56 protein-coding genes (1 of these 56 only partly in view) are annotated in these 57,108 nt (G+C 59.5%); 33 read left to right on the plus strand and 23 right to left on the minus strand.

Annotated elements, in window-relative coordinates; translation table 11 throughout:
* Positions 1-59, minus strand: partial view of an HlyD family secretion protein gene (locus BSK43_RS31015; protein ID WP_077467342.1) — the start only. The gene continues 1,201 nt to the left of window position 1, outside the view; 59 of the gene's 1,260 nt are visible here — the first part of the coding sequence; its start codon is at positions 57-59; its stop codon lies off the left edge, out of view.
* 142 nt (positions 60-201) lie between these two features.
* Between BSK43_RS31015 and BSK43_RS31020 the strand changes: the two genes are divergently transcribed.
* Complete coding sequence (locus BSK43_RS31020) at positions 202-900, plus strand: TetR/AcrR family transcriptional regulator (RefSeq protein ID WP_169055485.1); 699 nt, start codon at positions 202-204, stop codon at positions 898-900.
* A 157-nt stretch (positions 901-1,057) separates the two neighbouring features.
* Positions 1,058-1,297, plus strand: coding sequence for a 30S ribosomal protein S21 (gene rpsU, locus BSK43_RS31025; RefSeq protein WP_077467344.1), 240 nt, complete (start codon positions 1,058-1,060; stop codon positions 1,295-1,297).
* A gap of 530 nt (positions 1,298-1,827) precedes the next feature.
* On the opposite strand, the gene BSK43_RS31030 is transcribed toward rpsU, so the two are convergent.
* Positions 1,828-2,388 carry a class I SAM-dependent methyltransferase gene (locus BSK43_RS31030; RefSeq protein ID WP_136687377.1) on the minus strand — a complete coding sequence of 187 codons (561 nt, stop codon included), beginning with the start codon at positions 2,386-2,388 and terminating at the stop codon, positions 1,828-1,830.
* Between the two features lie 215 nt (positions 2,389-2,603).
* Here BSK43_RS31030 and BSK43_RS31035 point away from each other — a divergent pair, with 215 nt between their 5' ends.
* The 10 genes from BSK43_RS31035 (at position 2,604) to BSK43_RS31080 (ending at position 11,683) form a co-directional block, all read left to right on the plus strand.
* On the plus strand, positions 2,604-3,053 hold the full coding sequence (locus tag BSK43_RS31035) for a DUF305 domain-containing protein (protein ID WP_077467347.1): 450 nt from the start codon (positions 2,604-2,606) through the stop codon (positions 3,051-3,053).
* 15 nt (positions 3,054-3,068) lie between these two features.
* Positions 3,069-4,520, plus strand: a complete 1,452-nt coding sequence (locus BSK43_RS31040) for a YncE family protein (RefSeq protein ID WP_077467348.1) — start codon at positions 3,069-3,071, stop codon at positions 4,518-4,520.
* Between the two features lie 51 nt (positions 4,521-4,571).
* Positions 4,572-5,099 carry an RNA polymerase sigma factor gene (locus BSK43_RS31045; protein WP_077467349.1) on the plus strand — a complete coding sequence of 176 codons (528 nt, stop codon included), beginning with the start codon at positions 4,572-4,574 and terminating at the stop codon, positions 5,097-5,099.
* The gene (locus BSK43_RS31050) at positions 5,096-5,875 is read left to right on the plus strand and encodes an anti-sigma factor (RefSeq protein ID WP_077467350.1); all 780 of its coding nucleotides are present in this window, start codon (positions 5,096-5,098) and stop codon (positions 5,873-5,875) included. Before BSK43_RS31045 ends, BSK43_RS31050 begins: the two co-directional genes overlap by 4 nt.
* Before the next feature lie 197 nt (positions 5,876-6,072).
* On the plus strand, positions 6,073-6,462 hold the full coding sequence (locus tag BSK43_RS31055) for a hypothetical protein (protein WP_136687379.1): 390 nt from the start codon (positions 6,073-6,075) through the stop codon (positions 6,460-6,462).
* A 315-nt stretch (positions 6,463-6,777) separates the two neighbouring features.
* Positions 6,778-7,236 carry a (2Fe-2S)-binding protein gene (locus BSK43_RS31060; RefSeq protein ID WP_077467352.1) on the plus strand — a complete coding sequence of 153 codons (459 nt, stop codon included), beginning with the start codon at positions 6,778-6,780 and terminating at the stop codon, positions 7,234-7,236.
* A 2-nt stretch (positions 7,237-7,238) separates the two neighbouring features.
* Positions 7,239-8,609, plus strand: coding sequence for a c-type cytochrome (locus BSK43_RS31065; protein ID WP_077467353.1), 1,371 nt, complete (start codon positions 7,239-7,241; stop codon positions 8,607-8,609).
* Positions 8,602-8,955 (plus strand): hypothetical protein, encoded by a 354-nt coding sequence (locus BSK43_RS31070; RefSeq protein ID WP_077467354.1) that lies wholly within the window; start codon positions 8,602-8,604, stop codon positions 8,953-8,955. Before BSK43_RS31065 ends, BSK43_RS31070 begins: the two co-directional genes overlap by 8 nt.
* Positions 8,955-10,886: a molybdopterin cofactor-binding domain-containing protein gene (locus tag BSK43_RS31075; protein WP_246662798.1), complete on the plus strand. Its 1,932-nt coding sequence runs from the start codon at positions 8,955-8,957 to the stop codon at positions 10,884-10,886. Before BSK43_RS31070 ends, BSK43_RS31075 begins: the two co-directional genes overlap by 1 nt.
* Positions 10,887-11,074: 188 nt before the next feature.
* Positions 11,075-11,683: a J domain-containing protein gene (locus BSK43_RS31080; RefSeq protein ID WP_077467356.1), complete on the plus strand. Its 609-nt coding sequence runs from the start codon at positions 11,075-11,077 to the stop codon at positions 11,681-11,683.
* Positions 11,684-11,752: 69 nt separating this feature from the next.
* Here the strand turns inward: BSK43_RS31080 and BSK43_RS31085 are convergent, their stop codons facing one another.
* The 6 genes from BSK43_RS31085 to BSK43_RS31110 form a co-directional block, all read right to left on the minus strand.
* The gene (locus tag BSK43_RS31085; protein ID WP_077467357.1) at positions 11,753-12,958 is read right to left on the minus strand and encodes an aminotransferase class V-fold PLP-dependent enzyme; all 1,206 of its coding nucleotides are present in this window, start codon (positions 12,956-12,958) and stop codon (positions 11,753-11,755) included.
* Positions 12,959-12,977: 19 nt separating this feature from the next.
* Positions 12,978-13,439 (minus strand): RidA family protein, encoded by a 462-nt coding sequence (locus BSK43_RS31090; RefSeq protein ID WP_077467358.1) that lies wholly within the window; start codon positions 13,437-13,439, stop codon positions 12,978-12,980.
* 19 nt (positions 13,440-13,458) lie between these two features.
* Positions 13,459-14,244, minus strand: coding sequence for an amino acid ABC transporter ATP-binding protein (locus BSK43_RS31095; RefSeq protein WP_077467359.1), 786 nt, complete (start codon positions 14,242-14,244; stop codon positions 13,459-13,461).
* Between the two features lie 4 nt (positions 14,245-14,248).
* Positions 14,249-14,896 (minus strand): amino acid ABC transporter permease, encoded by a 648-nt coding sequence (locus BSK43_RS31100; protein ID WP_077467360.1) that lies wholly within the window; start codon positions 14,894-14,896, stop codon positions 14,249-14,251.
* Positions 14,897-15,562, minus strand: a complete 666-nt coding sequence (locus tag BSK43_RS31105) for an amino acid ABC transporter permease (protein WP_077467361.1) — start codon at positions 15,560-15,562, stop codon at positions 14,897-14,899.
* Between the two features lie 78 nt (positions 15,563-15,640).
* Positions 15,641-16,522: a transporter substrate-binding domain-containing protein gene (locus tag BSK43_RS31110; protein WP_077467362.1), complete on the minus strand. Its 882-nt coding sequence runs from the start codon at positions 16,520-16,522 to the stop codon at positions 15,641-15,643.
* A 142-nt stretch (positions 16,523-16,664) separates the two neighbouring features.
* On the opposite strand from BSK43_RS31110, the gene BSK43_RS31115 reads away from it, so the two are divergent.
* Positions 16,665-17,450 carry an IclR family transcriptional regulator gene (locus BSK43_RS31115; protein WP_077467363.1) on the plus strand — a complete coding sequence of 262 codons (786 nt, stop codon included), beginning with the start codon at positions 16,665-16,667 and terminating at the stop codon, positions 17,448-17,450.
* A gap of 221 nt (positions 17,451-17,671) precedes the next feature.
* Here BSK43_RS31115 and BSK43_RS31120 read toward each other — a convergent pair whose 3' ends face one another.
* Positions 17,672-18,760 (minus strand): Gfo/Idh/MocA family oxidoreductase, encoded by a 1,089-nt coding sequence (locus BSK43_RS31120; protein WP_077467364.1) that lies wholly within the window; start codon positions 18,758-18,760, stop codon positions 17,672-17,674.
* 201 nt (positions 18,761-18,961) lie between these two features.
* On the opposite strand from BSK43_RS31120, the gene BSK43_RS31125 reads away from it, so the two are divergent.
* From BSK43_RS31125 to BSK43_RS31160, 8 genes are all read left to right on the plus strand, one after another.
* Positions 18,962-20,239, plus strand: coding sequence for an ABC transporter substrate-binding protein (locus BSK43_RS31125; protein WP_077467365.1), 1,278 nt, complete (start codon positions 18,962-18,964; stop codon positions 20,237-20,239).
* Between the two features lie 76 nt (positions 20,240-20,315).
* On the plus strand, positions 20,316-21,188 hold the full coding sequence (locus tag BSK43_RS31130; protein WP_077467366.1) for a sugar phosphate isomerase/epimerase: 873 nt from the start codon (positions 20,316-20,318) through the stop codon (positions 21,186-21,188).
* 50 nt (positions 21,189-21,238) lie between these two features.
* Positions 21,239-22,033: a 6-phosphogluconolactonase gene (locus tag BSK43_RS31135; protein WP_169055487.1), complete on the plus strand. Its 795-nt coding sequence runs from the start codon at positions 21,239-21,241 to the stop codon at positions 22,031-22,033.
* A complete protein-coding gene (locus BSK43_RS31140) occupies positions 22,030-23,016 on the plus strand; it encodes an ROK family protein (RefSeq protein WP_077467368.1) in 987 nt (328 codons plus the stop codon). Before BSK43_RS31135 ends, BSK43_RS31140 begins: the two co-directional genes overlap by 4 nt.
* A complete protein-coding gene (locus BSK43_RS31145) occupies positions 23,013-23,912 on the plus strand; it encodes a sugar ABC transporter permease (RefSeq protein ID WP_246662739.1) in 900 nt (299 codons plus the stop codon). Before BSK43_RS31140 ends, BSK43_RS31145 begins: the two co-directional genes overlap by 4 nt.
* Before the next feature lie 8 nt (positions 23,913-23,920).
* Positions 23,921-24,742 (plus strand): carbohydrate ABC transporter permease, encoded by an 822-nt coding sequence (locus BSK43_RS31150; protein WP_077467675.1) that lies wholly within the window; start codon positions 23,921-23,923, stop codon positions 24,740-24,742.
* Between the two features lie 30 nt (positions 24,743-24,772).
* Positions 24,773-25,906, plus strand: coding sequence for a sn-glycerol-3-phosphate ABC transporter ATP-binding protein UgpC (ugpC, locus tag BSK43_RS31155; RefSeq protein ID WP_077467369.1), 1,134 nt, complete (start codon positions 24,773-24,775; stop codon positions 25,904-25,906).
* A gap of 11 nt (positions 25,907-25,917) precedes the next feature.
* Entirely contained in the window at positions 25,918-27,231 is a 1,314-nt protein-coding gene (locus BSK43_RS31160) for an ROK family transcriptional regulator (RefSeq protein WP_077467370.1), read from the plus strand.
* 51 nt (positions 27,232-27,282) lie between these two features.
* On the opposite strand, the gene BSK43_RS31165 is transcribed toward BSK43_RS31160, so the two are convergent.
* The 5 genes from BSK43_RS31165 to BSK43_RS31185 form a co-directional block, all read right to left on the minus strand.
* Positions 27,283-27,915, minus strand: coding sequence for a phosphoribosyltransferase family protein (locus BSK43_RS31165; RefSeq protein WP_077467371.1), 633 nt, complete (start codon positions 27,913-27,915; stop codon positions 27,283-27,285).
* Entirely contained in the window at positions 27,905-28,585 is a 681-nt protein-coding gene (locus BSK43_RS31170; protein WP_077467677.1) for an energy-coupling factor transporter transmembrane component T, read from the minus strand. The genes BSK43_RS31165 and BSK43_RS31170 overlap by 11 nt, the downstream gene beginning before the upstream one ends.
* Positions 28,582-30,105, minus strand: a complete 1,524-nt coding sequence (locus BSK43_RS31175) for an ATP-binding cassette domain-containing protein (RefSeq protein ID WP_077467678.1) — start codon at positions 30,103-30,105, stop codon at positions 28,582-28,584. The genes BSK43_RS31170 and BSK43_RS31175 overlap by 4 nt, the downstream gene beginning before the upstream one ends.
* A 19-nt stretch (positions 30,106-30,124) precedes the next feature.
* Positions 30,125-30,697, minus strand: a complete 573-nt coding sequence (locus BSK43_RS31180; protein ID WP_077467372.1) for an aminotriazole resistance protein — start codon at positions 30,695-30,697, stop codon at positions 30,125-30,127.
* Between the two features lie 356 nt (positions 30,698-31,053).
* Positions 31,054-31,803, minus strand: a complete 750-nt coding sequence (locus BSK43_RS31185) for a phosphoribosyltransferase family protein (RefSeq protein WP_246662740.1) — start codon at positions 31,801-31,803, stop codon at positions 31,054-31,056.
* Between the two features lie 95 nt (positions 31,804-31,898).
* On the opposite strand from BSK43_RS31185, the gene BSK43_RS31190 reads away from it, so the two are divergent.
* Together BSK43_RS31190 and BSK43_RS31195 are read left to right on the plus strand one after the other, a co-directional pair.
* Positions 31,899-32,843: a LysR family transcriptional regulator gene (locus tag BSK43_RS31190; protein WP_077467373.1), complete on the plus strand. Its 945-nt coding sequence runs from the start codon at positions 31,899-31,901 to the stop codon at positions 32,841-32,843.
* Positions 32,844-33,582: 739 nt separating this feature from the next.
* Positions 33,583-33,903 carry a hypothetical protein gene (locus BSK43_RS31195; RefSeq protein ID WP_246662741.1) on the plus strand — a complete coding sequence of 107 codons (321 nt, stop codon included), beginning with the start codon at positions 33,583-33,585 and terminating at the stop codon, positions 33,901-33,903.
* Between the two features lie 715 nt (positions 33,904-34,618).
* Here the strand turns inward: BSK43_RS31195 and BSK43_RS31200 are convergent.
* The 8 genes from BSK43_RS31200 to BSK43_RS31235 form a co-directional block, all read right to left on the minus strand.
* Positions 34,619-35,353 (minus strand): ATP-binding cassette domain-containing protein, encoded by a 735-nt coding sequence (locus BSK43_RS31200; protein ID WP_068399492.1) that lies wholly within the window; start codon positions 35,351-35,353, stop codon positions 34,619-34,621.
* An 11-nt stretch (positions 35,354-35,364) separates the two neighbouring features.
* Positions 35,365-36,564: an alanine racemase gene (locus tag BSK43_RS31205; RefSeq protein ID WP_077467375.1), complete on the minus strand. Its 1,200-nt coding sequence runs from the start codon at positions 36,562-36,564 to the stop codon at positions 35,365-35,367.
* 14 nt (positions 36,565-36,578) lie between these two features.
* Positions 36,579-37,520: an ABC transporter permease gene (locus BSK43_RS31210; protein ID WP_077467376.1), complete on the minus strand. Its 942-nt coding sequence runs from the start codon at positions 37,518-37,520 to the stop codon at positions 36,579-36,581.
* Between the two features lie 84 nt (positions 37,521-37,604).
* A complete protein-coding gene (locus BSK43_RS31215; protein ID WP_136687383.1) occupies positions 37,605-38,669 on the minus strand; it encodes a substrate-binding domain-containing protein in 1,065 nt (354 codons plus the stop codon).
* A gap of 64 nt (positions 38,670-38,733) precedes the next feature.
* The gene (locus BSK43_RS31220) at positions 38,734-39,798 is read right to left on the minus strand and encodes a substrate-binding domain-containing protein (protein WP_077467377.1); all 1,065 of its coding nucleotides are present in this window, start codon (positions 39,796-39,798) and stop codon (positions 38,734-38,736) included.
* A 37-nt stretch (positions 39,799-39,835) separates the two neighbouring features.
* Positions 39,836-41,092 carry a M20/M25/M40 family metallo-hydrolase gene (locus tag BSK43_RS31225; protein WP_077467378.1) on the minus strand — a complete coding sequence of 419 codons (1,257 nt, stop codon included), beginning with the start codon at positions 41,090-41,092 and terminating at the stop codon, positions 39,836-39,838.
* Positions 41,089-42,303 carry an ROK family transcriptional regulator gene (locus BSK43_RS31230; protein ID WP_136687385.1) on the minus strand — a complete coding sequence of 405 codons (1,215 nt, stop codon included), beginning with the start codon at positions 42,301-42,303 and terminating at the stop codon, positions 41,089-41,091. Before BSK43_RS31230 ends, BSK43_RS31225 begins: the two co-directional genes overlap by 4 nt.
* Positions 42,304-42,512: 209 nt before the next feature.
* Positions 42,513-43,877, minus strand: coding sequence for an LLM class flavin-dependent oxidoreductase (locus BSK43_RS31235; protein WP_077467379.1), 1,365 nt, complete (start codon positions 43,875-43,877; stop codon positions 42,513-42,515).
* A gap of 421 nt (positions 43,878-44,298) precedes the next feature.
* Between BSK43_RS31235 and BSK43_RS31245 the strand changes: the two genes are divergently transcribed.
* From BSK43_RS31245 to BSK43_RS31290, 10 genes are all read left to right on the plus strand, one after another.
* Positions 44,299-45,951 carry an ABC transporter substrate-binding protein gene (locus BSK43_RS31245; RefSeq protein WP_077467682.1) on the plus strand — a complete coding sequence of 551 codons (1,653 nt, stop codon included), beginning with the start codon at positions 44,299-44,301 and terminating at the stop codon, positions 45,949-45,951.
* A 38-nt stretch (positions 45,952-45,989) separates the two neighbouring features.
* Entirely contained in the window at positions 45,990-47,000 is a 1,011-nt protein-coding gene (locus BSK43_RS31250; RefSeq protein WP_077467380.1) for an ABC transporter permease, read from the plus strand.
* Positions 46,997-47,845 (plus strand): ABC transporter permease, encoded by an 849-nt coding sequence (locus tag BSK43_RS31255; RefSeq protein ID WP_077467381.1) that lies wholly within the window; start codon positions 46,997-46,999, stop codon positions 47,843-47,845. Before BSK43_RS31250 ends, BSK43_RS31255 begins: the two co-directional genes overlap by 4 nt.
* Entirely contained in the window at positions 47,824-49,554 is a 1,731-nt protein-coding gene (locus BSK43_RS31260) for an ABC transporter ATP-binding protein (protein ID WP_077467382.1), read from the plus strand. Before BSK43_RS31255 ends, BSK43_RS31260 begins: the two co-directional genes overlap by 22 nt.
* Entirely contained in the window at positions 49,551-50,633 is a 1,083-nt protein-coding gene (locus tag BSK43_RS31265) for an LLM class flavin-dependent oxidoreductase (RefSeq protein ID WP_077467383.1), read from the plus strand. Before BSK43_RS31260 ends, BSK43_RS31265 begins: the two co-directional genes overlap by 4 nt.
* Before the next feature lie 227 nt (positions 50,634-50,860).
* A complete protein-coding gene (locus BSK43_RS31270) occupies positions 50,861-51,439 on the plus strand; it encodes a TetR/AcrR family transcriptional regulator (protein WP_077467384.1) in 579 nt (192 codons plus the stop codon).
* Positions 51,440-51,687: 248 nt separating this feature from the next.
* Positions 51,688-51,849, plus strand: a complete 162-nt coding sequence (locus tag BSK43_RS31275) for a DUF1328 family protein (protein WP_068399696.1) — start codon at positions 51,688-51,690, stop codon at positions 51,847-51,849.
* A 219-nt stretch (positions 51,850-52,068) separates the two neighbouring features.
* Complete coding sequence (locus BSK43_RS31280; protein WP_077467385.1) at positions 52,069-53,577, plus strand: ATPase domain-containing protein; 1,509 nt, start codon at positions 52,069-52,071, stop codon at positions 53,575-53,577.
* Entirely contained in the window at positions 53,561-55,621 is a 2,061-nt protein-coding gene (locus tag BSK43_RS31285; protein WP_077467386.1) for a hybrid sensor histidine kinase/response regulator, read from the plus strand. Before BSK43_RS31280 ends, BSK43_RS31285 begins: the two co-directional genes overlap by 17 nt.
* A 69-nt stretch (positions 55,622-55,690) precedes the next feature.
* Complete coding sequence (locus BSK43_RS31290) at positions 55,691-56,458, plus strand: SDR family oxidoreductase (RefSeq protein ID WP_077467387.1); 768 nt, start codon at positions 55,691-55,693, stop codon at positions 56,456-56,458.
* A gap of 52 nt (positions 56,459-56,510) precedes the next feature.
* On the opposite strand, the gene BSK43_RS31295 is transcribed toward BSK43_RS31290, so the two are convergent.
* Positions 56,511-56,981, minus strand: coding sequence for a hypothetical protein (locus BSK43_RS31295; protein WP_246662742.1), 471 nt, complete (start codon positions 56,979-56,981; stop codon positions 56,511-56,513).
* Between the last annotated feature and the right edge of the window lie 127 nt (positions 56,982-57,108).

The raw sequence follows: 57,108 nt of genomic DNA on the forward strand, positions 1-57,108 counted from the left end.
CCGGTCTTCGGCTCCAATACGATCAGCTTTCCAAAAGTCTCATCCTGATGCGCGCTCATGTTGAACCTCGTTCGTCGCGACACAACAAAAGAAACGAAACGTTTCATTTAATTATTGACGTAGATCCGATCGGAATGCTAGTCAAGAGCCTCGGAGGCAGTGACCCGCATTCATGCCAATCAAAAATCGGTGAGGCCCGCTTTGGCGAGAGAAACGACCAAATCCAAGATCATGAAGCTGGAGCTAGGCACGCCTCGGCGTGGTCGCCCGCCGCTGGAAAAGGCGGGTGAAGTCGAAGACCGGATCCTGCAGGCGGCACTCCAGGTCTTCATCGCTCGTGGTTACGAAGGCGCCAGCATTGACGAGATCGCCGAAGTTGCCAGAGCCGGGAAGCCGAGCATCTATAACCGCTTCATCAGCAAGGAGACCCTGTTCAGGGAGGTGGTTTCGCGTTGGGTGCAGAAGTCCAGCGAGATGACGGCGTCCACGACGTCAGGCAGTATTCTGGAACGTTTTCAGACCGCAGGCATCCTGATCGTGCAGCGCGCCATCAAGGACGAGACCATCGGGCTCATGCGTAGCGTGATGAGCGAAGCGACGCGCCATCCGGAGCTGGCAACCACCATTCACTACGCCATGCGCGCGCATGGAACGGCAACGGTGATGAAGCTCGTCGCCGAACTGGCGGAAGCCGAAGAGATCAGATCTCTCCCGGCTTTTGCACCGGATAATCTTGCGGAAACGACTCGCCGCTTCATCGATCTGGTCTTGCTGCCGATGATGATGTCCTCGCTTTTCCACGCAGATCTGACGCCGATCAAGACGCAGATGGAGGAGCATGCCCGCGACGCGGCATCCTTTTTTCTGTCCGGCTGCGGCTACAAACCCCTTGGCGCCTAGGGTTTTAGGGCCTGCAGTCTCTACGGGACAGCAGCGAGCGAAGTGCAAATACGCCTGCGAAAGCCATCACGACAGATAATCTCGGCGAACTGTCTTACAGGCCTTGATCATCGATACACATACATCTAATAAGGCGCCACGATCTTTGGAGTTTAGAATGCAAGTTCTGGTACGTGACAACAATGTTGAGCAAGCACTCCGCTTCTTGAAGAAGAAGCTGCAGCGCGAAGGCGTTTTCCGCGAAGCACGGCTTCGGGAGCGTTTTGAGAAGCCTTCCGAAAAGCGCGCCCGTGAAAAGGCCGAGGGTATCCGGCGTGTCCGCAAGCTCGCTCGCAAGAAGCTTGAGCGGGAAAGCGGCATTTCGGCTCCCAAGAAGGCAAGAACTTCGGGCCGCTAACGGCGATCGGGCGACGGATTTCGTATCCCACGGATATGACTTCCTCACGCCCGAGATAGCCTTTGCCTGCAGGACAGGCAACTAGTCTCCATTGTTAAATGGGGAATCGTCTTTTTGCGCCTTGATAAGGGTGGCTGTGTTTGATTTCGAGCCGCTCGACCTCTCGCGAAGCGGCTGGAAGGGTGTGTCGTGATTACGATCACTAGGCCCCGGACACGATAGAGAAGATTCGCCGTGCGCAACAGCTCGGCTCTCCGCTGAAAGCAATCAGCTAGCTCTTGAAGAGCCTATCGCAAGACACCGCACCTCCAAAGAAACGACGATCGAATTTCTTCAGGACCACCTCGCCGTGATCCGCTAAAAATTGACTCGCTTGCGCGAGGTCGCGGATTACGTCTCCAGCAAATTGGAGCGCTTTCGGCGCGAAATTGCGTCCGCTGATGTGGTAAGAGAACCCCTCAACTGAATTGCCCAAGTAAATTGCGAAGGTGCCGAATCATCTCGGCGCTCCCGCCATCGCAGGTCTTCTGTCAGCGATCGGCCTTGCGTGCCGGCCAGTAATACAGGGCAGTTGCGCCAAGAAGCCCGGAGCTTTTCCTGGAAGCCGCAACTTCCCTATCCCGGAACCAGAAGGAAAGCGACACGACCGGTGTTCCAGGCTTGAGCATGCGATCGAGCAAGCCTGCCAGCTTCGGCATCGGCTTGATCATCAGGTAGCATGTCACCGCATGCGCGTCCGAGAGATCGAAGTTGTAGAAACTGCCCCTGTGCAGCAACACATTGGGCAAGTTCCGGGTGCGGAACCGCGAAATCCAATAGGGAAGCGGCGATATCTCTATGCCCCGGATATGAGCATTCGGAAAAGCTCGTGCCAGCGCGATGACCAGCGAGCCCCAGCCGGAGCCAAGCTCATAAACGATCGACTGTTCCGGCAAATCAGCCTGCTTCAACAAGGCGACAACGTCCGCAGTCTCGGTGGCATTCGACGATAGTGGCGGAACCCCAGTAAAAGCGTGAAATATCAATACCGATAAACAAAGCGCCAAAACGATCAGCAGGGAAATCGCGGAAAGAAGATCGTGTCCGGTCATGGGCAATTCGATATTTGTTATCATCTCGTCGCGGGCAGCTTAATCTGTGGGAAGAGACCCCAGTCAAGCTGATTTGCCAGATACCGTTCCACCAACTCCTGGGAATCGCCGGCATGGGAAAGCCGTCTTAAGGGTCTCGATAAGATTTTTTCTCATTCGATGGAATAAGCCGCCACCTCCGCTGTCTACTCCAATGCAACAACAAGGAAAGACAGATGACGATAAGGTTCCCCCGAAAACCCGTAGCCATCCTTGCCGCTGTCATCCTGGCAACAGCAGGAGCCTGCACGGCCTTGGCCCAGGATCCCTCCCCGATACAGACGGACAGCCCTGAAGCCGCCTATCTCGCTGAAAACAATGCCGCGATGGACAAGATGATGGCGGATATGGAGGTCAAACCCAGCGGCGACGTCGACCGCGATTTCGTCGCGATGATGACCCCTCATCATCAGGGCGCGATCGATATGGCCGTGGCCGTGCTCAAATACGGCAAGAACGAGCAGTTGAAGCGCATCGCACAGGAAATCATCGTCGACCAACAGCAGGAGATCGCAGCGATGAAGCTTGCAATCGGCGACGCCCTTCCGCCCTCCGCTCCAGCCCCGACACAGGTCTCCCCGAAAACCGCCCCCGCCGGATCCATGGATCCGAACATGAAGATGTGATGAAAGGCTTGCCCAATGATACGTAGATCCTTCGCAGCGCTGCTGCTTGCAGGCACCATCCTTTCCCCATTGGCCGCCTTTGCAGGCCAGGCACCGGCCTCCTCTTCCGATCCTGATATTGCGATCAGCAGCAAGGACCGCGTGTATGCGGCCGAGCAGTTTTCGAACACGGTTTCCGTGAGCGATCCCTCCACGAACAAGCTGCTGGGCGTCATCAAGCTCGGCGACCCACAGCCCGGCAATTTCAGCCCGCTATATAAAGGCCAGGTGCTAGTCCACGGCATGGGGTTCTCGCCCGACCACAAGACGCTGGCCGTCGTGTCCATCGGGTCAAACTCCGTGACCTTCATCGACACGGCCACCAATACGGTCAAGCACACGACTTATGTTGGGCGATCGCCGCATGAAGCTTTCTTCACGCCTGATGGCAAGGAGGTTTGGATCACGGTTCGCGGTGAGGACTATATCTCGGTCATCGACGCTGCGACCTTCCAGGAAAAGATGCAGATCAAGGTGCCGGCAGGTCCGGGAATGCAGATCTTCTCTCCCGATGGCAAGTACGGCTATATCTGCTCGTCATTCAATCCTGAGACTGTTGTGGTTTCCATCGCCGATCATCAGATCGTTGGTCATGTGAAGCAGGAAAGCCCCTTCTGCCCGAACATCGCAGCCTCACCCGACGGCAAGCAGGTCTGGTTCACCTTGAAGGACGTCGGCAAGACCCAGGTCTTCAACGCACAGGCGCCCTTCGATCTGATCAAGACCATCGACACCGGCCCGATCACAAACCACGTCAATCTCGTTACCAACAAGAACGGCAGCTTCGCCTATGTGACGGTTGGCGGCTTGAACGAGGTCAAGGTCTTCCGCACCGACACCTTCGAGCAGGTCGCAACAATACCGGTCGGCAATCTTCCACATGGCATCTGGCCATCGGGTGACGGCACCCGCGTTTATGTCGGCCTGGAAAACGCCGATGCATTTGCGGTCATCGACACGCTCGCCAACAAGCTGATCGCCAATATTCCGATCGGCCAGGCACCGCAAGCCGTTGCCTATGTTCCGAACGCGGTTCTGGAAGGGGATGGAACACAGAACCTCGTGCCGCTCGGCAAGGCCGGCGAAGCGGCGCATCTGACGCTCGCCCCGAAAGGCTCGAAAGACAAGGCTCCGACGAGTGTGTCCCTGTTCGACCAGGGCCTGACTCAGGTGCTGCAGGCCTCGGTTACGGGACTTGAACCGAAGAAGCCCTATGTCCTTGCTCTGTCCGACAAGGCGGATGGCAGCGGAGCACTGGAGGGGCTCGCAAACTTCGTGACCAATCCAGCGGGGTCGGCAATCGTCAATGCCGTCGGGCCGATCCGGCAGATTGTAGCGGCCAAGCACAAGGACGAGCGGCGATATCTGGTCGTCGCCGCCTCGGTCGATGGCAAGCCGGAGCGGGTGCTGCAGGTGCAGGCTGATTGATGCCGAAATGGACCTGCGTCGCGTGACGCAGGTCCAATGGAGATCGTTGACATGGACGATATGCTTGCACAGGTCGAACCGATGATACCGGCGCTGAGACGCTATGCGCGCGGTCTCGTCCGCGATGTCGAGACCGCTGACGATATTGTTCAGGACTGCCTGGAGAAGATCGTCGCAAACTGGCACCGGCGCCGCAACGAGGATCCTCGCTCCTGGATGTTTGCGATCCTCCACAATCTGGCAGTCAACAAGATACGTCAGATGCAGAGACGTGGAAAAAATGTTCCCATCCAGGACGTGCCGGCAACGAACGACACCGGTGCACCGACGCAAGAGCAGACAGTATTCAGCCATGACGTGATTGCCGCCATAGAACGGCTACCCCATGATCAGCGCAGCATCCTGCTGTTGATTTCGGTCGAGGATCTGACCTACGCAGAGGCTGCGGAGGTTCTCGGCGTTCCAATTGGCACAGTGATGTCGCGGCTGTCACGGGCACGCGAACAGCTCCGGATACTTCTTGAGAGGCCACCCTCCAACACCTTGTCTGGAGTGACGCATATACGGAGGGTGAAATGACCAAGAGACCGATCACTGAGGACGATCTTCAGGCCTTCGTCGACAGCGCGCTCGATACGGAGCGGCGGCAGGAGGTCGCCGAATATCTGCTGACGAATGAAGATGCTGCAGCCCGCGTTTCCGCCTATGAGAGGCACGCTTCCGCATTAAGAGCGGCCATGGATCCTGTTGCCCACGAACTTGTCCCGAGCAGGTTGAACCTTTCCAACATCGTCGCTGGACGTAAAAGGTCATTCTCCCGGCAATATCTGCAGATGGCTGCGGCAGCGGTCGTGCTAGTTGCCGTGGGCGCCGCCGGCGGTTGGACGATGAAAGGCTATTCTCTGCCTCCGACTGAAGGCGTTGCGGCGCTCGCACAGGAGGCCTCGGCGAGCTACAGGGTGTTCGCCCCCGACAAGCTCCACCCCGTAGAAGTCCAAGCCGACGGTACTGGCTCCATGGCGCAGCTCGTGTCTGCGACACTTGGACCAAGCGCCATCGTTCCGGATCTCAGCAAGGCGGGATACCGCCTGATGGGCGCGCGCGTGGTGCCAACGACACATGGTCCGGGCGTGCTGTTCATGTACGACGACGACAAGGGCATGCGCCTGGTCATGCTGTCGCGCCGCATGCTGATCGACCAAAACAAGCCGATGGCCGAATATTCCGAAGGATCGATTGGAGGATGGAGCTGGGCTGACAATGGCATGGGGTTCAGTCTTGTCGGATCCGCTCCCGTGGATACTCTCCATCCGATCGCGGACGAAATAAGATCGCAGACGACCTCTTCGCTATAGGCTTGATTGGGTCTCCTCGGAACTCCTCGACGCTTGGATATTCACCCACGACAAATTTGGTGTCTGCTGGCGAGGCAGACCCATAGAACAGCCCATCTTGCCTATTTTTATGCGAAGTCGGCGGGTGCCATTATTCAACACAGGTTGAGCAATTTCGCTCTCTCCTGTATCCAAAAGAGGTTTCTGGGAGGAGAAATATGAAAAGAGCCATCTCGATATTGGTATGCACCCTATTGGCATCGTGCCACGGACTGAAACCCGCTCCAGAGGCGCCGCCTTCATCCGTGCGTCCACTGACCCAAGAGGAAACCAACGCTGTCCAAAACGGCTTTCAAAAGTCTCTCTCGCTGAAGCAAGTGGCAGTTAACGGCGGCAAAGCTCGATCGGCGGCTGGCGGAGCGACATATGCCTGCGGCACGGCGAACCTCGGCAAGGACAATCCGAATGCCCTTTACATCGGAACGCTCGTCCAAAGTCAGTTTGGCGGCCAGAGCATCACCATCTTCAACCTGATGGCCTATGGGCAGACAGATCCACTGGCGGCGGATGTGCGTGATCGCTGTAAAGCCAACGGCATTGATATTTGAGCCAGGCAGCGTCGAGAGCATAAGCTCGCTGCGCGTCGACCCCTCCTGAATGAGTTTGGTTCGGGGCGTCACTGACGTTCTTGGCCACACGGAGCTGGAGCCAGCCACCTTGACGCGCGGTCGATGCAAACACGGCGGGCCGCATTGAGATCTCGCATCCGGCCAAAGCCCTCACAAGCGATTGTGACAACAAGCGGCGTGTCCAGACGGCAGCGATAACGCATTGTTGAAGTTACCGGGCGGCGATACCGGCGTAGCATTCCTGAAAGCGGTTCTGTTGATGCATCGATCTCACTGTCAGGCAGGGATGGAGACATGCTCACTCTTAATATCAATGGGCAATTGCGCGAGGTGGATGTTCCGGAGGACATGCCGCTTCTGTGGGCGTTGCGAGACCATCTCAATCTGGTCGGCACCAAATATGGCTGCGGCATCGCCCAATGCGGCGTCTGCACCGTGCATGTGGCTGGCAAGCCGGTGCGCTCCTGCCAGCTGGCGGTTGGCGATGTCGGCACCCGCGCTGTCGTCACCATAGAAGGAATTGGCAAAACGCCCAATGGCGCCAAGGTCCAGCAAGCCTGGATGGAGGCAGCCGTTCCCCAATGCGGCTACTGTCAGGCCGGTCAGATCATGTCGGCCACCGCGCTGCTGGACAGCAATCCTCAACCCGACGATTCCGATATCGACGCGGCCATGGCGGGCAATCTCTGTCGATGCGGAACCTATATTCGTATCCGCCGTGCGATCAAGAACGCCGCCGCCAAACCGGCCTGACCATGAAAAAGATCATCGGCATCGTCGTCGCAGTTCTTGTTATCATCACGCTTGGTTTTGCGGGATGGCTGTTTCTTGGCCGTGACCCGACTTCCTTTGCCGGCGGCTCAACCGTAGCCCTTGAAGACTACCAGGGTGCCAATGTGACCGGCGTACCGGCGCAGCTTGCCAGTGCTGACGTGGTGAAGCGCGGCGAATATCTCATCCATGCCGCAGACTGTCAGGCCTGCCATACCGCCCCCGGCGGCACGCCCTTCGCAGGCGGTTTCGCCTTCAATATGCCATTCGGCACCATCTATTCCACCAACATCACGCCGGACAAGGAAACCGGTATCGGCGCTTACACCGATGCGCAATTCCTGGCAGCTGTGCACAAAGGCATTCGCGCCGATGGCGAGAAGCTTTATCCCGCCATGCCTTATACCTCCTACACCTACATGACGGATGCTGACGTGCTGGCCATCAAGGCCTACCTCTTTACGCTGGCGCCGGCACATGCACCGGCCAGGCAAAACCAGCTCTCATGGCCATTCGACCAGCGCAGCCTATTGGCGCTCTGGAACGTCATGTTCAATACCGATGAACGCTTTCGTCCCAATACCGGCCGGAGCCAACAATGGAACCGGGGCGCTTATCTCGCCGAGGCGATGGGCCATTGCGGCGAATGCCATACGCCGCGCAACCCAGCCTTTGCACTGGACAATCACGAGAAATTCGCCGGCGCCGTCACAGCTGGTTGGCGCGCCTACAACATTACCGGCGACAAGGATTCCGGCATCGGTGACTGGAGCGATGAGGATGTCTATCTTTATTTGTCGACCGGACATGCCAATGGGCATGGCGGCGCAGCTGGCCCGATGGGTGAAGCCACCGATGACAGTCTCAGCTATCTGGTGCCGGACGACGTGCATGCCCTGGTGACATACCTGCGCAGTATTCCCGCCCATGCCACCGATCTTCCGCGCACCGTCACCACGGCTGCGCCGGCATCGCACAAGGAAGGTGTACCAGCGGATATCAATTCGCGTGGCGAGAAGATCTTCGCCAGTGCCTGCGCCAGCTGCCATGACTGGACTGGCGTGAGCCCGGTCACCGGCTATGCCACGCTCACCGGCGTGCGCGCGGTGAACGATCCGAGCGCCACCAATGTGGCGCAGACTGTTATCAATGGCGTTGACCGCACCACCGCCGAGGGCAGGATCTTCATGCCGGCTTTTGGCGAGGGCTATTCGGACGACGATATAGCGGCAGTGGCCAACTACGTCACAGCCCGGTTCGGCGCCAAGGGTGCGCATTTGACCGGCGAAGACGTGGAGAAACTGCGAAAGCAGGCGACCCAGCAATCCAATTCCCCGGAGGCACACAATGGCTGAAACCAAGCCCAATTTTGCCGAGTCCGATGCCTATCTCTCGACGCTGATACGCGAGGTCCGTTCTGCACCGGCAAACAGTAGCTTTCTCACGATGGGACGGCGCACCTTCTTCAAGCTGGCCGGCGGAGGCGCCGCGGGACTGATGCTGGGATTCTATCTCGGAGACGCGGCCTTCGCAGCCGAAATGGCTGACAGCAAAGATCCGGGGCTGAACGCATTCATCCGCATCGCTCCAGACAATATGATTACCATCTACTCCAAATGTCCGGAGATCGGTCAGGGAATAAAGACCTCATTCGGCGTGATCATCGCGACGAACTCGATGCCGACTGGAACCATGTCGTGATGGAGCAGGCCGACATCAATCCCAAGGTCTATGGCAGCCAGGGCGCCGGAGGTTCGACCTCGATTCCACGCGCCTGGGACCAGCTACGCCAGGCAGGTGCCGGCGCCAAGGCGATGCTGATTGCCGCAGCAGCCGAGCAGTGGGGGGCGGATCCATCGCAGATCACCGCTCAGGATTCGCTCTTGACCCATGCTGCGAGCGGCAAATCCGCAACCTATGGATCACTTGCGGTGGCGGCAGCAAGAATGCCAGTGCCTGACCCACGGAGCCTGAAGCTGAAGACCCGTGCCGAATATCGCCTGATCGGCAAACGCTATCACGGCGTCGACGATCCCAAGGTCGTCAGCGGCCAGCCACTGTTCGGCATCGACGTCCAACGTCCCGGCATGGTCTATGCCAGCTACACCAAATGCCCGGCAGCAGGCGGCAAAGTCCGGTCCTTCAATGTAGAAGAGATCAAGGCCCAGCGCGGCGTGCTCGACGCCTTCGCGCTGGATGGGACCGGCATGTTCGTTGAGGTCATGCCGGGGATTGCCATCATCGCCAAGGACACCTGGAGCGCCTTCCAGGCGAAGGACAAGCTCAAGGTGGATTGGGATCTGAGCGAGGCATCGACGGATTCCAGCTCGAAATTCTCCGCCGAGGCCAAGAAGCTGGCAACCAGTTTCCCGAAAAAACCCGACGATAATGTCGGCGACGTGGACAAGTCCTTCGCCAGTAACGCGAAAACCGTGGAGGCCTATTACGAATATCCCTTCGCCGCTCATGTGCCGCTGGAACCGATGAACACCACGGCACATTGGCATGACGGGGTGATGGAAATGTGGGTGCCCACCCAGCAGCCCGATCGCGGCCTGCCGCTGGTGGCGAAGGCGGCCGGCATACCGCAGGAAAAGATCGTGATGCACCAGACCCGCGTCGGCGGCGGTTTCGGGCGTCGCCTGGTCAATGACTATACATGCGAGGCCGCTGCCATCGCGAAAAGGGTCAACGCCCCGGTCAAGCTGCAGTGGACGCGGGAGGATGATTTCAGCCACGACTTTTACCGTCCCGCCGGCTACCACCAGTTCAAGGGCGCGATCGACGGCGATGGCAGGCTCGACGCCTGGCAGGAGCATTTCATCACCTTCACCGCCGACGGCAAGAAAGAAGCCTCGGGCGCCAACCTCACCGACAATCTGAGATATTCCATTAAGGCACCCAACCTGCGTCGCGGCAAGACGATGCTGCCGCTGAGGATTCCCACTGGCGCCTGGCGCGCGCCTGGTGATAACGCCCAGGTTTTCGCCGCACAGAGCTTCATGCATGAACTATCGCTCGCTTCGGGCCGCGACCACGTCGCCTTCATTCTCGATGCGGTGAACAGGGACGTGCCTGAGTTGACGCCCAAGGACCCGAGTGTCAACTTCAGCCCCAGGCGGGCGAGCGACGTGATCAGGATGTGCGCCGAGAAGGCCGGCTGGGGCAAGGAACTGCCCAAAGGCAGCGGACTGGGCCTCGCCTGGTGCTATTCCCACGCCGGCCACGTTGCGCAGGCGGTTGAGCTGAGCGTCGATGCCAGGAAGCAGATCAAGATCGATCGCATCGTCGTTGTGCTCGATGTCGGACCCATCATTGACATGGCCGGCTCGGAAGCCCAGGCACAGGGAGCCTCCACTGACGCTCTCTCCACGGCCATGGGCCTCAAGATCACCATCGAAAACGGCCGGATCCGGGAGCAGAACTACAATGCCTATCCGATCCTGCGCCTGCCCTTCGCGCCGATGACGATCGATGCCTATTTCATCCAGTCGGACAATCCGCCCACAGGCATGGGCGAACCCGCCTTCCCGGCCCTGGCGCCCGCATTGGGCAACGCCATATTTGCCGCAACGGGAGAACGGGTACGCCGCCTGCCACTACGCGATCTGGGTTACTCGCTGGCAATTTGACAGATCGCACGTGTTCAAATCGCAGAATCTTAGGCACGCTCATCCTGGTTTTGCCGTCCTGATTTTGGCCAGGCGGCAACCCGCCACATTCGTCATATCTCTAATAGATCGACAGATTGCTCAGAATCCGTGGACAGCCACTACGCTATTTCTTGCCGAAACGAAGCATGGCGGCCATATAGGGCACCATGACGCTTGATTCGAAGATATTCGTTGGCCTCCGGTCGACTCGCAAGAAGCCTGCTGCGCAAAGTGAACCCACTGGCCCCAAATGCCAATGGGACGGTTGCGACAAGCATGGTGCGCACCGCGCCCCGGTCGGGCGGGATGCGGAAGGCCTTTACCTGCTCTTCTGTCTTGAGCACGTGAAGGAGTATAACAAGGGATACAATTTCTCCACCGACCTCTCCGACAAGGACGTTGCCCGCTATCAGAGGGAGGCGGCTGCCGGTGGCCGCCAGACCTGGGGAACCAGCGTCAATCAGACTGCCGAGACTCCGCTCCCCGGCAATGTCCGTTCCGGCTCTGCCAAGGCGTTGAATGCTCGCAAGACCGCTGCGCAACGCCAGGCGCAAAAAGCGGACCTGCAGATGCGCAAACTCAAAGTGCTGGAAGCCAAGGCATTTGAGACACTGGGCCTCTCCCCCGATGCGACGCCGGAGGAAATCAGAAGCCGCTACAAGGAGCGGCTCAAGATGCACCATCCGGACGCCAATCAGGGCGACCGCACGTCCGAAGATCAACTTCGGGCGTCGATCGAAGCGCATAAGATCCTTAAACTGAACGGATTCTGCTGACAGGCTCTTGCTTGCTGCCTTTCCGCAATTCCGGACGGAAAACCGCTTCGCATTTTTCCTGGAATTACTCTAGTCGGGCCACCTCAGCGCGCTCGCCGTGGATTTCACCGGTCGTGCCATGGCGCCCTCGGGACGTTCTTTCTGGTTCAGCAGCTTGGCAATCTGTTCCGCGACAATATGCTCCTCACCCGGATGCAGATTGCAGGGATCGAGAAAGAAATGCCCGCGCTCGACCTCATGGTTGCGCACGATGATCGGTGGTGTACCTGCGGCCAGGGCTATTGCCAGGCCATTGGCGGAATAGCCACTTTCCGGCAGCACCTTGATCTCGATCCGGTCGAGGGGATTATTGGTGGGATCGGGCACGATCCTGACGGCTAGACCCTTGAGGCTCGATAGTGAAGTGAGCCACAGATCAAGCGCAGACTGCTCTCGGGCACGAATGCCGTCGTGGTCGCGCACCGCCCACGCCTCGAGCGCGGCCATGACACCAGCGACACTTTCCTTGCCAACCTTCATGCCACGCCCGATACCGCGATTTTGCAGATAGCCTGCGCGAACCAGATCCTTACGCCCGGCGACGATGCCGCTCGTCGGACCTCCGAGGAATTTGTGCCCACTGTAGACCACCAGATCCGCGCCTTCCTCCAGAAAGCGGCGCAGATCGTATTCCGACGCTGCATCGACGATGACAGGCACGCCTTTAGCGTGGCAGATCTCGGCGAATTCGGGCAGAGAAAGCATGCCGTATTGCACGGTATGATGGGCAACGACGTAGAGGCCGGCAGCCGTCTTCTCATTAATCGCGTCGGCCACGTGATAGGCCTGCGCTACGCTGACCGTGCCCGCCAGAATAGCCTTGGCGCCGCATTGCCGGATCGACTGGTCGATGACGCCTCCGTAATTGACCACATGGCCGAGCTGGACGATCACCTCGTTTTTCAGGCGGTCGGTATCGTCAGGCAGGCGCTCGATCGCCAGGAGGCCGGTGCCGGTCATCGTTGCTGCCACGGACATGGCGATGCCGCTCGCCGCTGATGCCGTGATGAAACCCGCTTCGCCGCCCGTCAGCTTGGCTATGACAGCGCTCGCCTTGCGCTGGAGATCGTCCATTTCGACGAATTGCGGCGCGATCTCGGCCATTGCCTGGATGGCCTCGGGTACGATGATGGAGGCTCCGAGGGTCGTCATCGTTCCGGATACGTTGATGATCGGGCGCAGACCCAGTCTCTCGCGGATGGGCAGGTTGGAAAGCTGATGCGGTGTCGACGGCATGGCTGGAGACCTTTGCAAGTTAAGCATTCAACTCAAAGATGGCTTCGATTTCTACGCTGATGTTGTTTGGCAACGAGCCGACGCCAATCGCCGAACGGGCATGATGGCCGGCATCGCCGAATACGCTGACGAAAAGATCCGAACAGCCGTTGATGACGGCGGAATGGTCGGCGAAATCACTGGCGGCGTTGACGAAGCCCAACAGCTTTACGATCTGCCTGACATTGTTCAGGCCGTTGGCCGCACCCGCCACCACGGAGAGCAGATTGAGGCCGGTCAGCCTTGCGTGCTGATACGCCTCTTCGACGCTGACGTCGGTTCCGACTTTACCCGTGTGCAATCGGCCGTCGGCTTCGCGTGGGCCCTGCCCCGACAAGAAGACCAATGATCCGACCCTGACGAAATTTCGGAAATTGGCGATCGGCGGTGGCGGCGGCAAAATCTCCAGGCCAAGCGATTGCAGGCGGTCGGTGAATGTCATTGATCTATGTTCCTGATCGTCAATGGATATGCGATGCGGCGCTGAAGCGGGACAGAAAAGCCCGCAACCGCTCATTGTCTTCGACTTGTCGCATCAACTCGGCAGGCGAACCCTGTGCGGATACCATCCCGTCGGCCATGAAGATGATGCGGTGGCTGGCATCGCGCGCGAACGCAATTTCATGTGTCACCATCAGCATCGTCATGCCTTCGCCGGCGAGCTGCTTGACGACATCGAGCACCTCGTTGACGAGTTCGGGATCAAGGGCGGAGGTAATTTCGTCCAGCAGAAGGATTTTGGGCTCCATGGCCACGGCGCGTGCGATCCCGACCCGCTGCTGCTGCCCACCCGATAGTTCCGAGGGCAGGCTGTCAACCTTCTGAGAAAGCCCGACGCGCCCAAGCCAGTGCAAGGCGATCTCCCTTGCCTCCTTGAGGGGCTTGCGACGCACACGGCGCAGGCCGAGCATGACATTTTCTGCGGCCGTCAAATGGGGGAACAGATTGAAGCTCTGAAACACCATGCCGGTTTCCGCGCGCATCCGGGCAAGATCGACCTCGCTGCGCTTACGCCGTTCAGCGCCTTCACGGTAACCGACCTCACGACCGTCAATCCTGATCGAGCCGCCATTATAGACTTCGAGAAAATTGACGCAGCGCAAAAGCGTTGTTTTGCCGCTACCCGAGGGGCCAATGATGGTGACGACTTCGCCCTTGGCAACATGCAGATCGACCGATTTCAGCACCAGATTGGATGCAAAGGATTTGGCCAACTTTTGTATTTCGAGAAGATGGGGTTCTGCCATGATCTTAATCCCGGATATAGGAGTAGCGGCGCTCCAGCATGCGGCTGAGGCTGGAGAGGCTGTAGTTGATGGCGAAGTACATCAGCGCGCCCAGAATATAGAGCGGCATCGGTTCATAGGTTCGCCCGATGACCTGATTGATTGCCTGCATGAGGTCAACGACGCCCAGCAGCGATACGAGCGCGCTGCCCTTTATGGCGTCCGTAACACCGTTGATCCATGGCGGCAGAAAGCGGCGCAGCGCCTGCGGAAAGATGACGTATCGCAGCCGGTCGCGAAATATCAAGCCGATCGATATGCCGGCCTCCATCTGCCCGCGTGGGATGGAAACTACCGCGCCACGGAAATATTCGACCACCTGCGCCGTCTTGAAAAGTGAAAGCGCGACGATTGCCGCCCAGAATGCGCTCAGATCGAGCCCAAGTTGCGGAAACACATAATAGACGAAGAAAATCAGAACGAGGATAGGGATCCCGCGGATGCAATCGCTGAAAAGCCGCACAAGGATAGCGATGGGCCATGGTCCGTAGACCAGGCCTGCCCCCAGAACAACACCCAGGACGAGTGATACAAAGATGACAATCGCCGATACCAGCAGGGTTATGTATAGACCATGCAGCAGAAAGGGGATGGCGTAGATAACCTGTTGCATCTAGCGCTCCACTCGAAAATAACGTTCCATCTGGCGCAGCCCAAACAGGATCACATAACCGGTGACGAGGTAGAGGACGGTTGTAACCAGATAGACTTCGATGATGCGAAATGTGCTGAAGTTGATCCACTGCGCACCGTATGTAAGCTCTGGAACGGCAATGACCGAGGCAACAGAGGTATCCTTGAACAGGGAAATGAAGGTATTCGATAACGCCGGCAAAGTGATACGTGTCATTGTCGGAAGCCGCACATAGAGCAATCGTTGCCACGGCGTCAGGCCGATTGCCTTCCCCGCATCGATCTGCCCACGCGGTACGGCCTCCAGGCCAGAGCGAAATACCTCGACAAGATAGGCACCGGCATAGAGTGACAGGGTAAGAATGAATGAGACTGTCGGACTATAGGCGATGTCGACTGCTGTTGGCAGACCATAGAATACGAGGTAGACGAGCAGTATCAGCGGAACGTTTCGGACGAACTCCACATAGGCAGCGATCAGCGCTCGAACCGCACGACCCGCGGAGACATAGCAGATCGCAAGGATCAGGCCTATCAGCGCACCAATAGCGATCGATATAATCGCCAGCTCGACACTCAGCAGCAGACCATTCGACAATTTGTCGAAGTGGCGCCAGATCAGGTTGAAATTGAGGTGATACCCCATTCCGTGACGTATCCTTAGACGATTCTAGTGAGGAGAAGGCAGGACGCCGCGACACCGAGCGACGCCCTGCAACAATCGTCAGATCGTGGGGAAACCCGGCTTGCGAACCGGCGGCTCCAGCCCGAAGAAATCCTTGAAGCCGGCGTCGTAGAGGTCATTTTCATGGCCGAACATGGCGATCGTGAAGCATGAATCGACAAACTGCAGCCAATCGAGATCGCCCTGCTTCAGCGCCGCGCCGTAAAGCATGGCGTTCCAGGTCTTGCCAGCGTCGAAATAACGGTTCGGATCGCGCGACACCAGCCACCGGACTGTGGAAAGATCGACTGCGGCAGCATCGACACGCTTGGCTTCCAGGGCCTGCAGAACATTGGCCTGCGTGTCAATCTGCATAACCTGCGCATCCGGGAGCATCTTGTGGACACCGGATTCCGCGTCAACATTCTGGAGAATGGAGACGCGCGTCGCGCTGCCTCCGGCCAGAAGCTTGTCGAAGGTCTTGTTGTCTGCATCAGGCCGGGTGAGAAGCGCCACGCCTTCGACGTAGTAGGGTCGCGAGAAGTTTACGAGCTGCGCGCGCTGCGATGACATCGTCATGAACTGGATCGAGATGTCGACCTTCCCAGTCACGACATTCGGCACGCGCTGGGCAGCATCCTGCTTGACGAATTCAACCTTGGTCGCGTCATCGAACAGGCCCTTGGCGAGAATGCGGCCCATAGTGATATCCATGCCGACCAGTTCGCCGGCGTCATTTTCAAAGTGCCACGGCGCATTGGTGCTGCCGGTACCGACGATCAGATGACCACGGTCGATGATCGTACGAAGCAGGCTGTCGCTGGCCGATTGTGCCGCGGCTTGTTTGCCGCTGACGGCGACCATGCTGGCTGCGGCGCCCGCGATTGCGATGCTGCCCATGCCCAATTTCAAGAAATCTCTGCGCTGCGAATTATCGCTCATGGCGACCTCCGATTTTTGCTAAAGTTCCCAAAGAGCTTTGCGCTCCTATTATTTTTGTCTGGTATATGGGACAATAGTCCCGTATTTAGGACGATATAACGAAGGCCAGTGATTGGCAACTGCGAAAGAAGAGCTGTGCGTAATGAATCTGAATCTTGATCAAGGGCTGGCCCAACCAGGCGACCAGAATGGCCGAGAGCGCGGCATCGACCGCATACTGAAGCTGTTTGCCTTCCTCGACGCTCATGGACATCCGGTTCGCGTGGCCGAATTGCCAAAGGCGCTCGGCGCACCGCGTTCGACGATCTACGAATTGGTGAGGGTGTTGACGGAATCCGGGATGCTCGAGGTCAGCGGCGATGACAACAAGGTCTTCTTCGGCAAGCTGATGTATCTCTACGGCACCAACTATATACGCGAGAACGATCTGGTGCGTCGCGGCACGGCCGAAGTCGACCGGCTATCGCGAGCCACGGGCGAAACCGGCGAGCTTTGTGTGCTCTATCGAAACAGGCAGGCGATCGTCCACACCCATGCCGGCTCCCGCCCGATGGGCATCAGCTCCGAAATGGGGGCGCAAATTCCCATTCCGTGGACTGCGTCCGGCAGGCTGCTTCTTGCTCACCTCACAGACACGGAGATCAAGCAGCTGGTCACTCCGGAAGATCTTATCCTGCCAGACGGACGCAAGGTCGCGATCGACGACTTCATCGCCGATTGCCGAAATTCAGGCGGCCGGAAAATCGTCGTCACCACGGGTCTGATCAACAGCTTCAGCCAGTGCCTCGCGGCACCGATTGTGGGTGTTCGGGGCGTTGTCGAAGCGACAATATGTCTAGTGATCCCGATCGACATCGGGACAGAAAGACGTATTGAGCTCGAGGAGCAATTGGCCAAGGCCGGGCAGCGCCTATCGGTCAGCGGCTAGCCAATACACGTCATTGCCCTCGAATACAGCGAGTCTGACTTCGAGTACGGGGCACCAAGCACCGGAGGCTGATATCAATATCCTCCATCATAGATTGAATAGCTATGATGGAGGATATGATCGACTAGTAAGACTGCCGGCAATTATCTCTATGCCCGGAGGTAGGTGCCGCCTAGATACGTTAGAGGCAAACCACCTTTCAGGAGCAGGTATATCGGCGCTTACTCCGCAAGCGTCGACTTGGCCACTGCAAGGATTTTCGAGAAGAGCTCGATGTCTTCCCTTGAGTCAGACGGCGGCGTGCGATTTGGTGCGCCGTTTGCGATCGAGGCATGGAAGGCTTCGAGCTCGATCTGGAACGCGTCCTTATGGAATGGCCCAAGAGCGCGCACGAGATTGCTGTCGCCGGTGCTTTCCTGCACTTCCAGCGTCATCGGCAGATTGCGCAGATACGGCGTGTTGTAGCGGAAATTCAGACGCTTGTTCTTCGAGAACACTTCGATGCCGGCATCGAAGCGCGCGATATCGTCGATGAGGCATTCGTAGATAGCCGTGAAACTGCCATAGTCGAACATGGCCGTCAGCTGTTCGCCATTCTGCGACAGCTGCGCGCCGATCACCCGCTTGGGCGAGCCGCCCAAGAGATCGCGCATCGCCGATAGCGAATGCGAGCAGAGCCCGGTCATGACTTCATACCCACGCCTGACAATCGCCGGCGCATCAGCACCGCACATGGCGTCCATCATCGCCTTGCGAAGCGCCCGGCTTTCGTCAATCAGCGCTGCCGGAATATCGCCGTTCGGCGTGACGACCTTGTCGGTCTGATTGAAGAACCATGGTCCTTCGCAGATCACGTCGCGGACGCGGACGTAGGAAATCGGCCCGAAGTTTGTGAGCTCCTGCTTGGCTGCCATGAAGGCGGGCGCGAAGCGACGCATATAGCCGACCATGACGACACGGTCGGATGCGGCTTCGGCTGCGACGAGCGTTTCCAGATCAGCCGCCGTCAGGCAGGCCGGCTTTTCGATGAACACATGCTTGCCGGCAGCGATCGCCGCCCTTGCCTGCTCGCCGTGGTGCTGGTCAGGGCTGAGGATCAGCACGGCATCGATCTCAGGATCGGCAAACAGCGCCGCCGCCGTGTCATAGCGCTTGGCGATTTTCCAATGATCGGCCACCCGCGCCAGCACCGACGGCGAAACATCGTGGACGGCGGTAAGCTCGAACTGTTCCTGCAGCTTGTGAAGCGTCGGAATGTGCATCAGTTGCGCCACTTCTCCAAGCCCAACCAGACCAACCCTCAATCGCATGTTCCGCTCCTATACTGCGCTTTAAGCCGCGAATTAAATTCAGACTGCGCATTTAATTATCGAAAGCGAGAGGCTTCCTCAAGCGCAAAATGGAATGAATATTCGATCTTTTTCTCCAAAACGTCGGAATATTCCATTTACAGGCGCAAGCTTCTCGGTATTATGATCCATAATCTGGATTTAATAAAAGGGGAGTACGTCATGACCATCAGCAAGGCATTCGCATTCGGAATTGCAGCGCTCGGCTTCACCGCCGCCTATCCTGCCCTCTCGCAGGCAGCGACCATCAACATCTTCTGCTCGTCCTCCGGCATAGAACTGCAATTGTGCAAGGAAGGCACCGAAGCCTGGGCCAAGGAAAGCGGCAACGAGGTGAAGATCACCACGATGCCGGCAAACTGGGATGATGTGCTGTCTCTCTATCAGCAGCTGCTTTCAGCCCAATCGACCGATGTTGACGTGATGATCCTCGACGGCGTCTGGGTCGGCCCGCTGAAGAGCCACCTGCTTGATCTGAAGGACGCCCTGCCCGCCGGCAGCGTCGACAAATATTTCCCCTCGGCAGTTGCAGCCGGCACCGTCAATGGCAAATTCATCGCCATGCCTTGGTATATGGATACCGGACTGCTCTTCTATCGCAAGGACCTGCTCGACAAATATGGCGCCAAAGTTCCGGAAACCTGGGCTGACCTGACGACGACGGCGCAGCTTGTGCAGGACGGTGAACGCAAGGCCGGCAACGACAAGATGTGGGGCTATGTCTGGCAGGGCCGCGCCTATGAAGGCCTCGTCTGCAACGCCACCGAATGGTTCGCCAGCAGCGGCGCCGGCACCTTCATCGATGCGGACGGCAAGGTCACCATTGGCTCGCCGGCAGCCAAGGAAATATTGAAGACTGCCGCCGGTTGGGCCGGAACCATCTCGCCCCAGGGCGTCCTCAACTACGACGAAGAAGGCTCACGCGGCGTCTTCCAGAACGGCGATGCGGTCTTCATGCGCAACTGGGCCTATGCATGGTCGCTTGCCAATGGCACCGACAGCGCTATCAAGGACAAGGTTGGCGTGGCACCGTTGCCGAAGGGCGCGAACGGCCAGCATGTCGGCATCGATGGCGCCGCCTATCTCGGCGTGTCGAAATACTCGACCCATCCGAAGGAAGCAGCCGCACTGATCGCCTATCTCGCCGGAGAAAAGGAAGAAAAGCGCCGGGCATTGGCCGGCTCCTACATTCCGAGCATCTCGTCGCTGTTTTCCGACGCTGAGGTGCTCAAGGCCATTCCGTTCCTGACGACCGCCAAGGCAGCGTTTGAGAATGTCGTAACCCGGCCGACCAGCGTGACCGGCAGCGATTACCCCCGCATCTCGACGGAAATTTCCAACAGTCTCCACACGGCTCTTGCGGACCCTTCGGCAAGTGATGCGGCCATCGACGACCTGGCATCCAAGCTTGATGCGCTGAAGTCGCGCGGCGGCTGGTAATATTTCCCGACAATCACGGTCCGCGCCCTGTGAAGCGCGGCGCGGACCGCCCATCCCAAATGCTAGGTGACAGATAATGACGATCAAAGTGGCAACGGCACCGGATTCCTGGGGCGTCTGGTATCCGAAGGACGAAAAGCAGGTCGGTTGGGAACGCTATCTCGACGAAGTGCAGAAGGCCGGCTACGGCTGGACCGAGCTCGGCCCATGGGGCTATCTGCCAACCGATCCTGAAACGCTGCTTTCCGAACTTGGCCGCCGCGACATCAAGCTCTGCGGCACCGGCGTCGTTCATCCGCTCTCGCTTGTCGATTCCGCTGAAACGCTCGCCGCCCGCGTCGGGCCGATCTGCGCGCTCCTAAAGGCGGCAGGCGCGGAATGGTTCGTGCTGATGGACGAATCCGAATCCTATGCCGCGCCCGGCGATCGGCTGCTCGACGATAGGGCCTGGGCCAAGATGATCGCCATCGTCAGCGCCACCGCAAAGTGCGTCGTCGAAGAATACGGCATGCAGTTCGTCTTCCACCCGCATGTCGGCACCTGCATCGAGACCGAAGCGGAAATCGAGCGGCTTCTGGCCGATACAAGGCCGGAGCATGTCGGCCTCTGCTTCGATCTCGGCCATCACATCTATACCGGTGCCGATCCGCTTGCCTTCATGGAGCGTCACGCCGACCGCATTCCCTACTATCACTTCAAGAACATGGATGGTGCGCTCCGCAAGCGCATCACCGATGAGAACATTCCCTTCATGGACGCCTTCCAGATGGGCGTGATGTGCGAGCTCGACAAAGGCGTCATCGATTTCGCCGAGGTGGTGAAATTCCTCGAGGCCAGGAACTATGATGGTTTCGCCGTGGTCGAGCAGGACATGTATCCCTGCCCGCCGGAAAAGCCCTTTCCCATCGCTAAGCACAATCGCGACTATCTGAAGACGCTCGGCCTTTAAGGCCGGGCAACATGGCCGCCGGCCTTACTCGATCCGACCGGAGAATGAACTTGCCCGCCCATTCCGCTGAAATCCTGAACACCTCGGCCGAGATCGGCGACGTGCTTGCTACCGACATTCTGGCCGGGATCGCGGCCGCACGCGCCGATGGCAAGCTGTTTCTGCTGGGTTGCCCGAGCGGCCGGTCGCCGAAGCCGATCTATGATGCGATGGCCAACAAGGCCGCCGCCGGCAATCTCGATCTATCCAATCTCATCCTGGTCATGATGGACGAATATCTTGGCGGCGGCGATGACGGCCTCGGCCTTTGCCCGCCCGACGCCCACAATAGCTGCCGCCGCTTTGCCGAACACGATATCCGCCAGCGGCTGAACGCCGGGATCGACGCTGCGCATGAGGTTCCAAAGGAGCATGTCTGGTTTCCAGATGCCAAGGATCCGAGCGCCTATGATGCCCGCATCAAGGCGGCCGGCGGTGTCGACCTCTTCATTCTCGCCTCCGGCGCAACGGATGGCCATGTCGCCTTCAATCCACCCGGCAGCCCGGCCAATGGACCAAGCTGCATCGTCAAGCTCGCCGAGGAGACGCGCCGCGACAATCTCGGCACCTTCCCCGATTTCCCCTCGCTCGATGCCGTGCCGCATCACGGCCTGACCGTCGGTCTCGGCACCATCGCCAATCTGTCCAAGGCCGTCGCCATGGTCATCCACGGCACCCACAAGCAGAACGCCGCCAAGCGCCTGATGGAAAGCGATGGTTTCGATCCACAATGGCCGGCCACCATCATCCATCACTGCAAACGGGTGCGGATCCTGCTCGATACCACGGCAGCGGGGACAGCATGACAGCCGCCGGTTTCGAGGAACCCGGAGTTCCTGCTCCCCAGAATAGAGGCTATCGCATCGGCATCGATCTTGGCGGCACCAAGATTGCTGCCGGTCTGGTCGATATCGAAACGGGCGCAGTGACGCATTTTCGGCGCAGGCCAACTCCCGTTGCCGAGGGTCCGGCCGCCATCATCCGCGATGTCGCCGATATCGCTGCTGGCATCATCAAGCTGGCAAACACCGAGGGCAGAACACCCGCATCAGTCGGCATCGCCGTACCCGAGCTTGTGGATCTCGAAGGCCGCGTCTGCAGCGACTGGAATTTCTCGATCGAGACGATCCGCACCGAGATCGAAGTGCTACTCGGCATTCCGGCGATGGTCGACAGCGACGTACGCGCGGCTGCCCATGCCGAAGCCCGCTTCGGCATGGGCATGCCTCATCGCAGTTTCATCTATGTGTCGCTCGGCACCGGCATGAGCTACACCCTCGTCATCGATGGACGGCCATGGTCTGGCGCCAACGGTTTCGCCATCCATTTCGCCAGCTCGTCGCTGGCGCTTCCGAAAGACGATGACACCGGCCTGACGGTGGCAAACGCCGAGGATTTTGCTTCCGGCAAGGGCATGCAACTTTCCTTTGCCCGCCGCAGCGGACGATCTCTTGACGACGGCGTTCGCACGCTGGAGACCCTGAGTGCTGAAGGCGATCCTTTAAGCACCCGCGTCATTGACGAGGCTGCGGAGGTGACCGGCCGGCTGGTCGCGCAGATGGTCAATATGATCGACCCCGAGGCTATCGTTCTCGGCGGCGGCCTCGGCTGTTCAACGGGCCGCTATCGCGAAAAACTGGAAGAACACATGCGCGACAATATCTGGGCGAAGCGCTGCCGGTCGATCCCGCTCCTTCTTGCTGCCCTAGGCGAGGGTGCCGGCGTGGTCGGCGCCGCGCTTGCAACCCCGTCAGGCAATTTCCGGCAAACAACCAGGGTTACGGCATGATGGCGCAGTCGGCATCTCACTCCAGCTTGGCCAAGCGTATCGAGCCATGGCTTCTGCTTGCCCCGATGCTGATCGTGCTGGCAACGGTCACCGCATGGCCGCTCGCCCGTACCGCCTATCTCTCCTTCATGCACGCGACGCTCGACGCCGGCGACCTGCCGCGCTTCATCGGCCTTGGCAATTATCTGGCGCTGATGAAGGACGGCGACTGGTGGCATGCCGTGCGCAACACCGCTTTCTTCGCGGCAACGTCCGTGACGCTCGAAACGCTCGCCGGCGTCGGCATCGCCCTTCTGATCGACAGCCAGATCAAGGGTCGCGGCGCATTGCGGGCGGTCATGCTGATCCCCTGGGCGATCCCGACGGTGGTATCCGCGCAGATGTGGCAATGGATGCTGCATGACCAATATGGCGTCGTCAACGCGCTCCTGATCAAGCTTGGCTTCATCAGCCATGGTATCGCATGGACCGCCGGAACCGGCACGGCCATGGCGGCGATCATCGCCGTCGACGTCTGGCAGACGACGCCCTTCATGGTGCTGCTGATCCTTGCCGGCCTGCAGATCATTCCGCGCGATCTCTACGAGGCAGCCAAGGTCGATGGCGCTCCCGGCTGGGCGCAGTTTTTCTATATTACCCTGCCGCTGCTCTGGCCGACCCTTGCCGTCGCGATCCTGTTTCGCCTGCTGGATGCGGTCCGCATGTTCGACCTTGCCTACGTGCTCAGCTCCAAAAGCCGCGAAACCGCGACCATCTCGATCTACGCCCGCCAGCAGCTCGTCGACTTCCAGGATGTCGGCTACGGCTCGGCGGTGGCGATGTTGGTCTTCCTGATGATCTCCCTGGTGGCGGCTGTTTACATCCAGCTGACCAAGATCCGACTGATCAGCGAGTGAGGATGCCGATGAAACGCCTTGCCAAAACCATCGCGCTGACCCTCCTCAAGATCGTCGTCGTGTTCTACACGGTCTTCCCGTTCTACTGGGCGATCGTCTCGTCGTTCAAATCGGGGTCCGCCCTGTTCTCCGTCGACTTCTTCCCGGCGATCGACCTCACCAACTACCGCGACCTGCTGACCAACGGCAATTTCCTGCGCAATATTCTAAATTCCGCAATCGTCGCGGTGTCGGTCGTGACGCTGTCGCTGATCTTTGCGATCACCTCGGCCTATGCGCTCGGAAAGCTGAAGTTCCGCGGCCGCGGCGTCGTGCTTGCAGGGATACTCGGCGCCTCGATGTTTCCGCAGATCGTCGTGCTCTCGGGCCTGTTCGGAACGATCCGCTGGCTCGGGCTCTACAACAGCCTTGGCAGCCTCGTTCTCTCCTACATGATCTTCAGCCTGCCCTTCACCGTCTGGGTGATGACCAGCTTCATCCGTCAGATTCCGGCCGAACTGGAGGACGCCGCCCGGATGGACGGCTGCTCGACCTGGGCAATGATCTGGCAGATCTATTTCCCGCTGCTGGCACCGGCGCTGGCAAGCACCGGCCTGCTCGCCTTCATCGCCTCGTGGAATGAGTTCCTCTTTGCCCTCACCTTCACACTCAGCGATACGGTCCGCACTGTTCCTGTCGGCCTGGGGCTGATTTCCGGATCAAGCCGCTTCGAACTCCCCTTCGGCACGATCATGGCGGCGTCCGTCATCGTGACGGTACCCCTGATCCTGCTGGTGCTGATCTTCCAGCGCCGCATCGTCTCCGGCCTGACGGCGGGAGCTGTAAAATGATGCGCATTACTACCAAGGAAAGAAACATCGATGGCTGATCTGTCTCTCACCAATGTGCGCAAGGCGTTCGGCGCCCTGACAGTGCTGCATGGCATCGACCTTGCGATTGAAGACGGCGAGCTGGTCGTTTTTGTCGGTCCGTCCGGTTGCGGCAAATCCACCCTGCTGCGGGCAATCGCCGGACTGGAGGACATCAGCGGCGGCGATATCCGCATCGGCGGCCAGTTGGTCAACCACGTCGCCCCGGCGGAACGGCAGATCGCCATGGTGTTCCAATCCTATGCGCTCTATCCGCATATGGATGTCTACAAGAACATGGCCTTCGGCCTGAAATTCGCAAAAATCCCCAAGGATGAGATCGATCGGCGCGTCCGCAAGGCAGCGTCGATTCTGAAGCTCGACGCGGTTCTCGACCGCAAGCCCGGCGCCCTTTCAGGCGGCCAGCGCCAGCGCGTCGCCATCGGCCGCGCCATCGTCCGGCAACCGAAAGTCTTTTTGTTCGATGAGCCGCTGTCGAACCTCGACGCAGCGCTCAGGGTCAATACCCGCATCGAGATCGCCAAGCTGCACCGCGAACTCGGCGCGACGATGATCTATGTGACGCACGATCAGGTCGAGGCGATGACATTGGCCGACAAGATCGTCGTGCTCAATAGCGGCCGCATCGAACAGGTGGGAACGCCGCTGGATCTCTACCACGCACCGGCAAACCTATTCGTTGCTGGCTTCATCGGCTCCCCGGCGATGAATCTGATCGATGCTCGGGTCACATCCCTTGAGGATGGTAATCTGCAGCTTTCGATCGGTGACCAAAATATTGCGCTCCCCTACGAGGAGCCTGCTATCCCGTCCGGTACAAAGGTCACAGTCGGTATTCGACCCGAGCACTGGATCCCCGGCGACGGCCCTTCGGTGAAGATCGAGGGCATAGTTGACCTCGTAGAGCATCTGGGCGAAACCAGCATCGTCTATCTCAGGCTTGCCGATGGGCAGATGATCACCGTGCGCTATCCCGGCGATATTTTCTGTGTGGCCGGCGATCGGTTTGTGGCCGACGCACCGGCGGCTGCGGTGCATCTTTTCAACGAGGCTGGACAGGCTATGCTCGGGCGTCGCTCAAGCCCGGCCTATGGCATCCTCGGCCAGGAATTTCGGGCACGCTGATTGGAAATGGAATGACCGATACGCCAAGGAAAGGGTCAGGAGCGGCCAAGTTGACCAAGCTTGCCGGTGGACGGCAAAGGCTGCCTGACATCACCGGCACCAATCTCGAGCATACACGCATTTTCAACCGGCGCCTCATCTTCGAGGCGCTGCATCAGTCCGGCCCGCTCAGCCGGATCGACATCGCCAAGCGGGTTGGGCTGACGCCGCAGACCGTCTCCGGCATCACGAGGGAACTGCTCGACCAGCAGTTCATCATCGAGACCGGGCGCTCGCAAGGCCAGCGCGGGCAACCGCAAATCTATCTCGGCCCCAACCCGATTGCCGGCTTCTCCATCGGTATCCATCTCGATCGCAATCGCGTCGTCATGGTCGTCTGCAATCTGCTGCTTGAAGTCATCGGCCGTAAAATCTGGGCAGGCGACACCCGCAATCCCGATTCGACATTGAAACACATTGCCCGCCTTACCGATGACCTGATCGCCGAGGCCGCCGTGCCGCGCGACAAGATCTGGAGCATCGGCCTGGTGCTGCCGACGCTGGATGAAGACATTTACGACTTTGCCACCAAGCAACCGGGATGGGACGCCTGGGCCAACGTTCCGGTCGCCCAGCGCCTGAAAGACCTTTGCGGCCTGACGGTGCTCGTGGAGAACGACGCGACAGCGGCGGCGATTGGCGAACACTTCGCCCGCAGCGACAGGGACAAACGCAATTTCGCCCATCTCTATATAGGTTATGGCGTCGGCGCCGGCGTGATCATCGACGGCATGCCCTTGAAGGGCGTCTGGGGCAATGCCGGTGAATTGGGGTTGCTGCCCTTTCAGCCAAAGCGAATACGCGACAATGGCGAACCGCCGATCATCGATTCCGTCTTGTCGCTAAGCGGTATTGCGGCAGCGCTTGAATGGAGCATCGAGGAAGCCGATGCGGCCGTTGCCGACCTTTCGATCCTTGCCGATCTTCACAGCCAGCGCGACCCGCGGCTTTCCAGCTGGATGGAGGAGGCCGGGCTCTGTCTGCGCTTTCTCACCGCCATACTCGAAAGTACGACCGATCCGGAATTCATCACTGTGGGAGGATCGTTGCCGCCCTCGATCATCGCTGCCCTGGTCGAGCGCGCCTATCCGCTGCATCGCTCGCTGAGCGAGCGCAAGGACAGGCTCTGGCCGCGACTCCTGGTCGGCCAGCTGACGGACGATGCACCGGTTATCGGTGCGGCCAGCCTGCCTATCTTCGTCACGACCAATCCGAATTTCCGCCACCTCTACATCCGCCAGCTCGGTGACGAACAACGCCCTTTCGAACAACAGACGAGAGGTTAGCGGGATCGTCACCCGGATGTTCCTGGTGCCGACGCCTGATGACAGGAGGCATCAGGTGCCGGGAATTGGCTCCCATGCCAAATCGCCGGTCTTTGAAAACTGCGGGATATGCGCAAGGCTTTGAATGAGGTCACAGTCAGATCCCAACGTCTCCCGCCAATCGCGAGCTTCCGTGAGGATAACGCCGATACCGACAACTTCGGCGCCGGCCTTGCGCACCAGCTCCAGCGAGCCCTTGAGGCTCGATCCGGAAGCGACCACGTCGTCGACGACCAGCACGCGCTTGCCCTTGAGAAGAGGGATCGCGGCGCGGTCCAGCAGCAGACGCTGTTCACCCTTGGAGGTGATGGAAGAGATGCGCTGCTCCAATGCATTCGCCAGATGGATTTTTGGCGACTTCTGCAGGACGACGTAATTGTTGAGGCCGAGCGCGCGGGTGACCTCGATGGCAACGGGAATGCCGAGTGTCGCGGTGCCCACCACGATGTCGGGCTTGAGCGAGGCGAATTTTGCGGCAAGCTTGACGCCGACATGCTCGCCGAATTTCACACCGAGATCGATGACCATCATGAGCGAAATGGCAAAATCCGGCTTGATCGCCACGATCGGCAGATCGACGGCATAGCCGGAAACATCGACGTTCCAGTTCTGCCCCGTTCTTGGCTCCATGGTCTCAGAAGTCATTGGCTTTATCCTTCATGCTGAGGCGCTGCTCGACCATCAGGCCGACCTCTCGCCAGGTTGTTCGCTTGTGTTTCAGATCATACCCATAGAGGGTCAGGGAAAATGAAATTGCATGCGCCATGCGGATCGCTTGAACCAGCAGCGGAATGCCGCGCGCCAGCGCGAACCGCATCTTCGTGGGCAGACTGACGTCGTCTATCTCCATGCCGCGGGAACGCTGGGCATCCGCGATACGCTCGAAATCATCCCGCAACATCGGGATAACACCGAAGGTCAGCGAGAGAACAAGTGTGGCGATCGGCGGCAGCCGCGCGGCACTTGACGCTGCCAATATCGCGCCCGGAGAACTCGTCTCCATGACGAAGTAGAAGGCTGCGGTCGTCGTAACCAGCCTTGCCGCCATCGCCATGGCGACAGACAGGGCTTGAGGCGTCGAAAGGCCCTGTAGCCACAGATTGATCATCCAGCTCGCGATCACCATGCCGGTGAGCAGAGCGGCGCCCTTGAGATAGCCGCGAAGACCGGGAACCTTCAGCACCCACAGAAGAAACAGGCAGACAAGCGCAAGTGGCACGCCGAAGCGCCAATCCGGAGCAAACCAAGCAGCCAGCATGATGATGAAGGCAATTCCCAGCTTGATGAAAAAATTGAGCTCGTGCAGCCGGGTCATGCCATGCTCCATGCGGCCACATCATAGGGCGCTTGCCATCCGAGAGAGCGGAAGGTGTCGCTTTGCCATCCGTCTTTGGAGCTTCCCTCAAATGCGATCTTGCCATTGTCGAGGACCATCAGGCGCGTGGCCAGATCATCGACCAGTTCGAGATCGTGCGAGATCAACATGACCGCACGTCCCGAGGACTGCATTGACGAGATGAAGAGCTCCAGCATCTGCCGACCCTTGATGTCCCTGCTCAACAGCGGCTCGTCGATAATGGCGACAAGTGCTCCGGTCGCATCGGCGCAAGCCAGCCCCAGCAACGCCTGCTGACGGGCTGACAGAGCAAAGGGATTGGCCTCGGCGAGGTCGGAGAGCCCGTAGCGCGCGAGCGCAGCCTTGGCACGTTCGATCACCGCCGGATCGCTTGATGAGGCACTCGAAGCCGTGATGGCGAAGATCACTTCACCGAGCACGCTCATGTTGAATAGAATGTGGCGCATGTTTTGCGGAATATAGGCAATCTTGCGGGCTCGTGCGGCGACGGACCATTCATTCGCGTTCGTGCCGTCAAAGAGGATCGTACCCGAGGTGGTTTTCAGAAGCCCGAGGATCGATTTGAACAGCGTCGTCTTGCCGGCACCGTTGCGACCGATGAGCGCGAGCACTTCGCCGGCACGGACATCGAAACCTACATCCTTAAACACCGGGTTTCCACGAGACCGGGCGAGCTGGCTTGTCAGCCCCAAAACAGTCAACAGCGGCCGGCCAGTCTCGCTGGCCCGTCGTTCAGGCCGGGCACGCATCGGCGGCAAAATGCCGGCTTCGGCCCAGGCTGCATGCTGTGTCAGAACGGTTTTTGGCGGCATGCTGGGAGAAACATTGCCTCCATGCAACAAGGCTATGCTGTCGATCACGGAATAGAGTGCCAAAGGGTCCTGCTCCGAGATCAATAGGGTCGAAACGCTACCGGACACCTTCTGCAGGATATTGGAGAGCCGCATACGGGCAGCGGGATCGAGCCCGGTCGTCGGTTCGTCCAGCACCAGGATTTTCGGGTTCGACGCCAGCGCCGCGGCAATGGTGACCATTCGCCGTTCGCCACCCGAAAGCGTCAGCACGCGACGGCCCCGCAGCTCCTCCAGCTCGAATTCCGCAATGAGCTCGGCAAGTCGATTGCGGATTGCGCTTCGCTCGACGCCCCTGTTCTCCAAGGGAAAGGCGATGACATCCTCGACGCAGATGTCCCAAAGCTGGTCTTCGCTATTTTGCGACACGAAACCGATCGTGCCGAACAGCTCTTTCTTGGTAAAAGAGAGGAGCGGGCGGCCCGCGAGCTCCACGCGGCCGGAGAATTCGGCGGCGTGTATGAGACGCGGGATCAGGCCGGCGGCAACGCCGAGCAACGTCGACTTGCCGCTGCCGGCTTCGCCACAGACGAGAAGGCGCTGCCCCTCGTCAAGCGTACAATTGGCTTCGGCAAGCACCGGTACAGGACCGCCGAAACCGATCGTCAGATTTGCGATATTGAGCACTTGTTGATCCAGATCGGGTTCAGAAACGCTTGAAGCCGGCCGGATGCGCACTCTTCAGAATTTTCATTGCCGGAATGATCAGAAGCGGCGTGCCGATGACCATCGGGACGATGTCGGACAGGCCGAGATAACCAAAACCCCACCAGAACGGGAAAATCCCAAGATAGGCAAGGCTTGCGGACACGGCTATCACCATAACCAGACCGACAACAAGGCAAGCCACGGCGATCTTGATCAGTGCCAGACGATCAAAAACAGTCTTGGCGGGATCGAAGAGTAGGCCCGGCACAAGGCCGGTCAGGCCGACCATGATGCCGTCGACGATGAGCGAATGCGCAGGAATGAACGTGCCGGCCAGAAGCGACCAAACGATAGTACCGAGATAGCCGCAGATGAAGCCGCTGCGCCAACCAAGCAGGATGCCGATCACCGGCGGCAGAAACGCGAAAATGCGCCACTGGATGACGCCGGGCACGAGCTGGATTGGATTGGCATAAGCCCAGAGCACGCCGGTGGCGGCAGCCGCCACGATCGAAAGCACGATGGGAAAGAGAGTATTGCCGTCAGTCTGAGACGCGGTCGCTTGCTGCATGTTTTTTGCCCCTTTGAAAAGTAATTTCCGGAAATTCCTGAAAAGCCGGCTGGAACGGCTCTCCGTGATGAGTCAGACGCACATTTGGTCCCGATGCGGCATCCTGGGAATTCCTCCTCTTGAGATGCCCCAGCTTTCTCGGGTTTCTTCAGTAATGGGAAGCGATTGGCAATCCAAAGAACGCGCTTTCCAGGACGTAAGCGACTTATAGGAAATGCAAATCACGAAAACCATTCCAGATTGTATTTAAAGTGTGATTTAGTCCGTTGAATTTCAGCGGGCCAATCCAATGCAAACATGCCCAGGTCGGTCTGTGACTATGGCAGGATGATGCAGGTAAAACGTCGGCACCATACTTACATTCCCGCCACGCTTTTTGCGGCTGCAGAGCGTGTCCGCCGGGTCTGCGGCAAACGCCTGGCGCTCGAAACCCGTTCACCAGTCCAGGCATTTTTCTCGGTCGCGCTATCCGGTGTGGCCACGCCGTCGATAATATCGAACTGAGGAATATGGCCCAGGCTGGTCACCAGTCTGGCGTCATCGCCGAGCAGGTCTCGCCAGGTGTGACCCTCGGTCAGGATGGCGCCGGCGCCAACTATGTGTCCTCCGGCTCGCCGCACGAGCCTGATTGCCGCCGCCATGCTGGAACCGGTGGCGATGACATCATCGACAACGAGAACGCGCCGGCCCTGAAGCAGGGCGATCGAACGGCGATCGAGCAGAAGACGCTGGGGCACTGCAGTCGTGATGGAACGGACATCCTCCACCAGCGCGTCGGCAAGATGAAATTTCGGCGACTTCTGCAAGACGACATATTTGTCGATGCCAAGGCGCCGTGAGACCTCGATGGCGACCGGAACACCCAATGTGGCGCTGCCAACCACTATATCCGGCTGCGTCTGCGCAAAATGTTGAGCAAGTGCATCGCCGACAATGTCGCCAAACCGGATTCCCATGTCGATGACCATCAGCAATGCAATGGCTCGCCGATCGCTCAGCTGGATAATTGGCAGGTTGAAATCTTCGCCGGCAATCTCGATCTGATAGGTTTGCGGGGTCTCCAGATACATGATCGCGGCCTTCGTGCCATCGGTGTTTGCATTCAAATTACTGTCTTAGTAGACACTAGGTCACACAATTTTTACAAACAGAAAAATTCGTCCGGTGCGTTTCCTTTTCTTCAACGAGGCATACCTCCCGAATGAGCAGGCTCCTGTTTTCCCGCTTCGCACATTACCTCGACGAGATCGCCAATCGCGGCTCGATCCGGAAAGCCGCGGAGAAGCTGAATGTGTCGGCTTCGGCCATCAACAAACAGCTCATCGGCGCCGAAGAGGAGTTCGGCGTTCCCTTGTTCGAGCGCCTGCCGCGCGGGATGCGGTTGACCTCGGCGGGCGAGTTGCTCGTCAACGGCTATCGAGAATGGAACAAGGATCTATCTCGGATCAAATCCGAGATCGAGGAATTGAAAGGACTACGCCGCGGCGAGGTCAAAATTGCTGCCTCCCAGGAAACTGCGCCCGACTTTCTGCCTGCGGTGATCGCGCGGTTCATGAAGGATCATCCTCGCATTCGAAATTCAGTCACGGTGGTGGAGTCGGACCGCGTACGCCAACTGGTCAGAGAGGGAGGTGCAGACTTCGGGCTGACATTCAGCCCCCTGCCCCTGCCAGGTGTCAGCGTCACGCGCTCGACCGACTTCCAGCTCGTGGCGATCCTGCCAAGCACTGCCGGCGCGGAGCAGCCGGATCGAATATCCATGGACGAATTCTTCAAGAAGCCGACGATAGTTCCCGATGCCAGTAGTCACCTGCGCGATGTTGTCGACATCGCCGCGGCGCGTATCAACACCAGATTTCAGCCCGTCCTGACGACCAATAGCCTGGCGCTTATGCGTTCCATGGTGCGTGAAGACTGCGGTTTCGGTGTAACGGCCATAGCTTCCGGCATGCCCCTCGAACATGAGGGTGGATTGCACTATGTCCGCATAGATGATGGTGGTCTGCCGCCAATGGTGCTTTCGCTGATCGTGGATCCGCGGCGCAGCCTTTCGATGACGTCGATCATCGCACGCAGATACTTTGAAGAATATCTTGATGAGATCGCATTTCGCGCAGGAAAATCATCCGAGCACTCACCCGAATAATTGAATTTTACAGGAATAAAAGTGAGCACTCGAAGTCCGGTGAACATCCGCCGAAATGATAAATGATATTCAGCTGGCGGTGAATTTCGACAGTTTCTTTCATCCGGCCAGGCGTTGCTATCTCCATCGATCAAACTCGGGCATGTCGATCTTTTGACAGCTTTTCTCATCCTCGCCGACTACCTCGACCTTATCAGTAAAGACCGACATATCGTCGATCACCCCCTCGGCTGCCGGCCCGTAAGCCTCTCCTTCTGTTGAGAAAAAGGAAACACACCGCGCGAATATTAATGCTTGTAAAAGTTGTATGGCGCCAGCCCTATAGAGGCAATATCTTCTAATGCTAATTCTCGAGGTAGCAGGGGAGTGGCTGTTGATTTTAGCCCATCCGAACCAGCCACACCGGTTGGCGATCTAAATCTTTCATGGGATTTCGTCGTCAACTCTGCGTCGTCAATGGAGGTCGAAGGAAGTCGGCCGCCAGCTGTCTGCATTCGCAGGCGGCTCCGCCTCATTTCCTCTGTTCTGCAGGCTAATGAATCCCTCGCGCTTGGGAAAAGACTCTATGCACCAATGTCGCTGGAGGCAGAAACCGTGCTCCGCGGACCGGCAAATTGGAGAAATCCGTATGCCTAAGGCCAAATCATATCTCTTGAACACGGCGAGTGGAACGATCCGAACAGTGATGCTTCCCGCGCGCAATCGGACCAAACATATTCACGAACTGATCGGATCCGATATGGTCGATGTCGTTCGCGTCAAGGACTCGCATCTTGTCTATGCCGATAACAATCGCCTGGCCGACGGACTTCCAAGCGTAACGGACATGAAGGGCCACCCCTCGCCGTTCGCCGGTAATCTGCTGATCGTCGGCAATGACGAAAGCAGCGACACCGCAAGCGTCAGCGCCAGCATTGACGACGTCGCTTCGTGGTTCACCATAATTCGCCCAGTGTTCCTGCCTGTTTTCGAGACAGTACGCGAATCTCAAAGCGTCGAGCTCCGGGTCATTCGCCTGGATGTCCGCATTGAGCGCTCAGCACCGAACGTTATCGGGTAGTTGCAAAAGAGCAGCTCGTCATGGTTTGGCGACGTTCTCTGGCTGGTTTCGTCTGCAAAAACATTTGCTTATGTGGAGCGTGCTGCTCTTTTCCCGCGCGGAATCTGAGCATTAGGCCCGATTCTGCAATCGCCAAAGCGAATGAGGGTCGACGCCAGGTTCAATCGATTTCCCTGGAAAAATGCACCGCGGATGTGCCGAATGCGAACATACGCTGAGCCCACTAATATTAAGGGCTAACTCAATCCGCCACAAGGATACCGTGATCCTTGCACGCCCCATCTGCAACCATTGAATACATTAGCATCTACGTTATATGTGCGAGTAAATTACATGATGGTGGTGATTGGTGGCACGATATTATTTCAAGGTTCGAGATGAATTCAAACGCGTTCTGGCAGAAAATGATATCGAGGAAGTCGATCACCTGACAGCCTGCCGATCTGTTGCAATGGCTCTGGCAGTTTTTACCTTTGACACCAGGGCACCTCCGAGCACTTCCGTCGAACTACAGGATGCTTCGGGGGCTCGCGTTGCCGTTATTACGCTTTCGGTTGAAACCTGATGAGAGCTTTTTCACGGGTTGGCCAACAGCGATGGGCAGGAGCGATCTCTCGCGATTGACTTGTCGCGCGGCAACTTGAGTAGGCCCTTTAAGCAGACGGCGCTCTGTCGGTTTTCACCGGGAAAGCTGCGACACCGATGCGGTTGATCGTTACACTCCCGTGATCATCGAAACGATCTCGTTCTTGTCGGTCTCCGATGTCTTGCGGATGCCGATCTGCTTACCACGGCGGAGCACGCAGATGCGGTCGGAAAGCTTGAACACCTGATCGAGGCTGTGGCTGATGATCAGCACGCCGATATTGCGGGATTTCAGCGATTGCACGATCGCCTCGACCTTCGCAGTTTCGGCGACACCGAGTGCTGCTGTGGGCTCATCGAGCAGGATCAGCTTCTTTGCCCAGCGAGTGGCCCGGGCGATTGCCACGCCCTGCCGCTGGCCGCCGGAAAGATCCTTGATCGTCGCATGTGCCGAGGGAATGCGGACATCGAGTTCCTGAACCAGCTTCTCGGTTTCCGCGATCATCGTCTTGCGATCGAGCAAGCCAAGGCCATTGGTCAACTCGCGCCCGAGAAACATGTTCATGTAGACTGTCTGCTGATCGGCGAGCGCGAGATCCTGATAGACGACTTCGATGCCATGCGAACGCGCCATCGTCGCGCTCGACATGCTCACAGTATCGCCTTCGATGGTAATCGTCCCCGAAGACGGGGCGTAGACACCCGAGATGATCTTGATCAGCGTTGACTTGCCGGCGCCATTGTCGCCGACCAGCGCCACGATCTCGCCAGGATGGATATCGAGCGAGAAGTTTTCGATCGCCACGACGGCATCGAAGTTCTTCTTGATGTCCTTGAGCTCAAGGACGGGAGCGGAAGCATTCATCTCATATACCTCTAAACCGGCCAGGATTCGGCTTCGCCGAAACTGTTCTCGATGGTTTCGACCTTGGGCTGACCCTTGGAAATGCCGGATACGCCGACGACATAGGCGCGGGTGACGAAGGCCTGACCGCGGAAACCGAACAAGGCGGTGTCGCCCGGCTTCGGTGCGTTGGGGCCGGCGGCATCGATCATTGCGTAATAGTCGATCATCGACGGCGGCGGGATCTCGACACTGCGGAGCGCCGACGCCGCCACGGTCGGCTCGTCCGAGACGATGGCCTTGACGTCATAATCGGGGAAGATCGGATCGATGTAGAAACCGCCGCCGAGGCAATAGGCCTTGCCGCCCGACAGATGCGATACTTCGGTCAGATAGCAGACGGCAGGCAGTTCCGGCAGGTCCTCGACGGCATGCAGTGCCGTGGTGCCGTGCAACCCATTGCCGGGTTCGCATTGGGTGGCGCCGGCATCGGCAAGCGCCTGCAACAAGATCGACGAGGTCGTGCCCGGCGCATTGACCTCGATATTCGTGCGGCCGGCTTTTGCTAGCGCCTCTGCCGCCTTGGTCAGCGTGGCGAGGTTATGGGTCGGGATGACCTTGCGCGTCTCGTGATCGAATAGCAGCGCCGGGAAAGTGGTGATGCCGGCAAACCGGCCGCCATCCAGCCTGTCGAAACTATCGGCGACGTCAGCCACATCAGCGGCATCGAAACCGCCTTCATGGCCGCGATAGAAGGTGTCGCCTTCAGCCTTGATGCGGGCAAGCAGATTTTGCTTGTATCCCGCGGCCTTGGCGCCAGCTGCAGCTTCGGCGGCTTTCTCGTCGTTGAACACAGTCCAATAATCGGGGCGGAAGTTTGCGGCGGCAGCCTTCGCCTCATGACGCGCCACCTGCTGGAGATGGCCGAGGTGGCCGACCCTGAGGCCGGCGCGATGCGTGGCGCGGGCGCAGGCCATGTCGACGGCGACCGAGCGGTCGATCCCGCCGCGCATAACGGCATGCGCAAAAGAACTGGCGCGGCCAACCTGCTTGGTCATCGCGAAGATCTTCAAGCCCAGCCGCTCGGCTTCGGTCTTCAGCACGCGGGCATTGGCCTCGACCGTATCAAGATCGAGCACGTAGGAATTGGCGGGAATCCTGCCCTCACGATGCAGCGCGATGGCAGCCTCGATGAATTTGGGATTGCGGCGGCGGAGAACGTCGAGAAACATCGGAAAACCCTTCCTTAGCGCTGCTTTTCGCGCAGCGACACGGCCACCGCCGCGAGAATGATGAAGCCACGCACGATCATCTGGTCGGACACCGAAAGTCCCATCAGGATCAGGCCATTGTTGAGCATGCCCATCATCAGCGAACCCACGAGCGCGCCGACGATCGACCCCCTGCCGCCATTGAGCAGCGTGCCGCCGACGATGACGGCTGCGATAACAGTCATGAGATCGGTTTCGCCGAGCGTATATTTGGCGGCCTGCAGCCGGCCGGCGTAAAGCAGCCCTGCGAGCCCGGCGAGACCGCCACTCAGCATCATGACCGCAAGGCGGATACGCGGCACCTTGATGCCGGAGACGCCGGCCGCGCGGGCATTGTCGCCCACCGCAAGCACATGCGCGCCGAAGCGGGTTTCGCGATAGATGACATGCCCGACGAGGATGGCGAGGATAGTCCACCAGATCAGCGACGGGATACCGAGAAGCGAACCCGAGCCGAAGAAACCGGTGAACATCTCGTCGGTCACGGGCACCGAGCGCAGATTGGTCAGCGATCGCGCCACGCCGGCAAACAGACCCATCGTCGCAAGGGTGACGAGGAAGGACGGCAGGCGCACGAAGGCAACCAGCATGCCGTTGGCAAAACCGATTGCCAGCCCCGCGCCCATTCCCGCAAGAATGCCGGGCACCATGCCGTAGTTCTCGATGACCACGGCGGCGCTCAGCGCGGAAACAGCGACGATCGACCCGATGGAAAGGTCGATTTCGCCTGCCGACAGCACGAAGACCAGGCCGATGGCCATGATCGTCACCGGCGCGGTCTGCAGCACGATGTTGGAGAGGTTCCGCGCCGTCAGAAAGCCGCTATCCTTCAACACGATAGCGAAGAACAGGAAGATTGCGACGAAGCCGAAATAGACGACATATTGCTGAAGATTGATGCGGCTTTTCATGGTCATGACCGGCGCGCCTGTTTGCTAGCGATGGACATATCGGTTCTTCCAAATAGGGATGGGCGGGCGGCGACGCCTTCCGCCACGCAGTTACTTCAGGGCGCTGGCGATGCTTGCCGGGACGTCCCTGTGCAGCGACTTCTGCCAGCCTTCCCTCACGGTATCCTTGGTGACGGCCAGAGAATCGACCACGAGGAACGGAGCGGCCTGCTTGCCCACAAGTGACCCAGCCGTTGCGCGGGCCGCAGTGACGCCGATATTGTAGGCCTCGTCGGCGACCAGCGCCGCCACATTGCCACCCTTGACCATGTCGAGTGCCGCGGGTTCGTTGAGGTCGAGCGCGACGATCCTGGTATGGGTATTGCCGGCGGAGCGCAGCGTCGAAAGCACGCTGAGCGCAGGCTCGGCCCAGGTGACATAGATACCGTCGAGATCGGGGTGCTGCGTCACCATCGCCTGGGCGATTTCCTCGGCGCGCGCCGGGTCGGCCATGCCCTGTTCGGCGACGATCTTCATCCCGGGATAATCCTGCTCGATGGTCTTCTTGAAGGCCTGGTCGCGCTGGTTGGTCACGTAGAAATCGGCATCGTGGAAGATGTAACCAACCTTGCCCTTGCTTCCGAGAGCGGTCGCCATCGCGATGCCGGCCTTGTGCCCCATCTGGAACAGGTCGTCGGAGACGATCGTCACGTAATCCTTGCCCTGCACATAGCCAGCCGGAGAATTGTCGACGAAGCCGAGCTTGACGCCGGCCTTGAGCGCCGGATCGTAGACACTGGCCGCCGAGGCGGGATCGACAGGCAGCGACAGGATGATCGACGGCTTCTTGGCGAGCACGGTCTCGATATCGGACTTCTGGCGTGCGGCATCGAAACCGGCATTGGTCTCGGCGATCACCTCGATACCCAGGCGCTTGAACTCGTCGCGAGCACCGGCATTGACGGCTGTCGTATATTCGCTCATCTCGTGCCAGACGAGCGCGGCGGAGAACTTGCCGTCCTTGATCTTCTGCTCTTCCGCAGACGTCAGTGTGTAGCTTGCCGCGGGCGTCGGCTTTTCACCGTGCGGGCCAGAGGTCTGGCCTTCAGCCGCAAAGGCGTGGCCCGAGACGAAGGCAGCCGCAAGGCCGAGCGAAAGCATGGAAAACATGCGCATCAGGTTTACTCCGAAAGAATGTGCCAGGGAGCCGGCGGCGCATCTGGCCGCCGGCAATGCGCGATCACTTCGCGGCGTCTAGAACCGACTTCGGCGCATCGCGATTAAGCGATTCCTTCCAGCCCTCGGCGACATTGGCCTTGGTGACGGTCAGCGCGGGCGCGACGATGAAGGGCGGGGTCTTTTCGCCGATCAGCGACTTCATTCCGGTTGCCGCCATCGCCCGGCCAAGTTCATAGGCCTTGTCGGCGACGATCGCCGTAACATTGCCGCCCTTCACCATGTCGAGGCCAACAGGCTCGGAAAGGTCGAGCGTGACGACCTTGGTATGCTTGTTGCCGGCGCTGCGAAGTGCGGCCAGCACGCCATCGGCCGGTTCGGCCCAGGTCACATAGATGCCGTCGAGATCGGGATGCTGCAGCAGCATGGCGTTGGCCAGTTCCTCGGCGCGAGCCGGATCGGAAATCCCCTGCTCGGCGACGATCTTGATATCGGGGTAATCCCTCTCGATCGTTGACTTGAACGCCTGGTCGCGCTGGTTGGTCACATAATAGGTCGCGTCGTGGAAAATATAACCGACCTTGCCCTTCTTGCCGATCGCCGTTGCGAGCGCGTCAGCTGCTTGCTTGCCCATCTGGAAGAGGTCGTCGGTGACGATGGCGGCATAATCGGTGTCGTGCTTGTAGCCCGTCGGCAGGTTGGACAGGAACACGAGCTTCGTGCCGTCCTTGACCGCCTGCTTGAACGCTTCGGCTGAGGTGGTCGGATCGAGCGGCAGCGCCAGGATGACGTTCGGCTTGGCCGCGAGCGCCGTCTCGATGTCGCTGCGCTGCTTGGCGGCATCGAAGCCGGCATCCGTGGTGACCACGACATCGACGCCCGCCTTGGCGAATTCATCCTTGGCACCGGCTGAGACCGCATTGGTAAAATCCGATGACGTATGCCAGAGCAGTGCCGCCTTGTAGCCCTTGCCCTTGAGCTTCGCGAGATCGGCGTCGGAGAGTTTGACTTCGGCACTTTTCGTGGCGGTTTCGCCGGACGGGCCGGTGGTCTCCGCATGCGCAAGCAGCGGTGCCGCAATCAAGGCGCTGGCCAGCAGCGCTGCATTCAACATTTTCCTCATCAGCATTGTTGGGTTCCCTTTTTGATTTATTGATTTGCAGTCTCTATTCCGCCACGCCGCAATAGCGCGCCATGAAGCTGGCAAACGCGACTATTCCAGCGAGGTATTCCTCTATCTCGACGTGTTCCTCGAATGTGTGGCAGTTGCGGATATCGCCCGGCGCGCAAAAAACAGCCGGGATACCCAACCGATTGACGAAGAACGGCGATTCCGACCAGAATGGAGCGCCCTGGATTTCGCCGCGACCCGACATCGCTTCAGCCACGGAGGCGCAAAGCATCGACACGGCGGGCAAATCGGGATCGATCTCCGCCGCAGAGCCGCCGACCCTATGGTCGCGGCCTGCCGGATAGGAAATGTCCACCTTGATGTCGGGATCGGCGACCGCCCCGCGAATGACCGCTTCCATCTGCGTCGCCGCATCGTCGAGCGATTCGCCCGGCAGCAGCTTGCGGATCAGCGACAGCTTGCATTCCTCGGGCACGGCAATGAAGCCACCGCCGGTGAGCCCGGTGATCAGCAGGAAGCCGCGCCCAATCAGCGGATGCTCCGCACGCGCCGAGATTTCGTCGGAATGCTTCCACAGCGCCGACATGACGGCATGGCTGGCTTTCAGCGCGTCTTTGCCCAGTTCCGGCACGCCGAAATAGGCGGACTTGCCGGTTATGGTGATATCGGCGATGAAGAAACCGATCTGGGCGGAATAAACCGCAAGCTGGGTCGGCTCCGTATAGACGACGAAATCCGGCCTGGCGATTTCGCCGGCTTCAATGCGGGCAACGTAGTCCTTGACCCCGGCGGAAACTCCCGTGCCCGGCTGGCCGCTCTCCTCGTCGCCGACATAGGCGAAAGCGAGATCGCCCTTCAGCCTGATGCCAGCTTTATCGAGCAATGAAAGGGCTGCTAGCGATGCGCAGATGCCAGCCTTGAGATCACCTGAACCCCGCCCCCAGATCTGCCCATCGATAACGGGTGCTCGAAACGGATCTTCGCGCTCGGTGCCGGCCCAATGCTCCCGCCAGCCATCGACATGCACCGTGTCGGTATGGCCGATAAACTGCAGCCGCTTGCCGCCGCCAGCCCCCTTGCGCTCACCCCAGATATTCGGGCGGGCTGGAAGGAAATCAGCCGTCTGCACGCTCTCGACCCCACGGGACTGCATTTCGGCCTGTAGCAACGAGACGAAATTGGCTTCATTGCCGGTGATGCTCTCCCGGCCGATAGCGGCACACAGCAGCGCAATCGCATCGTCTCTGTCGAGTGCCGCGGCGAGCCGTTCGGTGAGACCATCGGCGATCATTGTACGGCCTCCTTGAAGGACACGGTCTCTGCCGGCGGCAGCGACATGCGACCATCGGGTGCATCCGCGCCAAAAAGCGCGTTGTGCAGATGGCTGAGCCCGATCGCGGTCGCTCCGACGATTGCGGCACGCGCACCGAGAACGCTCGTCTCAATCTCCACGGGATAGGGGAAGCACTGCGGCAGGAACTTTCTCACCCGCTCGATCAACTCCTCGCGCAGGCCGATCGAGCCGCCGAGGATGACCTTTTGCGGATTGGCGATCGCGGCAATTGCGGCAATGCCTCGCGCCAGGAGCCTGGCGGTATCGTCAAGCACCGTCGCGGCGTTGTTGTCGCCAGCCGCGGCTTTCTCGAAAATCTCCGGAACCGTCGCGGCGTGGCCGGCCAGTTCCTGATAGCGCTCGATGATCCCGAACGAAGCGACGACCCGCTCGTAAGCCCCGGCCCTTGAGGATTCAGGATCGAAGGGATCCGCGCCAAACGGCAGAAAGCCGAGTTCGCCGGCAGCATTGCTGACGCCGCGCACCAGTTGCCCGTTGACCATCAGGCCGCCGCCAATGCCGGTGCCGACGGCAATATAGGCAAGATTGTCGATGCCTTGTCCCTGGCCGAGCCAGTTCTCGCCGATGACGCAGAGATTGACATCATTTTCCAGTGCCACGGCGAAGCCGAGCGCCTTCTCGAGGGCGGCCGCGACATTCATCTTGTCGATGCCCGGAATATTTGGCGCCAGAAGAATGCGGCCGGTCGACTGTTCCGGCGCACCGGGAGCACCCACCACGGCCATGCGAATCTTTTCCCGGGGAATATTCTGATGGGCCGCAGCCTGCCAGCAGAGCGCGGCAATCTGGTCGACGACAAACTGCCCGCCCCGGCGATCGGTCGGAGCCACTTCTTCGGCAAAAACCTGGCAGGCGAGATCGGCGATCGCCAGGCGCACCTTCGTGCCGCCAAGATCGACGGCGGCGATATAGGCCGCGTCCGGAATAAGCTCATAGGTGACCGCGGTCCGTCCGATATGGCCCGAGGTGCGACCAGTCTCCTGTACCCAGCCATCCAGTTCGAGCTGGCGGACGATTTCGGAGATTGTCTGCTTGGACAGATTGGTCTGCTTGGCAATCGATGCCCGGGAGATCGGCCCATTCTGGACGATCGCCTCCATGACGGCACGCTGCGAGAATTTTCGGGAGATGCGTTGGGTTTCGCTCACGGCGCCCTCAGTTAATTCGTTCTCTCACCGAACTAAATAGAACTTGCAAGCCTCCGTCAAGAGTGGGCCCTCGATGAAAGCCTCGATTCAATTCTCTCCGTCACCGGACGTGCCGCTGTGTGAGCGAGGAAATCAGGTTTACGGTCGTGTTCGCCGATCGAGCCGCGGGCAAAACCCCGAGCAGTCTCAAGTGCGCAAGGGTCGAGACGCTAGGATCTCTGGAGGCGATAGGAAGCACCTGCGTGGCGATCCGGCAACCGATCGCCTTCGCCGAGGAGCTTTCGCCGGAGCGCCCCTTCCGCATAGGCTGTTTTATAGATACCGCGATCCTGCAGCGCGGGCAAGACGATGTCGATGAAGTCCTCGAAGCTTTCCGGCATGACCGTACGGGTGAGATTAAAACCGTCGATTTCGCCCTCGTTCATCCAGGAAGCGAGTTCGTCGGCAACGGTTGCAGCATCGCCGACGACGACAGGATAGCGTCCGCCGATGGCAAGCTCCTGCAGCAGCTGCCGCTTCGTCCAGCCACGCTGCTGCGCGATTTGTGTGGCCGACTGGCTGGCATTTGACGTGCCATAGGTAATGGTCTCGTCGAGATCGTAACGCGAAAAATCGATGCCGGTGCTCGCCGAGAAATGCGCAAGCCCCGCCTCCGGATTGGCATACCGCAAGTATTCCGCGTGCTTTTCTTTGGCGGCAGCGACGGAACGATCGGCGATAACAGTCATGCCAAGAAATATCTTGACGTCATCGGGCTTTCGCCCGGCCGCAACGACCGCTTCGCGCAATATACGTGACGTTGCGCGCGCCGCATTCTTGTCGGTCGCGGTAATGAAGATGCATTCGGCGTGACGGGCGGCAAACTGGCGGCCGCGACCGGATGTTCCCGCCTGATAGAGCACCGGCGTGCGCTGCACCGAGGGCTCGGCAAGGTGATAGCCCTGCGAGCGATAGAATTGTCCCTGGTGATCGATCGCGTGGACCTTGCTTGGGTCGGCGTAGATGCGCTTGTCCTTGTCCGTCAGGACGGCATCGTCCTCCCAGCTGCCTTCCCAGAGCTTGTAGAGCACGCTCAGATAATCATCGGCGCGATCGTAGCGGCTATCATGCTCGAGCTGCGTGTCCAGACCCAGCCCCCGCGCCGCGCTATCGAGATAGCCTGTCACGATATTCCAGCCGATCCGCCCGTTCGTCAGATGATCGAGTGTCGACATGCGTCTGGCAAAGATATAGGGCGCATCGGCGCTGGCGTTGACGGTAACGCCGAAACCGAGATGCTGGGTTACAGCCGCCATGGCGGACACCAGCATCAAGGGATCGTTGACCGGCAACTGAATGGACTCGCGCAACGTCAGATCGACCGAGTTCTGATAGACGTCGTAGACGCCGAGAATGTCAGCGAGGAATATGCCGTCGAACAGGCCGCGCTCCAAAGTGGTGGCAAGCGAGGTCCAGTAGTTGAGGGTCTTGTAGCGATCGGACTGATCTCTTGGATGTGCCCATAGTCCGTGATTGATATGGCCCACGCAGTTCATGTTGAAGGCGTTGAGCAGGATCTGTTTCTTCTTGGTCATGATGGTGTCCGTCATTCCGGTCTAGATGGCGCGGCGACCGCTTGCCGTTGAGATAGTAACTGCCGGCAGCCTGATATTTCCAGCCTACCGCGTGGTGAAGCGTATGTGTACGTGCATTGCGCCAATAGCGATCGAAACTGTCGCCCGCGAGCGCCGGGAAAGCTCCCGACAGTTCGAACGGCTCGCTGGCGGCAAGCAGGCTCGCCTTGGTCGGCGGAATAAGGCTGCTACCCGTTACCAAAAGCGCTTTAACATCAGAAGTTTGTGCCGAGCCCGGAAAAGCTGATCCGCCCGGACGCGAAAATGAGGCCAAAATAATCTACAAATTTAGTAGAAAAAGAACAACTGGTCCTTCTCTCAGCAACCCGCCTCCTTACGCTATGGGCCATGATCTTCCCGTCCAGCAATGCAGGATCGTTTCATGACCAAACCATTTTCTTCACTTTCCCTTAGCCGGCGCCACCTTCTGATTGCCACCTCCGCACTCGCAACCGGCGCTCTCGTGACGGCGGCAGGGCTTGGCCCGGCTCTGAGTGCCGACAGCCCGCGCAACGGCGGTGACATCACCTTCCTCATCGATTCGCTGGGTGACACCTGGATCCCGAACAACAGCGCGATCTCCAGCTTTCAAGGCCACATCTGGGGCCACGTCACCGATAAGCTTGTTTACGTCGATGCAGACGGCAAGGTCAGCCCCTGGATTGCAGAGCGATGGGAGCAAAACGACAGCGCCACCGAATTCACGCTCCACCTGAAGAGCGGCGTGACCTTCTCCGACGGCACCCCGCTCGATGCAGCCGCCGTCGTCGCCAATCTCGATATCTGGTACGGCGGCCGCAAGAAGGAAGGCATCAACCCGATCGGGCTCTTCCCGAAGACCTACGACCGCGCCGAGGCGGTCGACGCAAGCACGGTAAAAGCCGTCTTCAAGAAGCCGACGCTCGGCTTCATCCCGACACTCGGCTATCACGGCTCGATCCTGATTTCTCCGAAGACGATTGCCCAGCCCGCACCTCAGCAGGCTGACCTCAGCAAGACCTCCGGCAGCGGCCCTTATCTGGTCAGTTCCTGGAAGGAAGGCGATTTCGTCAAGCTGGTGAAGCGCAAGGACTACAACTGGGGGCCACCGGCAGTCGGTCATACCGGCCCGGCCTATCTCGATTCAATCACCTACAAGCTGGTATCCGAACCGTCGCTGCGCGTCGCCTCTGTTCAGTCCGGCCAGGCCGACGTTGCCTACAATGCTTCGCCGCAGGAACTGCAGTCTCTCAAGGCCGACGGCTTCACCATCGCGACACCGCGCTATCTCGGCTTCGTCAATGGCTGGGCGGTCAACACCAAGCTCACGCCCTATGATGACGTAAAGGTGCGCCAGGCCCTGCAGGCCGGCATCAACCGTCAGGAAATCATCGACACCGTTTATACGCCCGACTGGAAGCTGGCGACATCCTTCATCCAGAGCAACGTGCCCGGCGCGACCGACCACAGCGATCTCTTGGCCTATAACCCGGATAAGGCCGAGAAACTCCTGGATGAGGCCGGCTGGATCAAGGGTTCCGGCGGCATCCGTGCAAAGGATGGCAAGCAGCTGTCGCTGACAATCTACTCCAACCCCTATCTCGCAACCTCCAAGTCGATCGATGAGCTCATCGCCCAGCAACTCGGCAAGATCGGTTGGAAGGTCGACATCCGGGCCTATGACGTCGTGACATTTGGCCAAAAGGTCGCGTTCGGCGGCCCCGCTGTAGCGGCCTATGAGGTGACACGCAGCTTCATCGACGCCGGTACCGTCGCCGGCATCCTCACCAACGCCAACAATGGCGAGAACTGGTTTGCCCTTGATGAAAGGGACCAGAGGATCAACGAGCTGCGCGACAAAATTGCCAGCGCAGGCTCCGCCGAAATCCGTGCACCGCTCCTCGACGAGCTGCAGAAATATGTCCTCGAACAGGGCTACTTCATCCCGCGCACACAGATCGTTCAGCGGATCTACGTGCAGTCGCCGAAGCTCAAGGGCGAGACGTACAACGGCGTCGCCTATGCCAGCTACTACACGGCCACGATCACCGACTAACCCGCAGTGCGTTCGAGCAACGGAAGGATGTGAGCGGCATGAAGAATGCCTACCTAAACTACGCCGCAAAGCGCTTCGTCCAGGCCGTGGTCGTCATTCTGCTGGCCTATGTCCTGACCTTTGTCGTCGTCAGCATCCTGCCGGGCGACCCCGTGACCAACGTTCTGCGTAACCCGCAGAACGGCTTCACCGAGGAAGAGATCCAGGAAATCATCGCCGCTCAGGGCTTGGACAAGCCGGTTCTGGTGCAGTTGTCGACATCCCTCTCGAACTTCTTGACTGGTGACCTCGGCCTGTCGATGCGAACCAACAGGCCCGTGACAACCCTGATCGGAGAGGTGCTGCCCTCGACACTGATCCTCGCCTTTACGGGCCTTGTCGTGGCGCTGCTATTGGCAATGGTGATCGCCTACGGCACCCAATTTCTGCCAAAGCGGCTTGGCCAGGGCCTGCTGCGCGGCTTTCCGTCCCTGTTCCTGTCCGTGCCCAATTTCGTGATCGGCTTGGTGCTGATTCACATCTTCGGCTTTCAGCTTGGCCTTTTCCGCGTCATCGAGCCCGACAGCGTCTGGGCCACCCTCTTTGCGGCAATCGCGCTCGGCATCCCCATCTCGGCACAAATCGCCGAGGTGCTGATTGCCAACCTCGATCACGAGTCCCGGCAGGAATATGCCGCCGTCGCGCGCAGTCGCGGCCTCGGGCAGATGCGCCTCTTTGCCAAGCACCTGCTGAAGCCGTCCTCCCTCCCCGTCATTACGATCATCGCACTCACCATCGGTGAACTGCTCGGCGGCTCGCTGATCACGGAGGCGGTCTTTGGGCGCACCGGTGTCGGCAGCCTGGTGCAGCGTTCGGTCAGCACCCAGGACCTGCCCGTCCTGCAGGCAGTCGTCTCGCTGGCGGCGGTGATCTTCGTCCTCGTCAATCTGATCGCAGACCTTGCCTATCCGTTGCTGGACCCGCGCGTGAAGCTGCTTGGCAATTCCGACCGGCGCCCTGTCACCGCTGACGACAACGCGGCGGGCATTTCCCACGAGGTGACATCATGACCCTCGCCTCCGTCACCTCCACCACGCATACCAAGGCAAAGAGCCGGCAGGCAGCCTTTCGGATACCGCCGACCGTTGCGCTCGCCTTCGCCATCATCGCGCTGGTGATTGCCTGGTCGCTTGTGCCGGGCCTGTTCACCAGCCATGACCCGGCCATCGGTGTCCCCGCCCGCAAACTGCTCGGCCCCGGTATCGAGCACTGGTTCGGTACCGACCAACTGGGCCGCGATGTCTATACGCGCGTCGTCTACGGCACGGCTTCGTCCGTAAGGAGCGCGCTCATCGCCGTCGTTATTGGCGTTGTCGCCGGCGGCTTTATCGGCCTGCTGGCCGGCTTCCTCGGCGGTTGGGTCGATATCCTATTCGCCCGATTGGTGGACGTGCTGCTGGCGATCCCGAAATTCCTGCTTGCCGTCATCGTGGTGACCGCGATCGGCTTCGACACGACGAACGCCGCCATTGCCACAGGCGTCTCGGCAGTGGCCGTCTTCGCCCGCGTCATGCGCTCGGAGGTCATCAAAACCCGGCAGGCAACGTTCGTCGAGGCTTCATTTCTGCAGGGCGGCTCGCGCTGGCACATTCTGTGGCGCCACGTGCTGCCGAACGCGTCGCGCTCGGTACTTCCCCTTGCAGTGCTGCAGTTCGGCGACTCGATCCTGGTGATCGCCAGCCTAGCCTTCCTCGGCTACGGCGACCCACCCCCCGCCTCCGACTGGGGCCTGCTGATCTCGATCGGCAAGGATTACCTCAAATGGCCGTGGCTCGTATATGCGCCCGCCTTCATCACGATCGCGACCGTCCTCTCCGTGAACAGGATCAGCCGATGGCTACGCAAGACAGACTGACCCTCGCCCTTCACCACGCCGAAGCAATCGAGCTTTCCACCCAGACGGCAAACCCCTTGCTGCGGATCGACGGCCTGTCGGTCTCCTACGGGCCCCATGAAGTCGTTACCGACGTCGGGTTCGAGCTGGGTCGCGGCAAGAGCCTTGCCTTGATCGGAGAGTCGGGCTCCGGCAAATCGACCATCGCCCGCGCGGTGCTGCGGCTGCTTCCGAATGGGGGGCGAGCCACCGGCCGCGTCGAGTTCGACGGTCACGAGGTGCTGGCATTGTCCGAGCGCCGTTTCAGGCCTCTGCGGGGAAAGGCCATCGGGTTCATCCCACAGGATCCCGGCAACGCGCTCAATCCGGTGCGCACCATCGGCGCCCAGGCGATGGAGGCCGCGGCGCTTATCGGCGAGCGTGATGCTGTCATCCGCAAGGCACTTATCCTCGAGACCTTCGCCCAGGTCGGGCTCGACAACCCTCAGCGCGCATACGATTCCTACCCGCACGAGCTATCCGGCGGCATGTTGCAGCGTGTGCTGATCGGCCTTGCGGTCCTTCCAAGGCCCTCGCTTCTGGTCGCCGACGAGCCAACCTCGGCGCTCGACGTGACCATACAGAAACGCATTCTCGACCTGCTATCGCGTTTGCAGCAAGATCTGGATATCAGCCTGGTCCTGATCACACATGATCTGGCGATCGCCGCCGAAAGGGCGGACTCGCTAGTGGTGCTGAAGGACGGCACCATCCAGGAGGCCGGCAGAACCCAGACCGTTTTCTCTTCGCCCGCCTCGGCATATGCAAGAAAGCTGCATGCTGACGTCCCCGCCTTGAACCCTGACCGCTACGCCTCTTTGCGCAACCCCGGTTTTCGCCTCCTCGACACCCCCGCCGACAAGGCACCGAAGATCGAGGTCGCCGCCGTCACGAAGACGTTCACAGTGGGCGGCAGGATACTGAAGGCTGTCGACGACGTGTCGTTCACGGTCCCGGCGGGTACCACGCATGCGCTGGTGGGCGAGTCCGGCTCGGGCAAGACAACGACGATCCGCTTGCTGCTGGGGCTCGAACAACCCGACAGCGGCAATATCTCGGTCGCCGGCCAACAGCTTGCCGGCCGCTCACAAGAGTCGCTACGCGACGTGTGGCGCCACCTTCAGTTCGTCTATCAGAACCCGTTCACCTCGCTCGACCCGACCTGGAAAGTCGAGCAATTGGTGCGCGAGCCACTCGACCGGTTCAGGATCGGAACGCAAAATGAGCGAGCCGAACGGGTACGCGAGGCGATTGCCGATGTCGGGCTCGGCGAGCATCTGCTTGCCCGCAAGCCGCAAGCCCTGTCTGGCGGCCAGCGCCAGCGTGTGGCAATTGCCAGGTCACTTGTCCTCAAGCCTGATGTGATCGTTCTCGATGAGCCCACTTCCGCGCTCGATGTGAGCGTTCAGGCCGATATCGTCGAGGTGCTACTCTCGCTGCAAGCCAACCTTGGCCTGACCTATGTGTTCGTCTCCCACGACCTGGCCCTTGTGCGCCAACTCGCCCACACCGTATCGGTAATGCAACACGGGCGCATCGTCGAACATGGGACCGTCACGGATATCTTCGACAACCCACAGCAGCCCTACACCGTGTCGTTGCTGCAGTCGATTCCGTCCGGCGTCGCCGGCATCAGTCGCGTGCCCCATCCGCAACTCCGCCGGATCATCAATCAGGAAAAGATCGCATGAGCATCGCAGCGTCCGCTGGCGTCCAGCCCTCGCCATTCCGCCCGAAGCAGCGGCTCGGCTTCAACACAAGGGTGTCCTTCAACGACGATGCCGGGCCGGCGCAGGGACTGCGTGATGGGATCGAGCTGTTCAAGGCCGCCGAACGCCTCGGTTACCAGTCGGGCTGGGCCTATCAGCGGCACTTCGACCACTATCTGTCGTCGCCCCTGCCGTTTTTCGCAGCAACCGGCCAGCACACGCAACACATCACACTAGGCTCTGCTGTCATCCCGATGCGCTACCAGGACCCGATCCTGCTCGCCGAGGCGGCGGGCACGACCGATCTGCTGATTGGCGGCCGGCTGGAACTAGCAATCTCGACTGGTGCCAACGCCGCATTTGACGCCGTCTTCGGCACCGTTGATACCGACGCCCGCACGGAGGCCAAGCGCCGCCAGGCCCGCTTCCTTGCCGCGATTTCCGGTGAGGTCCTTCACACCGTCGCCGGGTCGGGCCAGGGTGCTCCCGCAGGCGCCGAGCTGCGCGTGACGCCGCACAGCCCAACATTGCGGTCCCGGATTCGGCAGGGATCGGCGAGCCTTGGCTCCGCGGTGCAGGCCGCTGAACTCGGAATCGGGCTCATCTCCGGAACCGTGCAGCACGACCATGCCGAAGGTGAGAGCTTCGGCGAATATCAGGCCCGCTGCATCGAGGCTTTTCGCACCACCTGGCGCAAGACTTGGAGAACCGAGCCGCCACCGGTGGCTGTCGCCGCCTCCGTTCTAGTCGGCACCACTAGTGAACTCCGGGAGAAATACGCCGCCTACGATCTCGAGCGCCGCACCCAGGGGATAGCCGCGTCCCGCCCCAAGGGCGCGCTCGCGCCAGCCAGCCAGCCCGTTGGCGCTCAGATTTCACCGGTCTTTCACGGCACGCCCGACGAGGTGCTCGCGGCCGTCTTCAACGATCCCGGCCTTGCCGCAGCAGACGAGATCGTGCTCTTCCTGCCGCCTGCCTTCGGTCTCGCCGAGAATGTGCGGTTGCTGGCCGATCTTGCGGAGACCGTAGCCCCAGACCTCGGCTGGTCGCCCACCTGGTGACTGGCATAGCAGGGCCAGGCTTGTCGCAGCTTTCGGTGAGGGTGCTATCGAGGGAGCAAGGCAAAACGATCAAACAGCCGGGATCGAAGCGGCCAGCGGGTACGGATCTGATGCGCAGGCAAGCTCAGGGACTTGATCTTGCCGATGGGGATGCAAATCCCGCCACAACCTTATATCTGTTTCCCGCTCCCCTTAGGTCGAACCGAGCATAGGCGCTACGAATACCCATGAGACAGTCCATATCCGAACAAATCCTCGAGGTCGCCGGCGTGTTGTTCTATCGCGAGGGCATCCGCGCGGTGGGCATCGAAAGGATCATCGAGGAAGCCAGCATCGCCAAGGCGACGCTCTATCGCCATTTTCCTTCCAAGGATTATCTGGTCGCAGCCTATCTGAGCCAACGCCACGAGCGTGTCATCAACGCATTGGAGGACGTAAGGCGGCGAACGGCAACGCAGCGCGAGCAGATTGAGATCATTTTCGAGGAGCTCTTCAAGAAAGCCGACAGCCACGAATTCAGGGGTTGTGCCTTCGCACTGGCGGTTGCCGAGCATGGCGATTCCGCTCGCATCGTAGACGTCGCGCGAGAACACAAACGCGCCGTCCGCGCCATTTTCGCGACTATTCTGGCCGAAGCCGGCATTACCGACAGCCAGCCGGCGAGACATCTTGCTCTTCTCTACGAAGGTGCACTTGCCACCGTTGCCGTCGATCGCGATCCGGCAGCCGTACTCGTTGCCGGCCAATGCGCCCTTACGGTTTTCGATGGGGCAAAGGCGGCCCTGGACGGCCGCAACAGGCAATGAGATCACAGCGCTAACGGGTTAGAAATTCGACGGCCCCTCATCCGCATGCCGTCCCACCGCGACGTAAATATCAGCCACTGCCGCAGCAGTGTTTGACGCCGACCTCTGAGTTTTTCGCGCATTTGCCGTGCATTGTAATGACCGAGGATCTTGAGGCCGTTTCCTCTTACGGTTTGTGCTTGCATCACCGGGATGGAACAAAGCAAGGGCTGTTCTCGTTCTCTGTCTGACCACAGATGGAGGATAAGATGCTTTACTATGCACTGCTATTTCTTGTCGTTGCTTTGATTGCAGGTGCTCTCGGCTTCGGTGGTCTTGCAGGCGCGTCGGCATCCATTGCCCACGTCCTATTCTTTCTTTTTCTCATATTATTCGTCGCGTCGCTTCTCATGCGCGTAATCCGACGCTGAACGATAGCCGTCGCACAATGAAACATGGGCTGATGGTGCCAGCTGATCGTTGCACCAACCCTCACGCTACAGCGAGATATCCAGCGAAGATCGCCTCTTCATCATCATCGGGCGATCCTCAGGCTTGCTGAAGATAGAACAAGCATTCGAGCAGCTGCCGGAGGCCGGTATCTGCTCTCGCAATCTAAGCTCTGCGTCCTGGAGAGATTAGGAGAAAAAATGGTTGAAGAGTTACATGAAAAGGCATTGACCGGCGTTGCGGGTCTCGACGATGTGCTTTCCGGTGGATTGACACGCCGTCACGTATTTCTCTTGGAAGGCTCGCCGGGTACCGGCAAAACCACGATTGCCCTGCAGTTCCTTCTGGAGGGGGCCGTCAAGGGCGAACGCTGTCTCTATATCAGCCTTTCTGAGACAGAAGACGAGTTGCGCGACAGCGCCCGTTCCCATGGCATGGAAATCGGCAATCAGATCCGGATCTTCGAGCTTGTCCCGCCCGAAAGCCTTCTCGACGCGGATCAGCAGCAAAGCCTTCTATATTCGTCCGACCTCGAACTGGGCGAGACGACCAAGCTCATTTTCGAGACATTCGAGCGCATGAAGCCGCAAAGAGTGGTCATCGACAGCCTCTCGGAAATCAGAATACTGGCGCAGAGTTCGCTGCGGTATCGCCGCCAGATCCTCGCACTCAAGCATTTCTTCTCGAGGTCCGACGCTACCGTCCTGCTTCTCGACGACATGACGTCCGATATCCTCGACAAGACCGTTCATAGCGTCGTTCATGCCGTCATCCATCTGGAGCAGCTCGCCCCCGATTACGGATCGGAGCGTCGGCGGCTGCGGGTCATCAAATATCGCGGGCAATCATTCCGCGGCGGCTATCATGATTTCATCATCAAGACGGGCGGCGTCGCAGTATTCCCCCGTCTGCGTGCGATAGAACATAAGACGGGGTTTGAGCGCACCACGCTTAAGAGCGGCATCCCGGAGCTTGACGATCTTCTGGGTGGCGGCATCGAGCGAGGTTCGAGCACGCTCCTGATCGGCCCGGCAGGAACGGGCAAGAGCCTGTTTGCACTGCAGTTCGTCGATGCGGCCATCAAGCGCGGGGAAAAGGCGGCCATTTTCGTCTTTGACGAGGAACTAGGCCTGCTTTTCTCGCGGACCAAGGCAATGGGCTTCGATCTGGAGAGCATGCGCGATGAAGGTCTGATCCACATCGAGCAATTGGATGCGGCCGAGCTGTCACCCGGTGAATTTGCCCAGCGCGTCAGAGACCGCGTCGCGAGCTATGACGCAAAGGCGGTCGTCATCGATAGCGTCAACGGTTACCAGGCGTCGATGCCGGAGGAAAACGCGCTCATTCTGCACATGCATGAGCTGCTGCAGTATCTCAACCGGCAGGGCGCCAACACTTTCCTCACAGTTGCCCAGCACGGGCTCGTCGGAGATATGAAATCTCCCGTCGATGTGACTTATCTCGCCGATACCGTTATCCTGCTTCGCTATTTCGAAGCGCTCGGGAAGGTCCGGCGGGCAGTGTCCGTCATCAAAAAGCGCACAGGCAAACATGAAGACACCATTCGGGAATTTCGAATTACGCACACCGGCTTGACCCTGGGCGAACCTCTTTCCGGCTTTCAAGGCGTCCTGCGGGGCGTACCGACTTTCATGAACGAAAGGCACCCGCTGCTTTCGAATTCAGACGAGGATGGCGATCATTCCTAATAGAGATACCATCGGCCTTATCCACGCTCCTCTCGGACGCGATGCACAGATTGCAGCCTCGTTGCTGCAGGAGGCAGGCGTCAATTCGAAAGTGGCGCCGGATCTCACCTCCTTTGTCGCCAGTCTGAGCGACGATGTCGCATTTGCAATCATCACAGAAGAGACGTTGCGCTCAGCCGACCTGCGCGCAATGTCCGCCTGGATCGAGGCCCAGCCGAGCTGGTCCGACCTGCCGTTCATCATCATGACGAACCGCGGCGGCGGCCCCGAGCGCAATCCCGCCGCGGCCAGGCTTTCGGAAATCCTCGGCAATGTCAGCTTCATCGAACGTCCGTTCCATGTAACGACCTTCGTCAGCGTCGCCCGATCGGCGTTGCGGGGACGACGGCGCCAATACGAAGCGCGATTGCGCATCGAGGCCCTGGATGAAGGCGAGCGGCGGCTGCAAACCGCAATCGAGGCCGGGCGGCTAGGCGCCTGGGAACTCGACCTTGCGACCAATGACTTGATCACCTCGGCAACCTGCAAGCGGATTTTTGGACGCGACCCCGACCTTGGCTTCACCTATCGTGACCTGCTGGATACCGTTCACCCGGAAGATCTTGACCGCATGCAGAATGCGGTAGCCACCACGGTCAACACAGGTGCTGACTACTCGATCGAATACAGGACGATCTGGAGCGACGGTTCCGTCCATTGGGCAGAAATCCATGCCCAGCTTCATCGAGATCGATCTGGCAAGGCGATCAAGCTGGTCGGTGTGTCGGCCGATATTACCGCACGGCTGAAGGCCGAGGAACATCAGCGGCAGCTCAATGAAATATTGGAGGAAAGAGTGGCGGAGCGCACGCTCGAGCTCGAGCAGGCGCACGCGGTCGTCATGGCGGAGGTCAGCCAGCGTGAGCGCGCGGAGGAACAGCTTCGTCACGCACAGAAGATGGAGGCGATCGGTCAGCTGACCGGCGGGGTCGCCCACGACTTCAACAATCTGCTGATGGCAGTGCTCGGCAATCTTGAGCTGCTCCGCAAACATGTCGGAGACGACGTCAAAGCAGGCCGCCTCATCGATGGGGCGTTGCAAGGCGCCACGCGAGGCGCCTCTCTCACTCAGCGACTGCTGGCTTTTGCACGCCGACAGGACCTTCGCATCGGTCCGGTCGATCTGGGCGGGCTTGTCGTTGGAATGGAAGACCTCCTGAAGCGATCCGTCGGCGCGGCCATTCGAATTGAATCGTCGATTCCCGCCGCCCTCCCTTTCGTGTCCGCGGACAGCAATCAGGTGGAGTTGGCGCTGCTCAATCTCGCAGTCAACGCCCGGGATGCCATGCCCGATGGCGGCACCATCTGGATAAAACTGAGAGCGGAAGAACAGGCTTCGAGCACAGAGACGTTGGCGGCCGGGAACTATCTCGTTCTGTCGGTGGTCGATGAGGGGCATGGGATGAACGAAGAAACGCTGCAAAAGGCCATTGAGCCGTTCTTCTCTACGAAAGAACTCGGAAAGGGAACGGGGCTAGGCCTTTCCATGATCCATGGGCTTGCCCTGCAGTTGAAAGGCGATCTCAGACTGGCCAGCAGCATCGGCAAGGGGACGACGGCTGAGCTCTGGATACCGGTCTCGACATCTGCGAGCTCCCGAGACGTCGTTGTCGAGGTGACGCCGGTGAGCCCCGAAGAGGCCGCGGGACCAAAGAAGATCCTGCTCGTCGACGATGATGTCCTGATCGCGATGAGCTCCGCCGACATGCTCAGCGATCTCGGTCATGAGGTGACTGAGGCGCATTCGGGCAAGGAGGCGCTCGAATATTTGAATAGCGGCGGCGGCTTCGACCTGATGATCACCGATTATTCCATGCCCGGCATGACCGGTGCGGAATTGGCCAAAGCAGCTCGTAATATCGCTCCCGACCTACCAATCCTCATTGCCTCCGGATATGCCGAATTGCCGGCCGGTGCGGATCTCGATGTCGCAAGGCTCGGAAAGCCGTATACGCAAACGCAGTTGGCTGCCGAAATCGGCAAGCTTATATCCCCGGATCGTTGAGAAATATCGCTTTATGTCGTGCGCCAATTGTAGTTCGATCCACACTTTCGGACATCAAGCGAGGAACCAATGACGGACAGGCTAAAGGGTAAGATTGCGATCATCTCTGGCGGAGCCACGGGGATGGGCGGGGCGGCGTCACGTCTGTTTGCAGCAGAAGGCGCGAAAGTCGCAATCATCGACCGAAATGGCGATGCCGCGGCGGAGACGGTGCAATCAATTCGCAGTGCCGGCGGCATCGCCGATCATTGGGTCGCCGATGTTTCGGACGAAGCGGCCGTCAATGCTGCCGTTAAGGGCATCGAGGACCGTTTCGGTGCGGCAAACGTACTCTTCAATCACGCCGGAACGATCGTCATCAAACCGTTTCTCGAAACGACGCTTAAGGAATGGGAATGGCTGCACGCAGTCAACGTGCGTTCGATGTTCCTGATGACCAAAGCCGTCCTGCCGGGCATGATTGCGGCTGGCGGGGGTTCCATCGTCTGCACATCGTCAATCTCCGCAGTTGCTGCTACGCCGATGGAGGTACTCTACGACACCACGAAAGGTGCCGTTCACATGTTCGCTCGCGCCATAGCCGTCGAATTCCGCGACCGAAATATTCGTTGCAACGCGGTTTGCCCCGGCTTTATCCGCACGCCGCATGGCCTGCGCGAGGTCGCCGAGCTGCAGGCCCTCGGTGTCGATGTTTCCGATGCGGCAATCGCCGCGCAACAGGGCCGGATCGGAGAGCCGGAGGATGTGGCGCGAGCCGCCCTCTACCTAGCCTCGGACGAATCCAACTTCGTAAACGGCATCCATCTCTTCGTCGATAATGGCTTCACGGCAATTTAGCCGGATAGCGCTTCCGGCTAAGGCGAACTGCTTCGAGAGACAATAAAATTGCCTAGACTGCCGTGGCGCCAACTCTGCGCCCGGCACGCCGTGACCGGCTTTCGCTCAGGGCGCGTTGAAAATTCTTGTCGGTTTGTGCGTGGTGGCCGAGATCATCGAGGAATTCGGAGACATCCCGGAGGGTTTCAACAACGATGTATCGCAGACCACCGCCGGCATCGATCCGATCATAACCGATGCTGACGCCGAAGCCGCCATTCACCTTGCGAAACCACGCCGACCGCCAGCTCTTGAACCCACTGGGATCCGCCTCGAATTCGGCAAGCAAGGTCTTTTGCCGCTCGAGCCGCCTCAGAAATGTTGCGACCATATCCGCCGCGCCGGCCTTCGGCTTTTCCGCTCTCTTTGCAGCCCATTTTTCGATGAAGTGAGATTTGGAGGGCGAGATCGCGGTTTCATCGTGATCGGCTGCAACAGCCTGGACCAGATCCGGCACTTCGGTACAGTGTTCGTGCTCAGCCATGCTTACCGCCGCCTCCTCTTTTTCCGCCAGGCTCTGCTTGAGGTCAGAGGCGAAGGAACCCCAGATCGACTTCACCTGTTGGGCGGGCCTTGTTCTCATTCGGCGGGAGGATTTGATTTCGAGGACG

The sequence above is a fragment of the Rhizobium sp. P44RR-XXIV genome, assembly GCF_001999485.2.
In the GTDB taxonomy this organism is placed as follows: domain Bacteria; phylum Pseudomonadota; class Alphaproteobacteria; order Rhizobiales; family Rhizobiaceae; genus Rhizobium.

Excerpts from the sequence above, each read along its gene's own strand:
- rpsU (WP_077467344.1), top strand. The coding sequence starts at position 1,058 with ATGCAAGTTCTGGTACGTGACAACAATGTTGAGCAAGCACTCCGCTTC.
- BSK43_RS31030 (WP_136687377.1), bottom strand. The coding sequence starts at position 2,388 with ATGACCGGACACGATCTTCTTTCCGCGATTTCCCTGCTGATCGTTTTG.
- BSK43_RS31035 (WP_077467347.1), top strand. The coding sequence starts at position 2,604 with ATGACGATAAGGTTCCCCCGAAAACCCGTAGCCATCCTTGCCGCTGTC.
- BSK43_RS31040 (WP_077467348.1), top strand. The coding sequence starts at position 3,069 with ATGATACGTAGATCCTTCGCAGCGCTGCTGCTTGCAGGCACCATCCTT.
- BSK43_RS31045 (WP_077467349.1), top strand. The coding sequence starts at position 4,572 with ATGGACGATATGCTTGCACAGGTCGAACCGATGATACCGGCGCTGAGA.
- BSK43_RS31050 (WP_077467350.1), top strand. The coding sequence starts at position 5,096 with ATGACCAAGAGACCGATCACTGAGGACGATCTTCAGGCCTTCGTCGAC.
- BSK43_RS31055 (WP_136687379.1), top strand. The coding sequence starts at position 6,073 with ATGAAAAGAGCCATCTCGATATTGGTATGCACCCTATTGGCATCGTGC.
- BSK43_RS31060 (WP_077467352.1), top strand. The coding sequence starts at position 6,778 with ATGCTCACTCTTAATATCAATGGGCAATTGCGCGAGGTGGATGTTCCG.
- BSK43_RS31065 (WP_077467353.1), top strand. The coding sequence starts at position 7,239 with ATGAAAAAGATCATCGGCATCGTCGTCGCAGTTCTTGTTATCATCACG.
- BSK43_RS31070 (WP_077467354.1), top strand. The coding sequence starts at position 8,602 with ATGGCTGAAACCAAGCCCAATTTTGCCGAGTCCGATGCCTATCTCTCG.
- BSK43_RS31075 (WP_246662798.1), top strand. The coding sequence starts at position 8,955 with ATGGAGCAGGCCGACATCAATCCCAAGGTCTATGGCAGCCAGGGCGCC.
- BSK43_RS31080 (WP_077467356.1), top strand. The coding sequence starts at position 11,075 with ATGACGCTTGATTCGAAGATATTCGTTGGCCTCCGGTCGACTCGCAAG.
- BSK43_RS31085 (WP_077467357.1), bottom strand. The coding sequence starts at position 12,958 with ATGCCGTCGACACCGCATCAGCTTTCCAACCTGCCCATCCGCGAGAGA.
- BSK43_RS31090 (WP_077467358.1), bottom strand. The coding sequence starts at position 13,439 with ATGACATTCACCGACCGCCTGCAATCGCTTGGCCTGGAGATTTTGCCG.
- BSK43_RS31095 (WP_077467359.1), bottom strand. The coding sequence starts at position 14,244 with ATGGCAGAACCCCATCTTCTCGAAATACAAAAGTTGGCCAAATCCTTT.
- BSK43_RS31100 (WP_077467360.1), bottom strand. The coding sequence starts at position 14,896 with ATGCAACAGGTTATCTACGCCATCCCCTTTCTGCTGCATGGTCTATAC.
- BSK43_RS31105 (WP_077467361.1), bottom strand. The coding sequence starts at position 15,562 with ATGGGGTATCACCTCAATTTCAACCTGATCTGGCGCCACTTCGACAAA.
- BSK43_RS31110 (WP_077467362.1), bottom strand. The coding sequence starts at position 16,522 with ATGAGCGATAATTCGCAGCGCAGAGATTTCTTGAAATTGGGCATGGGC.
- BSK43_RS31115 (WP_077467363.1), top strand. The coding sequence starts at position 16,665 with ATGAATCTGAATCTTGATCAAGGGCTGGCCCAACCAGGCGACCAGAAT.
- BSK43_RS31120 (WP_077467364.1), bottom strand. The coding sequence starts at position 18,760 with ATGCGATTGAGGGTTGGTCTGGTTGGGCTTGGAGAAGTGGCGCAACTG.
- BSK43_RS31125 (WP_077467365.1), top strand. The coding sequence starts at position 18,962 with ATGACCATCAGCAAGGCATTCGCATTCGGAATTGCAGCGCTCGGCTTC.
- BSK43_RS31130 (WP_077467366.1), top strand. The coding sequence starts at position 20,316 with ATGACGATCAAAGTGGCAACGGCACCGGATTCCTGGGGCGTCTGGTAT.
- BSK43_RS31140 (WP_077467368.1), top strand. The coding sequence starts at position 22,030 with ATGACAGCCGCCGGTTTCGAGGAACCCGGAGTTCCTGCTCCCCAGAAT.
- BSK43_RS31145 (WP_246662739.1), top strand. The coding sequence starts at position 23,013 with ATGATGGCGCAGTCGGCATCTCACTCCAGCTTGGCCAAGCGTATCGAG.
- BSK43_RS31150 (WP_077467675.1), top strand. The coding sequence starts at position 23,921 with ATGAAACGCCTTGCCAAAACCATCGCGCTGACCCTCCTCAAGATCGTC.
- ugpC (WP_077467369.1), top strand. The coding sequence starts at position 24,773 with ATGGCTGATCTGTCTCTCACCAATGTGCGCAAGGCGTTCGGCGCCCTG.
- BSK43_RS31160 (WP_077467370.1), top strand. The coding sequence starts at position 25,918 with ATGACCGATACGCCAAGGAAAGGGTCAGGAGCGGCCAAGTTGACCAAG.
- BSK43_RS31165 (WP_077467371.1), bottom strand. The coding sequence starts at position 27,915 with ATGACTTCTGAGACCATGGAGCCAAGAACGGGGCAGAACTGGAACGTC.
- BSK43_RS31170 (WP_077467677.1), bottom strand. The coding sequence starts at position 28,585 with ATGACCCGGCTGCACGAGCTCAATTTTTTCATCAAGCTGGGAATTGCC.
- BSK43_RS31180 (WP_077467372.1), bottom strand. The coding sequence starts at position 30,697 with ATGCAGCAAGCGACCGCGTCTCAGACTGACGGCAATACTCTCTTTCCC.
- BSK43_RS31190 (WP_077467373.1), top strand. The coding sequence starts at position 31,899 with ATGAGCAGGCTCCTGTTTTCCCGCTTCGCACATTACCTCGACGAGATC.
- BSK43_RS31195 (WP_246662741.1), top strand. The coding sequence starts at position 33,583 with ATGGTCGATGTCGTTCGCGTCAAGGACTCGCATCTTGTCTATGCCGAT.
- BSK43_RS31200 (WP_068399492.1), bottom strand. The coding sequence starts at position 35,353 with ATGAATGCTTCCGCTCCCGTCCTTGAGCTCAAGGACATCAAGAAGAAC.
- BSK43_RS31205 (WP_077467375.1), bottom strand. The coding sequence starts at position 36,564 with ATGTTTCTCGACGTTCTCCGCCGCCGCAATCCCAAATTCATCGAGGCT.
- BSK43_RS31210 (WP_077467376.1), bottom strand. The coding sequence starts at position 37,520 with ATGACCATGAAAAGCCGCATCAATCTTCAGCAATATGTCGTCTATTTC.
- BSK43_RS31215 (WP_136687383.1), bottom strand. The coding sequence starts at position 38,669 with ATGCGCATGTTTTCCATGCTTTCGCTCGGCCTTGCGGCTGCCTTCGTC.
- BSK43_RS31220 (WP_077467377.1), bottom strand. The coding sequence starts at position 39,798 with ATGCTGATGAGGAAAATGTTGAATGCAGCGCTGCTGGCCAGCGCCTTG.
- BSK43_RS31225 (WP_077467378.1), bottom strand. The coding sequence starts at position 41,092 with ATGATCGCCGATGGTCTCACCGAACGGCTCGCCGCGGCACTCGACAGA.
- BSK43_RS31235 (WP_077467379.1), bottom strand. The coding sequence starts at position 43,877 with ATGACCAAGAAGAAACAGATCCTGCTCAACGCCTTCAACATGAACTGC.
- BSK43_RS31245 (WP_077467682.1), top strand. The coding sequence starts at position 44,299 with ATGACCAAACCATTTTCTTCACTTTCCCTTAGCCGGCGCCACCTTCTG.
- BSK43_RS31250 (WP_077467380.1), top strand. The coding sequence starts at position 45,990 with ATGAAGAATGCCTACCTAAACTACGCCGCAAAGCGCTTCGTCCAGGCC.
- BSK43_RS31255 (WP_077467381.1), top strand. The coding sequence starts at position 46,997 with ATGACCCTCGCCTCCGTCACCTCCACCACGCATACCAAGGCAAAGAGC.
- BSK43_RS31260 (WP_077467382.1), top strand. The coding sequence starts at position 47,824 with ATGGCTACGCAAGACAGACTGACCCTCGCCCTTCACCACGCCGAAGCA.
- BSK43_RS31265 (WP_077467383.1), top strand. The coding sequence starts at position 49,551 with ATGAGCATCGCAGCGTCCGCTGGCGTCCAGCCCTCGCCATTCCGCCCG.
- BSK43_RS31270 (WP_077467384.1), top strand. The coding sequence starts at position 50,861 with ATGAGACAGTCCATATCCGAACAAATCCTCGAGGTCGCCGGCGTGTTG.
- BSK43_RS31275 (WP_068399696.1), top strand. The coding sequence starts at position 51,688 with ATGCTTTACTATGCACTGCTATTTCTTGTCGTTGCTTTGATTGCAGGT.
- BSK43_RS31280 (WP_077467385.1), top strand. The coding sequence starts at position 52,069 with ATGGTTGAAGAGTTACATGAAAAGGCATTGACCGGCGTTGCGGGTCTC.
- BSK43_RS31285 (WP_077467386.1), top strand. The coding sequence starts at position 53,561 with ATGGCGATCATTCCTAATAGAGATACCATCGGCCTTATCCACGCTCCT.
- BSK43_RS31290 (WP_077467387.1), top strand. The coding sequence starts at position 55,691 with ATGACGGACAGGCTAAAGGGTAAGATTGCGATCATCTCTGGCGGAGCC.
- BSK43_RS31295 (WP_246662742.1), bottom strand. The coding sequence starts at position 56,981 with ATGGCTGAGCACGAACACTGTACCGAAGTGCCGGATCTGGTCCAGGCT.